This is a genomic window from Streptomyces sp. SID13726 (genome assembly GCF_010548375.1).
Taxonomy (GTDB): Bacteria; Actinomycetota; Actinomycetes; order Streptomycetales; family Streptomycetaceae; genus Streptomyces.
Genome location: NZ_JAAGLY010000016.1, coordinates 164990 through 214684, shown reverse-complemented (window position 1 = coordinate 214684; position 49695 = coordinate 164990). Strand labels below are relative to the sequence as shown.

At 70.6% G+C, this 49695-nt stretch carries 46 protein-coding genes and 1 rRNA gene (1 of these 47 running past the window's edge); 20 read left to right on the top strand and 27 right to left on the bottom strand.

Annotated features, from left to right (window positions below):
* Positions 1-8 precede the first annotated feature (8 nt).
* Together rrf and G3I78_RS33645 are read left to right on the top strand one after the other, a co-directional pair.
* Positions 9-125: ribosomal RNA gene (gene rrf / locus G3I78_RS33650) — 5S ribosomal RNA — on the top strand.
* Between the two features lie 62 nt (positions 126-187).
* Positions 188-745 (top strand): GNAT family N-acetyltransferase, encoded by a 558-nt coding sequence (locus tag G3I78_RS33645; protein ID WP_164431650.1) that lies wholly within the window; start codon positions 188-190, stop codon positions 743-745.
* Between the two features lie 20 nt (positions 746-765).
* On the opposite strand, the gene G3I78_RS33640 is transcribed toward G3I78_RS33645, so the two are convergent.
* The 9 genes from G3I78_RS33640 to G3I78_RS33600 all read right to left on the bottom strand — a co-directional run bounded on the left by G3I78_RS33640 (position 766) and on the right by G3I78_RS33600 (position 12079).
* Positions 766-2256: a type IV secretory system conjugative DNA transfer family protein gene (locus tag G3I78_RS33640; protein WP_164431648.1), complete on the bottom strand. Its 1491-nt coding sequence runs from the start codon at positions 2254-2256 to the stop codon at positions 766-768.
* A gap of 11 nt (positions 2257-2267) precedes the next feature.
* Positions 2268-3683 (bottom strand): ATP-binding protein, encoded by a 1416-nt coding sequence (locus G3I78_RS33635; protein WP_164431646.1) that lies wholly within the window; start codon positions 3681-3683, stop codon positions 2268-2270.
* A gap of 11 nt (positions 3684-3694) precedes the next feature.
* Complete coding sequence (locus G3I78_RS33630; protein WP_164431644.1) at positions 3695-5254, bottom strand: SCO6880 family protein; 1560 nt, start codon at positions 5252-5254, stop codon at positions 3695-3697.
* The gene (locus G3I78_RS33625) at positions 5251-6576 is read right to left on the bottom strand and encodes a hypothetical protein (protein WP_164431641.1); all 1326 of its coding nucleotides are present in this window, start codon (positions 6574-6576) and stop codon (positions 5251-5253) included. Before G3I78_RS33625 ends, G3I78_RS33630 begins: the two co-directional genes overlap by 4 nt.
* A complete protein-coding gene (locus G3I78_RS33620) occupies positions 6566-7396 on the bottom strand; it encodes a hypothetical protein (RefSeq protein ID WP_164431639.1) in 831 nt (276 codons plus the stop codon). The genes G3I78_RS33625 and G3I78_RS33620 overlap by 11 nt, the downstream gene beginning before the upstream one ends.
* 165 nt (positions 7397-7561) lie before the next feature.
* A complete protein-coding gene (locus G3I78_RS33615) occupies positions 7562-7870 on the bottom strand; it encodes a hypothetical protein (protein ID WP_007383036.1) in 309 nt (102 codons plus the stop codon).
* Between the two features lie 336 nt (positions 7871-8206).
* Positions 8207-9502, bottom strand: a complete 1296-nt coding sequence (locus G3I78_RS33610) for a S53 family peptidase (RefSeq protein WP_164431637.1) — start codon at positions 9500-9502, stop codon at positions 8207-8209.
* A gap of 349 nt (positions 9503-9851) precedes the next feature.
* Entirely contained in the window at positions 9852-11201 is a 1350-nt protein-coding gene (locus G3I78_RS33605) for a S53 family peptidase (RefSeq protein WP_164431635.1), read from the bottom strand.
* A 275-nt stretch (positions 11202-11476) separates the two neighbouring features.
* Positions 11477-12079, bottom strand: a complete 603-nt coding sequence (locus G3I78_RS33600; protein WP_164431633.1) for a TetR/AcrR family transcriptional regulator — start codon at positions 12077-12079, stop codon at positions 11477-11479.
* 72 nt (positions 12080-12151) lie between these two features.
* On the opposite strand from G3I78_RS33600, the gene G3I78_RS33595 reads away from it, so the two are divergent.
* The 4 genes from G3I78_RS33595 (at position 12152) to G3I78_RS33580 (ending at position 15820) form a co-directional block, all read left to right on the top strand.
* The gene (locus G3I78_RS33595) at positions 12152-13066 is read left to right on the top strand and encodes an oxidoreductase (RefSeq protein ID WP_164431631.1); all 915 of its coding nucleotides are present in this window, start codon (positions 12152-12154) and stop codon (positions 13064-13066) included.
* 79 nt (positions 13067-13145) lie between these two features.
* Complete coding sequence (locus tag G3I78_RS33590) at positions 13146-13856, top strand: trypsin-like peptidase domain-containing protein (protein ID WP_164431629.1); 711 nt, start codon at positions 13146-13148, stop codon at positions 13854-13856.
* An 88-nt stretch (positions 13857-13944) separates the two neighbouring features.
* Positions 13945-14952 carry a bifunctional lytic transglycosylase/C40 family peptidase gene (locus tag G3I78_RS33585; RefSeq protein ID WP_203615852.1) on the top strand — a complete coding sequence of 336 codons (1008 nt, stop codon included), beginning with the start codon at positions 13945-13947 and terminating at the stop codon, positions 14950-14952.
* A 169-nt stretch (positions 14953-15121) separates the two neighbouring features.
* Positions 15122-15820 (top strand): phosphatase PAP2 family protein, encoded by a 699-nt coding sequence (locus tag G3I78_RS33580; RefSeq protein ID WP_164431618.1) that lies wholly within the window; start codon positions 15122-15124, stop codon positions 15818-15820.
* Between the two features lie 86 nt (positions 15821-15906).
* Here the strand turns inward: G3I78_RS33580 and G3I78_RS33575 are convergent, their stop codons facing one another.
* Positions 15907-17448: an FAD-dependent oxidoreductase gene (locus tag G3I78_RS33575; protein WP_164431616.1), complete on the bottom strand. Its 1542-nt coding sequence runs from the start codon at positions 17446-17448 to the stop codon at positions 15907-15909.
* Between the two features lie 296 nt (positions 17449-17744).
* On the opposite strand from G3I78_RS33575, the gene pstS reads away from it, so the two are divergent.
* The 4 genes from pstS (at position 17745) to pstB (ending at position 21867) form a co-directional block, all read left to right on the top strand.
* Entirely contained in the window at positions 17745-18869 is a 1125-nt protein-coding gene (pstS, locus tag G3I78_RS33570) for a phosphate ABC transporter substrate-binding protein PstS (protein ID WP_164431614.1), read from the top strand.
* A gap of 119 nt (positions 18870-18988) precedes the next feature.
* On the top strand, positions 18989-19993 hold the full coding sequence (gene pstC, locus G3I78_RS33565; protein WP_164431612.1) for a phosphate ABC transporter permease subunit PstC: 1005 nt from the start codon (positions 18989-18991) through the stop codon (positions 19991-19993).
* On the top strand, positions 19990-21045 hold the full coding sequence (pstA, locus tag G3I78_RS33560) for a phosphate ABC transporter permease PstA (RefSeq protein WP_164431610.1): 1056 nt from the start codon (positions 19990-19992) through the stop codon (positions 21043-21045). Before pstC ends, pstA begins: the two co-directional genes overlap by 4 nt.
* A gap of 45 nt (positions 21046-21090) precedes the next feature.
* The gene (pstB, locus tag G3I78_RS33555; RefSeq protein WP_164431609.1) at positions 21091-21867 is read left to right on the top strand and encodes a phosphate ABC transporter ATP-binding protein PstB; all 777 of its coding nucleotides are present in this window, start codon (positions 21091-21093) and stop codon (positions 21865-21867) included.
* 110 nt (positions 21868-21977) lie between these two features.
* On the opposite strand, the gene G3I78_RS33550 is transcribed toward pstB, so the two are convergent.
* Complete coding sequence (locus tag G3I78_RS33550) at positions 21978-22976, bottom strand: inorganic phosphate transporter (RefSeq protein ID WP_164431606.1); 999 nt, start codon at positions 22974-22976, stop codon at positions 21978-21980.
* A gap of 8 nt (positions 22977-22984) precedes the next feature.
* Positions 22985-23605 carry a DUF47 family protein gene (locus G3I78_RS33545; RefSeq protein ID WP_015659485.1) on the bottom strand — a complete coding sequence of 207 codons (621 nt, stop codon included), beginning with the start codon at positions 23603-23605 and terminating at the stop codon, positions 22985-22987.
* Between the two features lie 163 nt (positions 23606-23768).
* Between G3I78_RS33545 and G3I78_RS33540 the strand changes: the two genes are divergently transcribed.
* Positions 23769-24107, top strand: a complete 339-nt coding sequence (locus tag G3I78_RS33540; RefSeq protein WP_164431604.1) for a metal-sensitive transcriptional regulator — start codon at positions 23769-23771, stop codon at positions 24105-24107.
* Here the strand turns inward: G3I78_RS33540 and G3I78_RS33535 are convergent.
* The gene (locus G3I78_RS33535; protein ID WP_164431602.1) at positions 24093-24281 is read right to left on the bottom strand and encodes a hypothetical protein; all 189 of its coding nucleotides are present in this window, start codon (positions 24279-24281) and stop codon (positions 24093-24095) included. The genes G3I78_RS33540 and G3I78_RS33535 overlap by 15 nt on opposite strands.
* A 98-nt stretch (positions 24282-24379) precedes the next feature.
* Positions 24380-25207 (bottom strand): hypothetical protein, encoded by an 828-nt coding sequence (locus G3I78_RS33530; RefSeq protein WP_164431600.1) that lies wholly within the window; start codon positions 25205-25207, stop codon positions 24380-24382.
* 114 nt (positions 25208-25321) lie between these two features.
* Between G3I78_RS33530 and G3I78_RS51310 the strand changes: the two genes are divergently transcribed.
* Positions 25322-25495: a hypothetical protein gene (locus G3I78_RS51310; protein ID WP_203615876.1), complete on the top strand. Its 174-nt coding sequence runs from the start codon at positions 25322-25324 to the stop codon at positions 25493-25495.
* Positions 25496-25522: 27 nt separating this feature from the next.
* Here the strand turns inward: G3I78_RS51310 and G3I78_RS33525 are convergent, their stop codons facing one another.
* From G3I78_RS33525 to G3I78_RS33495, 7 genes are all read right to left on the bottom strand, one after another.
* Positions 25523-25948 carry an NUDIX hydrolase gene (locus G3I78_RS33525; protein WP_164431598.1) on the bottom strand — a complete coding sequence of 142 codons (426 nt, stop codon included), beginning with the start codon at positions 25946-25948 and terminating at the stop codon, positions 25523-25525.
* Positions 25949-25976: 28 nt separating this feature from the next.
* The gene (locus tag G3I78_RS33520; RefSeq protein WP_164431596.1) at positions 25977-27038 is read right to left on the bottom strand and encodes a CHAD domain-containing protein; all 1062 of its coding nucleotides are present in this window, start codon (positions 27036-27038) and stop codon (positions 25977-25979) included.
* Positions 27019-29253: an RNA degradosome polyphosphate kinase gene (locus tag G3I78_RS33515; protein ID WP_164431679.1), complete on the bottom strand. Its 2235-nt coding sequence runs from the start codon at positions 29251-29253 to the stop codon at positions 27019-27021. Before G3I78_RS33515 ends, G3I78_RS33520 begins: the two co-directional genes overlap by 20 nt.
* Positions 29254-29906: 653 nt before the next feature.
* The gene (locus G3I78_RS33510) at positions 29907-30674 is read right to left on the bottom strand and encodes a hypothetical protein (protein WP_164431594.1); all 768 of its coding nucleotides are present in this window, start codon (positions 30672-30674) and stop codon (positions 29907-29909) included.
* A complete protein-coding gene (locus G3I78_RS33505) occupies positions 30671-31633 on the bottom strand; it encodes a hypothetical protein (protein WP_164431593.1) in 963 nt (320 codons plus the stop codon). Before G3I78_RS33505 ends, G3I78_RS33510 begins: the two co-directional genes overlap by 4 nt.
* Positions 31630-32547 (bottom strand): ABC transporter ATP-binding protein, encoded by a 918-nt coding sequence (locus tag G3I78_RS33500; protein WP_164431591.1) that lies wholly within the window; start codon positions 32545-32547, stop codon positions 31630-31632. The genes G3I78_RS33505 and G3I78_RS33500 overlap by 4 nt, the downstream gene beginning before the upstream one ends.
* Entirely contained in the window at positions 32544-32936 is a 393-nt protein-coding gene (locus G3I78_RS33495) for a GntR family transcriptional regulator (RefSeq protein WP_164431589.1), read from the bottom strand. Before G3I78_RS33495 ends, G3I78_RS33500 begins: the two co-directional genes overlap by 4 nt.
* 121 nt (positions 32937-33057) lie before the next feature.
* Here G3I78_RS33495 and G3I78_RS33490 point away from each other — a divergent pair, with 121 nt between their 5' ends.
* The 5 genes from G3I78_RS33490 (at position 33058) to G3I78_RS33470 (ending at position 37653) form a co-directional block, all read left to right on the top strand.
* Positions 33058-33600, top strand: coding sequence for an RNA polymerase sigma factor (locus G3I78_RS33490; RefSeq protein WP_164431588.1), 543 nt, complete (start codon positions 33058-33060; stop codon positions 33598-33600).
* Positions 33597-34427 carry a zf-HC2 domain-containing protein gene (locus tag G3I78_RS33485; protein WP_164431587.1) on the top strand — a complete coding sequence of 277 codons (831 nt, stop codon included), beginning with the start codon at positions 33597-33599 and terminating at the stop codon, positions 34425-34427. Before G3I78_RS33490 ends, G3I78_RS33485 begins: the two co-directional genes overlap by 4 nt.
* Positions 34428-34548: 121 nt before the next feature.
* Positions 34549-35412, top strand: coding sequence for an ABC transporter ATP-binding protein (locus G3I78_RS33480; RefSeq protein ID WP_164431586.1), 864 nt, complete (start codon positions 34549-34551; stop codon positions 35410-35412).
* Positions 35409-36953, top strand: coding sequence for an ABC transporter permease (locus tag G3I78_RS33475; RefSeq protein WP_164431585.1), 1545 nt, complete (start codon positions 35409-35411; stop codon positions 36951-36953). Before G3I78_RS33480 ends, G3I78_RS33475 begins: the two co-directional genes overlap by 4 nt.
* 31 nt (positions 36954-36984) lie before the next feature.
* Positions 36985-37653: an ABC transporter gene (locus tag G3I78_RS33470; RefSeq protein WP_343243918.1), complete on the top strand. Its 669-nt coding sequence runs from the start codon at positions 36985-36987 to the stop codon at positions 37651-37653.
* 27 nt (positions 37654-37680) lie between these two features.
* Here the strand turns inward: G3I78_RS33470 and mshD are convergent, their stop codons facing one another.
* On the bottom strand, positions 37681-38607 hold the full coding sequence (mshD, locus tag G3I78_RS33465; RefSeq protein ID WP_164431584.1) for a mycothiol synthase: 927 nt from the start codon (positions 38605-38607) through the stop codon (positions 37681-37683).
* 154 nt (positions 38608-38761) lie between these two features.
* Between mshD and G3I78_RS33460 the strand changes: the two genes are divergently transcribed.
* The 3 genes from G3I78_RS33460 to G3I78_RS33450 all read left to right on the top strand — a co-directional run bounded on the left by G3I78_RS33460 (position 38762) and on the right by G3I78_RS33450 (position 44329).
* Complete coding sequence (locus G3I78_RS33460) at positions 38762-40594, top strand: bifunctional metallophosphatase/5'-nucleotidase (protein WP_164431583.1); 1833 nt, start codon at positions 38762-38764, stop codon at positions 40592-40594.
* Positions 40595-40698: 104 nt separating this feature from the next.
* Complete coding sequence (locus G3I78_RS33455; RefSeq protein ID WP_164431581.1) at positions 40699-41805, top strand: DUF2993 domain-containing protein; 1107 nt, start codon at positions 40699-40701, stop codon at positions 41803-41805.
* Between the two features lie 766 nt (positions 41806-42571).
* Positions 42572-44329, top strand: coding sequence for an ABC transporter ATP-binding protein (locus G3I78_RS33450; protein ID WP_164431579.1), 1758 nt, complete (start codon positions 42572-42574; stop codon positions 44327-44329).
* Here the strand turns inward: G3I78_RS33450 and G3I78_RS33445 are convergent.
* The 5 genes from G3I78_RS33445 to G3I78_RS33425 all read right to left on the bottom strand — a co-directional run.
* Positions 44272-45000, bottom strand: coding sequence for a response regulator transcription factor (locus G3I78_RS33445; RefSeq protein WP_164431577.1), 729 nt, complete (start codon positions 44998-45000; stop codon positions 44272-44274). The genes G3I78_RS33450 and G3I78_RS33445 overlap by 58 nt on opposite strands.
* A 192-nt stretch (positions 45001-45192) precedes the next feature.
* Entirely contained in the window at positions 45193-47244 is a 2052-nt protein-coding gene (locus tag G3I78_RS33440; RefSeq protein WP_164431575.1) for a pectinesterase family protein, read from the bottom strand.
* A 73-nt stretch (positions 47245-47317) separates the two neighbouring features.
* Complete coding sequence (locus G3I78_RS33435; RefSeq protein WP_164431573.1) at positions 47318-48757, bottom strand: HAMP domain-containing sensor histidine kinase; 1440 nt, start codon at positions 48755-48757, stop codon at positions 47318-47320.
* Positions 48754-49491 carry a response regulator transcription factor gene (locus G3I78_RS33430; RefSeq protein WP_164431571.1) on the bottom strand — a complete coding sequence of 246 codons (738 nt, stop codon included), beginning with the start codon at positions 49489-49491 and terminating at the stop codon, positions 48754-48756. Before G3I78_RS33430 ends, G3I78_RS33435 begins: the two co-directional genes overlap by 4 nt.
* A 107-nt stretch (positions 49492-49598) precedes the next feature.
* Positions 49599-49695: the 3' portion of a hypothetical protein gene (locus G3I78_RS33425; protein ID WP_164431569.1), read on the bottom strand. 83 nt of this gene lie beyond the right edge of the window; the window shows 97 of its 180 coding nt (coding positions 84-180); the start codon falls outside the window, past its right edge — the gene reads right to left on this strand; it ends in the stop codon at positions 49599-49601.

Below are 49695 nucleotides of genomic sequence, written 5' to 3'. Positions count from 1 at the left end.
CATAGTGTTTCGGTGGTCATAGCGTGAGGGAAACGCCCGGTTACATTCCGAACCCGGAAGCTAAGCCTTACAGCGCCGATGGTACTGCAGGGGGGACCCTGTGGGAGAGTAGGACACCGCCGAACAAATTGTGAGAAAACCCCCGTGCCATTCGGCGCGGGGGTTTTCTGCGTTTAGGCTGAATCTTATGAGCTATGTGATCCGGTCCGTCCGTGCTGATGAATGGCCTGCCGCGAAGGCCTTGCGGCTTGTCGCGCTTCAGGATCCGGTCGCGCCTCTCGCTTTTCTGGAGACCTACGAGGACGCCGTCGCCCGGCCCGACTCCTTCTGGCAGGAGCGCACGGCCTCCGGTGCCGAGGGGGCGGACCAGGCGCAGACGGTCATCGCCGAGGCGCCGGACGGGCAGTGGGTCGGGACGGTGACCGTACTGCTGGAAGAACCCGGGACCACGGACTGGGCCGGCTTCCTGGTGGAGCGGAAGCAGGGGCATGTCGTCGGGGTGTTCGTGCGGCCCGAGGAGCGTGGCAGCGGGCTGACCGAGGTGCTGTTCGACGCGGCCCTGGAGTGGGCGTGGGCGCACGGCGCGGGGCGGGTGCGGCTGATCGTGCACGAGGACAACGGGCGGGCCCAGCGCTTCTATCGCAGGGTCGGCTTCGAGCCCAGCGGTGTGGTGGTGCCGCTGGTGACCGGCTCGGCGGGGTCCGAGGCGGAGTCCGAGCTGGAGTTCGTGCTGGAACGCCCCTGACCTGAGCGGCCTAGCGCGGCCTATACGGGCAGTTCGGCGTCCGGCCAGCGGGTGCGGGCCTGTTCGCGGGACCGGAGCAGGGCCAGGGTCGGCAGGCCCCGGTCCGCTCCGGTGGCCAATAGCTCCGGGAGCTGGGGAAGCGGAGCCACGGCTGCGACGTCGTCCAGGACGAGCGTCAGTGGTGGGTCGAGGCGACCGGAGGATGACCGTTCGGCCATGCGCCGGCCACGCTCGACCACGCTTGAGGTGAGGGCGGTCAGCAGCGGCATCGCGCCCGGGTTGGTGCGGGGATCCTCGATCGATTCACCCACCACATAAAGCGTGCCCCCTTCGTCCACGAAGGAATCCAAGGCGAGGGCATCACTTCGGTTGGGAGTGCAGGCCTCGCGGACGTTGACGGTGAAGAGGGCCGAGAGGGCCCGGCTGGTCAACTCCTGGGCGATGTCCCGGCGTTCGGGATGGGCCGTGAGGGCGGCCTCCAGCTCGCCCGCGGAGCCGGGGGCGGCCTTGGGGTGGGTGCGGAGGGTTCTTACGGCGTCCTGGATCTGGGTGCCCTGGCACCAGCGGTGGACGTGGCGGACGGTGCGGTTCTCCAGGGCGGCGGCGTGGAGATAGCTGCGGAGGAGGGTCTCGGCCACGTCCGCCACGGTCTGGTCGATCTTGGCTGTGGGGCGGATGGGGGCGAGCAGGGCCTGGGCTCTGGCCTTCGCCGTGTCCTTGTCCTCGCAGGCGGCGGTGGGGGACCAGTGGAGGCGGGCCGGGGTGTCGCAGAGGTGGGTGGGGTCGTAGACGTGTACCGGGCCCAGTTTGGCTCTGGCGTCCTTGGTGTCCTGCCAGACGGCGGGGTTCGAGGTGACTACGAGGGTGGGGCCTTCGGCGTCTCTGATGGTCTGGGTCGCCGTGGCGTGGCGGGCTTCCCTGGGGGCGTAGTGGACCGCGCCTTTGGTGCGGTGTGCTTCCCACCCGCCCACCAGTCCGGGCGGGGTGCTCTCCACCTGCGGCTGCGGCTGCGGGTCGTTCGGGAGAGGCTCCGGGGCCTGTCTCGGCGCCGGTACCTCGTGTGCCGGTTCGGGTACGGGCTCAGGTGCGGGTGCGGGCGTGTGTGCCGGTGCCGGTCGGCTTGTTCTCGCCGCCAGTCTGTCCGCCTTCGCTCTCGCCCGTACGCCCCGCCAGCGCGCCAGTGTGCCCAGGACGAAGACCGTCAGGACCACCAGGATCATCAGCTGGCCGATGAACAGGCCCCAGACCAGGCCGTAGCCGGAGAGCTGGTCGGCGGGGGTGTCGGGCCAGGCGCCGGGGAGGTCGCGGGGGTGGCCGATGAGGTGGCGCATGGCGAGCGGGGTGCGGGTGAAGGTGACCGCGCGGGGCCAGGCGCCGTGGCTGAACAGCCCTGCGAGTCCGGTCGCCGACCAGACCAGCAGGGTCATGCCGACGAGGAAGGCGAGTATGCCGACCAGCAGCCCGTCGGGGATGCCTCCCTGGCCCTCCTGTCGGCGGTCGTCCGGTCTCACCACTGCGCCTCCTACGCCACCGTCGACTCGGAGTCGCCCATGTGCTGTTCCACGAAGGCCGCCGCCCGCTCCTCGGCCTCCAGCTCGGCGGCGCGCAGGGCGTCGTCCGTGAGGTCGCGGTCGGCGGAGGACTCCGTCATCGCGCGGTCGGTGAAGACCAGGGGCCGTTCGGTCTCGGTGACCAGGTGTTTGACCACCTGGACGTTGCCGTTGACGTCCCAGACGGCGATGCCGGGGGTGAGGGTGGGGATGATCTCCACCGCCCAGCGCGGCAGGCCCAGGACGCGGCCGGTCGCTCGGGCCTCGTCGGCCTTCTGGGCGTAGATCGTCCTCGTCGAGGCCATCTTCAGGATCGCGGCTGCCTCCTTCGCCGCCGCTCCGTCCACCACGTCGGACAGGTGGTGGACGACGGCCACGAAGGACAGGCCGAGCCGGCGGCCGAACTTCAGCAGGCGCTGGAAGAGTTGGGCCACGAAGGGGCTGTTGATGATGTGCCAGGCCTCCTCGACCAGGAAGATGCGCTTCTTCCGGTCGGGGCGGATCCAGGTGTGTTCCAGCCAAACACCGACGATCGCCATGAGGATGGGCATGGCGATGGAGTTGCGGTCGATGTGGGACAAATCGAAGACGATCAGCGGCGCGTCGAGATCGATGCCGACCGTGGTCGGGCCGTCGAACATGCCCCGCAGGTCACCGTCGACCAGGCGGTCCAGGACCAGGGCGACGTCCAGGCCCCATGCGCGGACGTCCTCTATGTCGACGTTCATCGCCTCGGCCGACTCGGGCTCGGGGTGCCGTAGTTGCTCCACGATGTCGGTGAGGATCGGCTGGCGTTCGACGATCGTCTCGTTGACGTAGGCGTGCGCGACCTTGAGGGCGAAGCCGGAGCGTTCGTCCAGGCCGTGGCCCATCGCGACCTCGATGATGGTGCGCAGCAGGGCGAGCTGGCCGGTCGTGGTGATCGCCGGGTCCAGGGGGTTGAGGCGGATGCCCTGGTCGAGGGCGGCCATCGGGTCGAGCCGGATGGGGGTTATCCCCAACTCCTGCGCGATGAGGTTCCATTCACCGGCGCCGTCCTCGCCCTGGGCGTCCAGTACGACGACTTGGCGGTCTCGGAAGCGCAACTGCCGTAGGACATAGGTCTTCTCGAGCGCCGACTTGCCGTTGCCGGACTCGCCGAGGACGAGCCAGTGCGGGGCCGGGAGTTGCTGGCCGTAGAGCTGGAAGGGGTCGTAGATGTAGCCCTTGCCGGAGTAGACCTCGCGACCGATGATCACGCCGGAGTCGCCCAACCCGGGGGCGGCCGTGGGCAGATAGACCGCCTGGGCCTGGCCGGTGGAGGTGCGTACCGGCAGGCGGGTCGTCTCGACCTTTCCGAAGAGGAAGGACGTGAAGGCGTCGGTGAGGACGGACAGCGGATCCCGCATGAGCTCAGTCCCTACCTTCGGATGCCGGTGGCGAACGGGAGGGTGTTCACGAACGCGCGGTGGTGCTCGCGGTCGCACCACTCCAGCTTCAGGTACGACTTTCCGGCCGAGGCCCGGATGGTCCGCTTGTCGCGGGCCAGGGCTTCGGGGGAGCGGGAGGAGACGGTGATGTAGCCGACGAGGTTGACGCCCGCCGCGCCGCTCGCCAGGTCCTCGCCGCGCTGGTCGAGTCGGCTGTGGGCGGCGATGTCGCGGGGGTCCACGGTGCGGTTCATCTTGGCGGCGCGGGAGGCCTCGGCCTCGTCGTTGGTCTTCTCCGTGAGCATGCGCTCGATGGCGATCTCGGTGGGTTCGAGGTCCATCGTGACGGCGACCGTGCGGATGACGTCCGGGGTGTGGACGAGCAGCGGCGCGAGGAAGTTGACGCCGACCGGGGTCATCGGCCACTCCTTGACCCAGGCGGTGGCGTGGCACCAGGGGGCGCGGGTGGAGGACTCGCGGGTCTTCGCCTGGAGGAACGTCGGTTCCATGGCGTCGAGTTCGGCCGGCCAGGCGTTGCGCTTGGTCATCGCCTGGATGTGGTCGATGGGGTGGTCGGGGTCGTACATGGAGTGGATCAGCGATGCCAACCGGCCCTGGCCGAGGGGCTGTCGGACCCGGATGTCGGCTTCCTGGAGGCGCGAGCAGATGTCGGTCAGCTCGCGGGCCATGACGACCGCGAGACCGGCGTCCTTGTCCAGCTTGCGGCCGGACTGGGGGCGGGCGGCACGCGCCATCGCGTGGGCCTCCGCGGCCAGTTCACGGGTGTAGTGCATACAGGCGACGAGGTAGGCGCGGTGCTGCTCGCTGCTGGTCGACACCATCGACTGGAGTTGGTCGTACGACGTCTGCAGCCAGGGCAGCGCCTTCACGTCCCCGCGCATCGCGACGTCCTTGGCGTGGGCGTCGGGGTCGGCGGGGAGGGTGCGGGCGAGCATTTGGATGCGGGTGACGAAGCCGTCGCCGTTGGCCACGTGCTTGAGGAGGGTGCCGAAGCGGTCGACGAGGGCTTCTTGGTCCTCGGAGTCGCGCAGGCCGACGCCGGGGCCCTCGATCTCGATGGCGGCGGTGACGGTTCGGCGGTCCGCGTGCAGGAGTACGGCGATCTCGTCGGGCCCGAACGGGGCGGCGAGCCAGTTGATCCGGCCGATGCCGGGCGGCGGGCCGACCTCGATCTCACGGCCGTCGGTGCGGGTGCCGGCCTCCATCACGGAGGAGCGGTACGTGGTGCCCTGGCGCAGGCTGCGCTTGTAACTGCGGTTGATCTCGAACCACTTGTAGAAGGTGCGGCGCTTGTAGGGGACGTAGACCGCGGCCAGTGCGAGCAGCGGGAAGCCCATCAGCAGGACGATGCGCAGGGAGAGCACCGGGACGAGGAGCCCGCACATCATGCCGAGGAACGCGCCCGCGATGATCAGTGTGATCTCGCCGGACTCGCGGTTGCGGCCGACGATCGCGTTGGGCCGGGCGCGGCCGATCAGATATGTACGGCGGGGCGTGACCGTATGCGACACGTGGGACTCGGTCGTCAACGCCCGTCACCTCCTGTGCTCTTGCTACTGCCGTTGCGGTTGTTGCTGGCGTGCGGGGTGTTGGCCGGGTTGCTCGAGCGGGGGGCGGGAGCGGCGGAGGGGACAGATCCGCCGCCTCCGTTCGGGTTGCGCGAGCTGTGGGCGGCGACGCCGCCGGACGCCGGGTTGCTGGGGCGGGAGGCCTGGGCTCCGCCGCCGTTGTTGTCGGCCCTGCTGCTGTGGGTCTTGATGCCCTGGGCGACGAGGGTGGCCGGGGAGCTGATGACCGCGGCGGCCTTGCCCTCGGCGTTCTGCATGATGCGGTTGTTGCGGGAGCCGGCGATCTCGTCGCCGAAGCCGGGGACGAAGCGGTAGATCATCGCGCTGGCGAAGATGGCGAGCAGGATGATGGCGAGGCCGGAGACGACGGCGGAGAAGGAGTCGGGGCCGTCGTCGGAGGAGAGTGCGCCGGCGAGGCCGAGGACGATGACGATCACCGGTTTGACCAGGATGACCGCGATCATGATGCCGGCCCAGCGGCGGACGTGGCCCCAGAGGTTCTTGTCGACGAGGCCGGCGTAGACGACGGTGCCGAGGAGGGCGCCGACGTAGAGGAGGGCGGCGCGGATGACGAGCTCCAGCCACAGGACGCCGGCGGCGAGGATGCTGACCAGGGAGACGACGATCAGCATGATGGGGCCGCCGCCGATGTCGTTGCCCTTTTCCAGGGCGCCGGAGAAGGTGCCGAAGAACGTGTCGGTCTGGTCGCCGGTGGTCTTCGCGAGGACCTGGGAGACGCCGTCGGTGGCGGAGACGACGGTGTAGAGGATGAGGGGGGTGAAGGCGGAGGCGAGGACGGTCAGCCAGAGGAAGCCGATCGCTTCGCTGATGGCGGTGGTGAGGGGGACGCCTCGTACCGCGCGCTTGGCTACCGCGAGCAGCCACAGGAGGAGGGTGAGGATGGTCGATGCCGCGAACACGACGGCGTACTGCTGGAGGAACTTCTGGTTGGTGAAGTCCACGTTGGCCGTGTCCTTCACCGCCTCGCTGAGCTTGTCGATGGTCCAGGCGGCGGCTTTGGCGCAGCCTTGGGCGAGGGAGGAGAGGGGGTCGAGGGTGGAGGTGGGATCGTCGTTGATCGACCCGCCGTTCTGCTTGCTGCTGCGGTCGCTCTCGCACAGTTGCCGGGCGGTGCCGGTGATCAGGCTGCAGGCGTTGTCACTCGGGGTGGGGGTCGGGGTGGGCGTCGGGGCCGCGTAGGCGCGAGCCGACAGGAGCACGGCCGCGGTCTGTACGGCTGTGACCGCCGCGGCGGCCTTGAGCACGTAGCGACTACCGGGCATAGGTGAACCCTCCGTACTCGTCAACGGCCTTCGCCATCTCGTCGGCGCTGGAGGCCGTGTCGTCGCCTGGGACGGGCGCCGGGCCTTCCTTCTGGGACTGCCCGACGACCTTCCAGTCGCCGGCGGTCCACTGGAGCTGCATGGTGCTGGTGAACCAGCTGTTGGTGACCGGGTTCGTGGAGTTCTGGCCCGCCATGCCGAGGAGGCCGCTGCACCAGACCTCGACGGTCGCGGTGTTCTGGGCGGACTCGGTGACCTTGGTGCCGATGGGACTCGTACGGGACACGAAGGTGTAGCCGGCGGGTGTGGAGCCGTCCTCGTTGAGCCCGACATTCTTGTTGAAGGCCGGTGTGTAGGCGCGGTCCAGAGCCGACTGGAACGTGTTCAGGCGGGCCGGGGCGATGATGGTTCTCAGCGTCGCGTCGCGTTTGGCCTTGTCGAACATGTCGGCCGCGCCCAGTGCCACCGTGTAGTTCGCCGCCGCGCTCTGGGCGCCCTGTACGTCATGCGCGTAGCCCGTGGGGATCGCGCCCGGCGTGGACTGCACGGGCTTGGTCCCGCTGGCCGCCGTGGAAGAAGACTTCGGCTGCCCCCCGGCCCCGGCCCCCTCCCCCGAAGAAGACGCCCCATCCCCCCCGCGGTTCGCGAAGGCGATGGCTGCGATCAGGAGGACGATGACGCCGACCACGGTGACGAGGCTGCGGGAGGAGGAGCGGGTGGGGCGGCGGGCGCCGCCGTAGACGTCGGGGTCGCGGTCGGGGAGGCGGGTGCGGGTCTGCCCCGTGCCGCCGTAGCCGTCCTGGTCGTCTCCGAGAGTCATGCCGCCCACGTCCCCTCGACGTCGTACGAACACACGTAGGAGTACGACGGTAGCCGCGCTGGTTCCCGCGCGGGTGCGGTGTGGTGACTCGACATCAGGGAACGCAACCTCAGCCGGTGGGCACTGCGGACGGGTGGGGTGGAGGGGGTGCGGCGGAGGCCGTGGCTAGACGGCCATGCCGTACACGATGGTGAAGAGCGTGCCCAGGGAGCCGATGATGAAGACTCCCGTCAGGCCCGCGATGATGAGGCCCTTGCCCTGTTCCGCGCTGAAGGTGTCCCGCAGGGCGGTGGCGCCGATGCGCTGTTTCGCCGCGCCCCAGATGGCGATGCCGAGGCAGAGCAGGATGGCGACCGCCATGACGACCTGGATCATCGTCTTCGCCTCGGTCCCCAGTGCCCCGAAGGGGCCCCAGTCCGGAGCGATCCCGCCGATGATGGTGTTGATGTCTCCCTTGTCGGCCGCAAAGAGCATGTAAGTCACCGCCCCTGGTGGGTAGTTCCGTTTCCCCTGCGGTGCGCAGAGGTCAGGCCTCATTGTCGCCGACAATTCCGCCGTCGCATGTCGACTTGGCGTCATTGGTTGGCGGGTTTCGTACGAATGACTGTCTGGTCACTCTGTGTATCACGGCAGGTCACGCCGGGCAATGAGGCCTGAGCGGAACCTGTCGTGTGGTTCCGTCGTTGACCCCTGTTACGACCTGCGGCGCTTCTGGCACCGATGTTCTGCGGGTGAAGGCTATCCCGGAGCGGACCGGGCATGACGAACGGGCCGCGGCAGGGGAACCGCGGCCCGTTCGTTGACGGAGAGTCAGCCGGTGAAGGCGTCCACTCCCTCCGGGGTGCCCCAGCCGGTCGGGCCGTCGTATCCCGACCTGGCGGTGCAGAAGTAGCTCGTGGAGCAGGAGCCGTTGTTGCCCGAGGTGACGTCGTTGAGGGCCGAGGTGCCGGCCGCCGCGTAGGGGTACTGGGCCGGGTAGTCGCTGCTCCCGGGGGTGCCGGCCAGTGCGTAGACGCCCGCGATGATCGGGGCCGAGGCGCTGGTGCCGCCGAAGGTGTACCAGCCGGCGGTGACGCCGTAGGAGTCGTAGACGGAGACGCCCGTGGCGGGGTCGGCGACCGCGGAGACGTCGGCGATCATGCGCTTGGTGCAGCCGGTGTCCGTCTGCCAGGAGGGCTTGGCGTCATAGGAGGAGCAGCCCGAACCCGTGCCCTCGGTGGAACTGGTCTTCCAGACCGACTCGGTCCAGCCGCGACTGGTGGAGGAGGACGAGGTCAGGGCCGTACCGCCCACCGACGTCACGTACTTGGAGGCGGCCGGGTACTCGGCGCCGTAGCCCTCGTCGCCGGCGGAGACGGTGATGGCGACGCCCGGGTGGTTGAAGTAGGAGGAGTCGTAGGAGGTGTCCGACGACGACTCGGAGCCGCCGTAGGAGTTGGAGACGAACTTCGCGCCCAGGGTGACCGCTTCGTTCACGGCCTTGCCGAGGTTGGCCATGGTGGCCGAAGTGGCCTCGACCAGCAGGATCTTGGCGTTCGGGGCGATGGCGGAGACCATGTCGAGGTCGAGGGAGATCTCCTCGGACCAGCCCGAGTCGCTGGAGGGCAGCGAGGTCGTGGAGCCGGTCTGGCTGACCTTCTTGAAGCAGCCGTTGGCGGTGGTGCAGGCCGGGAGGCCGTAGTACGAGCGGTACTTGGCGAGGTCGGCCTCGGCGTTGGGGTCGTTGTAGGCGTCGACGATGGCGACGGTCTCGCCGGAGCCGTTGGAGGCGGAGGCGTCGGTGAGGCCGTAGGCGTCCTGGAGGTCGCTGGGGCCGTAGCCGGAGGGGGTGGCGGCGTCGGCGGCCCTCGGGGTGACGCCCCGGGCCCGCTGGGCCTTCTGGAAGGCGGTGGTGCCGCCGGTCACGCGCAGCGAGTTGCAGGCGAGTTCGCCGGCCTTCTTGGGGGTCGCGCAGGGGGTCGCGGCCCAGGTGACCTTCGAGGAACTCACGGCCGCGTCGGCGTGGACCGCGGTGCCGAGGCCCGCCAGGACGAGGGCGGCGGTGGCGACCGTGGCCGAGCCGATACGGCGCCATCTCAGCTGTCTGTGGGGGAAGTTGGTACGCAAGGTGCAGCCTCCTGATGGTGAGGGACAGGGGCGGTGCGGGTGCGTGCCGTCGGTGAGGGGTCCCCGGCGGCGGGCGGCGGCCTGCGACGACGGTCCTCTTGTTGAGTACGCGACAACAAGGGACCCGGTGGATTCCTGACTTCCGCCTTACGAACCGGGCGTCGGCGTTACCTGGCGATGGAAGGCCGTTGGACTGCGGGCGGCGCTCGCTTGACCCGATTCACAGGTGTACGGCGAACGGGCCGCGACCGGATGTCGCGACCCGTTTCCGTTGTGCCGCCGAGGGGACCCCACGTCCCCCTCTCAAGGGCGGCGCCCCGTGACCCGACGGGGACATTCGTGAGCGGACTCAGCCGGTGAAGGCGCCCAGTCCGGCCGGCGTACCCAGGCCGGTCGGGCCGTCGTAGCCCGACTTGGCGGTGCAGAAGTAGCTCGTGGAGCAGGAGCCGTTGTTGCCCGAGGTGACGTCGTTGAGGGCGGAGGTGTCCTCGTAGGGGTACTGCGCCGGGTAGTCGCTGCTGCCCGGGGTGCCCGCGAGGGCGTACACCGACGCGATGATCGGGGCGGAGGCGCTGGTGCCGCCGTAGGTGTTCCAGCCCGTGCCGTCGTCGCCGTAGGAGTCGTAGACGGAGACGCCCGTGGCGGGGTCGGCGACCGCGGAGACGTCGGCGATCATGCGCTTGGTGCAGCCGGTGTCGGTCTGCCAGGACGGCTTGGCGTCGTAGGCGGAGCAGCCGGAGCCGGTGCCCTCGGTGGAGCTGGTCTTCCAGACGCTCTCGGTCCAGCCGCGGGAGTTGGACGAGGTGGACAGCTTGGTGCCGCCGACCGCGGTGACGTACTTGGAGGCGGCCGGGTACTCGGCGCCGTAGCCCTCGTCGCCCGCGCTCGCGGTGATGGCGACGCCCGGGTGGTTGTAGTACGAGGAGTCGTACGAGGTGTCGCTCGACGACTCGGAGCCGCCGTAGCTGTTGGAGACGAACTTCGCGCCCAGCTTGACGGCCTCGTTGACGGCGGTGCCCAGGTTGGCGTCGCTGGCCGACTTCGCCTCGACCAGCAGGATGTCGGCGTTCGGCGCGATGGCCGAGACCATGTCGAGGTCGAGGGAGATCTCACCGGCCCAGCCGCTGTCGGCGCTGGGGAGGGAGGTCGTGGAGCCGGTCTGGCTGACCTTCTTGAAGCAGCCGTTGGCCGTGGTGCAGGCGGGCAGGCCGTAGTACGAGCGGTAAGTGGCCAGGTCCGCGGCGGCGTTGGGGTCGTCGTAGGCGTCGACGATGGCGATGGTCTCGCCGGAGCCGTTCGAGGCGGACGCGTCGGTCAGGCCGTAGGCGTCCTGGAGGTCGCTCGGGCCGTAGCCGGTCGGGCTCGCGGAGGAGGCCTTCGGGGAGACGGTCGCGGGCTTGACGCCCTTCCTCGCGGCCTGCGCCTCCTGGAAGGCGGTGGTGCCGCCCGTGACGCGCAGGGCGTGGCAGGACGCGTAGCCCTTCTTCGGGGTGGCGTCACACGCGTTCGTGTACTGCACGTGCGCCTTGGCGACGGCGGTCGCGATGGCCTGGGGGCTCACCTTGTGGGAGGTGGCCGCGTCGGCCTGGGCGGCGGTGCCGAGGCCGGCGATCAGGAGTGCGCCGGTGGCCACGGCAGCGGAGCCGATCCGACGCCATCTGCCGGATATGTGGGGGGTGTTGGGGGTGGACGTACGCAACGTACAGCCTCCTGGAAGTGGTGGACAGAGGCCTGCGGAGGGGGGACCACCGGTGGGTTCCCGGTGGGGGCGGCGACCCGCGTAGACCATCCCCTTGTTGAGTACGTGACAACAAGACAGGCGGTGGAATCCTGACTTCCGCCTTACTGAAGGGCGTTGTCGGCTTACTGATCAATGGCGGCCCGATGGGCGGTGAATGGTCTCGGCTTGACCATCTACACGCGTCGCACACAACTCCCGTGGCGGACGGACAGCTTGACGACAGGGGAGTGTGCTCAGCGCGGCCGGAGTCCGTGGAGCAGGTGATGGATCACTTCCGGTACGGCGTCCATGGCGCCGTCGGGCCGGGTGAACCCGTTGGCCGCGAAGGTGGCGAGGCCGTGCAGGGTGGTGCCCACGACGAGGGTGAGGTGCTCGGCGTCGCCCTCGACGATCTCGCCGCGCCGCTGGGCGGCGGCGACGATCTGGGCCAGGCGGCCGACCGTGTGGTCGATCGCGGCGGCCATCTCCTCCTCGGCGCCGGGCTCGTGCTTGCGGGCGTACATCAGCTCCAGCAGCTCGGCGTTGTCGACGGCGAAGCCGAGGTAGGCCCGGGCGAGGGCGGTCAGTCGGGGCTGGAGCGGGAGTTCCGGGTCGTCGGCGGCCTCCATGCTCCTGGCCATGCGGTCGTAGCCGGCCAGCGCGAGGGCGTTGAGCAGGGCCTGCTTGTCCTTGAAGTGCCGGCCGGGGGCGGCGTGGCTGACCCCGGTGTCCCGGGCCAGCTCCCGCAGCGACAGGGCGCCGGCCCCCTTCTCCCTGAGGGTGCGCTCGGCGCTCGCGAGGAGGGCGGAGCGCAGGTCTCCGTGGTGGTAGGGGCGGTTCTCGGGCATGCGGGCCATCGTATCCCGATGTTGGCGCCGCCAGCATTGTTGTCATTGACAGCATTGTTGGCGTCGTCTACATTCCGGAGCATGGCTGACAAGAGCACGGAGAAATGGAACGCGACCCGCCTCCCCGACCTCGGCGGCCGGACCGCGGTCGTCACGGGCGCCAACAGCGGCATCGGCTTCACCGCCGCGGACGCGCTGGCCCGGGCGGGAGCGCATGTGGTGTTCGCCGTACGGGACCCGGAGCGGGGCTCCGCCGCCGCGGCGCGGGTGAACGGCAGCACCGAGGTGCGCCGGCTCGACCTCGCGGACCTGGCGTCGGTCCGGGAGTTCGCGGCGGCCTGGGACCGCCCGCTGGACCTGCTGGTCAACAACGCGGGTGTGATGATGATCCCGGCGCAGCGGACGCGGGACGGGTTCGAGACGCAGTTCGGCACCAACCACCTCGGCCACTTCGCGCTGACGAACCTGCTGCTGCCGTACCTCACCGACCGGGTCGTGACCGTGTCCTCAGGCGCGCACCGCTGGGGCGACCAGCGGATCCACTTCGAGGACCTGGACATGACGTCCGACTACGACCCGCGGGGCGCCTACGGCCAGTCGAAGCTGGCCAACCTGCTCTTCGTCCTCGAACTCCAGCGCCGCCTCACGGAGTCGGGCTCGGGCGTCCGCGCCCTGGCCGCCCACCCCGGCTACGCGGCCACCAACCTCCAGAGCCACGCGTCCAGTTCGGCGGCCCGGGTGTTCATGAGGTTCGGCAACAGGTTCTTCGCCCAGGACGACCGGGCGGGCGCGCTGCCCACGCTGTACGCGGCGACCCAGGACCTGCCCGGGGCGAGCTACGTGGGCCCGGACGGTCTCGGTGAGATGCGGGGGGCGCCGACCCTGGTGGGCCGGAGCCGGGCCGCGAGCGACCCCGCGGTCGCGCGGCGGCTGTGGACGGTCTCCGAGGAGCTGACGGGGGTGCGGTTTCCCCAGGGTGCGGGGGCGAAGGGCTGAGCCCGCGGGGGCGTGCGGGCCCGGCTTTCCCGGAACGGGTTGATGTTTTTCTCACCTTCGTGCGGAATGCTGACGTCCGATGAAGCGCATGCCACGTATCGCTCTCTACGCCGTCGTCGTCATGCTCGCCGTCGTCTCGGCCTCCGAGGCGATAGCGGACGACGGCACGGGTCCCTTCGGGGTGACCGAGGTCGCCCCGGCGACCCCGGGGAACGCCCGGGTGGGGGCCCTGTTCGACGGCGCCCGGCACATGTGCACCGCCTCCGTCGTCCGCAGCCCCGGCCGGGATCTCGTCGTCACGGCGGCGCACTGCCTCGGCGGTGACGACGACCTCGTGTTCGTGCCCGGCTACCGGGACGGCAAGGCGCCGTACGGGAAGTGGAAGGTAGGGAAGCGGTACTTGCCCGAGGGGTGGTCCAAAGGGCAGGACGAGGACAGTGACGTGGCCTTCGCGGCCGTCGAGGGGAAGGTCCAGGACGTCGTCGGCGGGAACCGCTTCGTGACCGGTACCGCCACCGGGGCCACCGCCGTCACCGTCACCGGGTACCCGAACTCCCGTGACGTGCCGATCAGCTGCACCAACAAGCCGACCGCGCACAGCCGTACCCAGCAGCGCATCGAGTGCCCCCAGTTCACGCCGGGCACCAGCGGCAGCCCCTGGGTGAACGGGAACGGGCAGGTCGTGGGGGTGCTGGGCGGGCACCAGCAGGGCGGGGACACCGCCGACGTGTCCTACAGCGTGGTCCTCGGGGCGGAGGCGGCCGCGCTCTACCGGGACGTGGTCTGCTGATCTTCACGCCGACCCGCCCGAGTACCCCGGTTTCCTCCGGGGAAGCTCCTAAACTGACGCGGGCGTACTCCCATCGGGCGAGGGGCGGTTGACGGTGCGTAAGGCGTGGATCGTGGCGGGCGCCGCTCTCGGGGCGGGGCTCGCCTTGGTGATGCTGCTCGTCGTGGGCGTCTACCTCGTCGCCGGGAACCTCGCGGGCGGTGTGGGCGGAGCCACCAGGTCGCTGGCCAAGGGGGCCGTGCCCGCCGCCTACCGGAACCTCGTGCAGAAGTGGGGCAACCTCTGCCCCGCCATCAATCCGGCCCTGCTCGCCGCCCAGCTCTACCAGGAGAGCGGATTCAACCCGAAGGCCCAGAGCGCCGCGGCCGCGCAGGGAATAGCGCAGTTCATTCCGGGGACCTGGGCCACGCACGGGGTCGACGGGGACGGGGACGGCGACAAGGACGTATGGGACCCGAACGACGCCATTCCGTCGGCGGCCTCGTACGACTGCTCGCTCGCGTCCTATGTGAAGGACGTTCCCGGGAACATCACCGAGAACATGCTCGCCTCGTACAACGCGGGCGCCTACGCGGTCATCAAGTACGGGGGCGTGCCGCCGTACAAGGAAACCCAGAACTACGTGAAGACCATCACGACTCTGGAGGAGAGCTTCGCCGCGCCGACCACCCGTGTCGATCCCTCCAAGCAGGCCGCGGGGGCCATCTACTACGCGCAGAAGAAACTCGGCACGCCTTATCTGTGGGGCGGAACCGGTACCGCGGCGCAGGACGGGCGGTTCGACTGCTCCGGGCTGACCCAGGCCTCGTACGAGAGCGTCGGGATCACCCTTCCGCGGGTTGCGAACGATCAGTACAACGCCGGCCCGCATCCGGCCAGAAGTGAACTGCTGCCGGGGGATCTGGTGTTCTTTTCCAAGGACCCGACAAACTCGCGCGCCATCCACCATGTAGGGATTTATGTGGGCGGCGGGTACATGATCGACGCACCGAGAACAGGTGCTGTGATCCGGTTCGACCCGATCGACACTTCTGAGTACTTCGGCGCCACCCGGGTCACCGAAGATGGCGCGAAAGCATTGCCCACCACGGTGTGACCGACGGTGACACCTACCCCCTGAGCTGCGGCGATGTGTCTCTCTTCGATAACGTCTGCGTGATCATTCAGTGGAGTGTGGAACGTATTAACAGGAGCCGTGCGTTCCTGGGGGCGTAGCCGAGCGGACATGGGTACGCCGGGAAAGACGACGAAAGGGCCGCTGCACGATGGCTGTTCTCGCCGAATCCGGGTCGAATCCCGACGTCGATCTGCTCTACGACATCAATGGCCTGGCCAAGGACGCCCCGCAGTGGTTCGACCGGGTCATGGAGTACGTCGGGGAGTACGGAATCCTGCTCGGGATGGTGCTGCTCGTCCTGTGGTGCTGGTGGACGGGGCGGCGCCGGGGCGGCGAGGACGCGGCGGCCTCCGTGGCCGCGCTGGTGTGGGCGCCGCTCGCCGCCGCGATCGCGGTGCTCGTGAACGTGCCGATAAGGGGCTTCGTCGAGCGGCCCCGGCCCTTCCGTACCCATGAGGGGCTCAAGGTCCTGGTCTCCGGGAAGACCGACTACTCCTTCGTGAGCGACCACGCGACCATCACCATGGCGCTGGCGGTCGCCCTGTTCGTGGCCCATCGCAGGTTCGGGCTCGTCGGGATCGGCCTCGCGCTGCTGGAGGGGTTCTGCCGGGTGTACATGGGGGTGCACTACCCGACGGACGTCATCGGCGGGTTCGCGCTCGGTACGGCCGTGGCGCTGCTGCTCTCGCCGCTCGCGATGGCCCTTCTGACGCCGGTGATGAAGGCGGTCGAGGGGTCCTCGAAAGGGGCGTGGATCGTCCGCGCGCGAGGAGCGGAGCGAGAGGCCCCGGTGATTCCCGGGGCCCGGCAGGAGACCGCGGCTTCGGAGAGGGACCTCGCCGCCTAGGAGACGGCCCGGGCCTTCGGGGACCGCGGGTGCTGGTCCTACGGCGACTGCGGCGGCTGGTCCTACAGCGACCGCGGGTGCTGGTCCTACAGCGACTGCGGGTAGCTGAAGAACCCCTGCGGGTCGTACTGCTTCTTCACCTTGGCCAGCTTCGCCGCCGCGTCGCCGTAGTACGCCTTGCGCCAGTCCTTCAGCGTCGGGTCCGTGTAGTTCTGGTAGGCCGCTCCCGAGGCGTACGGCTTCATCGCGTTGTGGGCCCCGGTCAGCCAGGACTGGGCCGTCGTGCCCGTCGTGCCGGCCTTCCAGGACGCCAGGTACTGGGCCAGCATGCGGGAGCGGCGGTGGACGAAGGCCGTGGCCGTGGGGGAGACGCGGTTGACCGCGCCGCCCAGGGCCGTGAGGGCGATGCTTCCGGAGCCGCCCCGGACCGAGGAGATCTGCCTCAGCAGGGTCTGGATGCCGGCCGCGGGGATCGAGCGGTCGAAGAAGTCCGAGTGGGCCGTGTAGGTCTCGCGGCCGAGGGCCCCCTGGCGCGAGCGGCCGGGGGTGGAGCCGGGCAGATGGCACTGGGCGTCCGTGGCGAAGGACGAGCAGCCCGCGTACGCCTCCATCGCGCTCTCGTAGGAGTGCCGCTGGAGCGTCACATGGCGGGCCGGTGAGCCGACCTTGTCGGCCAGGCGGTCGAGGGCGTTCTGGAGCTCGCCGTAGGTGCCCATCGAGAACGCCGCGACCGCCACGGTGGGCGAGCCGCCGTTCTCCAGATGGCAGGAGGACCAGATCTCGTCGGGCTGGGTCGGGCCCCACTCCTGCCACGCCTTCACCACGGCGGCCGCCTTGGACCAGGGCCAGGTGACGTACGCGGTGACGCCCTGCGGGGCCGGGTGGGTCTTGAACCGGAGTTCCGTGACGACGCCGAAGTTGCCGTTGCCCGCGCCGCGCAGGGCCCAGAACAGGTCCTTGTTGGTCGTCGCGTCCGCGGTGAGGGTCTTGCCGTCGGCGGTGACGAGGGTGGCCTGGGTGAGGCTGTCGCAGGTGAGGCCGTAGGCCCGGGAGGCCACGCCGTGACCGCCGCCCAGCACCAGCCCGGAGACGCCGACGGTCGGGCAGGAGCCGGCCGGGATCGTCACGCCCTTGGCGGTCAGGGCCCGGTAGACGTCGATCAGCTTGGACCCGGCGCCCACCACGGCGGTGCCGCCGCCGGTGCGGACGCGGTTCAGTTCGGAGACATCGACGATCAGCCGGTTGTTTCCCGAGGACCAGCCGGCGTAGGAGTGGCCGCCGTTGCGGATGGCGACCTTGACGCCGTGGGCGCGGGCGTAGGCGAGGGTGGTGCGGATGTCGTCCGGGTGGGCCACGTACGCGACCGCCGCGGGCTTCAGCGAGTCGAAGCGGGTGTTGTAGAGGCGGCGGGCCGTCGTCCAGTCGGCGTCGCCGGGGCGGATCAGCCGGCCGTCCAGGTCGCGGGCGAGGGCGGCCCAGTTCGCTGGGGCCGCGGCGGGCGTACGGGAGGTGAGCGAGGTGCTGACCGTGCTCCGGGTGGCGTCGGCGCTGCCGCCGCCGTCACAGGCGGCCGTGGCCACCGCCGCGATCGCGGCCGCGCCGCCCCCGATGAACGTACGCCGTTCCATGTCTCCGTGCCTTTCGTCGGCCGCGTAGGCTTCCGTGGAACGAGACGGCACCAACGGTGCGCGGGTTCCCTTGAGGGTTCCGGAATCGCACTGTGCCCTCGACGTAAGCGTTCCGTGACCTCACCGCACCTTTCGCAGGGGTTCACCCGCCGTTCACTTCCGGCCATCAACGCCTTCACCTGATCTGCCTAATTTCGGCCTTACACGATGCGTGGTGCGTTCGAATGCACGTCCGTATCACCCAGACTTCGCGCACGCCGCCGGATTCAGGACGGCGGCTCCCGGAAGGAACTCAAGTGAAGCTTCAGCGCAAGAACCGGCGGGCCCTCGCCTTCGGTGCTCTCGCCGTCTCCGGCGCCCTGGCCCTCACGGCGTGCGGCTCCGACGACACCAGCAGCGGCAGCGACGCCAGCGGCTCGTCGACCGCCAACGCCAGCAGCATCAAGTGTGACGACGCCAAGGGCCAGCTGCTCGCCGACGGCTCCTCCGCGCAGAAGAACGCGATCGACGCCTGGGTCAAGCAGTTCACCGCCGCCTGTGGCGTGCAGATCAACTACAAGGGCGGCGGCTCCGGCGCCGGTGTCACGGCCTTCAACAACGGCCAGGTCGCCTTCGCCGGTTCCGACTCCGCGCTGAAGCCGGAAGAGGTCACCGCCTCCAAGAAGGTCTGCTCCGGCGGCCAGGGCATCGACCTCCCGATGGTCGGCGGCCCGATCGCCCTCGGCATCAACGTCTCCGGTGTCGACAAGCTCACGCTGGACGCGCCGACGATCGCCAAGATCTTCGACGCCAAGATCTCCAAGTGGAACGACCCGGCGATCGCCAAGCTGAACCCGGGCGTGAAGCTCCCGGACCTGAAGATCCAGGCGTTCCACCGCTCGGACGACTCCGGTACGACGGACAACTTCACCAAGTACCTGATCGCCACCGCCAAGTCCGACTGGCCCTACGACGGCGGCAAGACCTGGCAGGCCAAGGGCGGCCAGTCCGCCGCGCAGTCCTCCGGTGTCGCCCAGCAGGTCAAGCAGACCAACGGCGCCATCGGCTACTTCGAGCTCTCCTACGCCAAGGACGGCATCACGCCGGTCAGCATCGACACCGGCGCCTCCGCCGCGGTCGAGCCCACCGTCGAGAACGCCACCAAGGCCATCGCTGACGCCCAGGTCGTCGGCACCGGCTCCGACCTGGCGCTGAAGCTCAACTACGCCACCAAGGCCGACGGCGCCTACCCGATGGTCCTCGTCACGTACGAGATCGTCTGCGACAAGGGCAACAAGGCCGACACGCTGGCCGCCACCAAGGCGTTCCTGCGCTACACCGCCTCCGAGGACGGCCAGAAGGTCCTCGCCGAGAACGACTACGCGCCGATCCCCGAGGACATCATCGCCAAGGTCCGCACCACCATCGAGGGCCTGAGCTGATCTGAGGTGCGGTCCGGCCCGGGCCCCCGCTTCCGAGCGCCCCGGGCCGGACCGCACCGTCCGGTGCACCGCCGCCAGGAGCCGTACGACATGTGCGGCTCAGCAGACCGGAGAACCTGATGGACACGACACAGATAACAGACGCACCTCCCCCCGCCCCCCAGCCCACCGAGGCCGAGCAGAAGCGCGCGGCCCGCGGCGCCACCCGGCCCGGAGACCGGATCTTCCTCGGTCTCTCCCGCGGCTCGGGCATCCTGCTGCTGGTGATCATGGCCGCCATCGCGGCCTTCCTCACCTGGCGCGCCTCGATCGCGATCAGCAAGGACGACGCGAACTTCTTCACCGCGTTCGAGTGGAACACCCAGCTGATCCCGCCGAAGTTCGGCATCGCCGTCCTCGTCTTCGGCACGATCGTCTCGTCGATCATCGCCATGGTCATCGCGGTCCCGATCGCCGTCGCCATCGCGCTGTTCCTCACGCACTACGCCCCCCGCCGGCTGAGCGGCCCGATCGCCTACGTGATCGACCTGCTCGCCGCCGTGCCGTCCATCGTGTACGGCCTCTGGGGCGCCCTGATCCTCGTACCGCACATGAACGGCCTGTACGGCTGGCTGAACGACTACCTCGGCTGGACCGGCATCTTCTCCTGGCAGCAGGGCGCACCGCGCTCGATGCTGACCGTCGGCATCCTGCTCGCGATCATGATCCTGCCGATCATCACCAACGTGAGCCGCGAGGTCTTCCGCCAGGTCCCGCAGATGCACGAGGAGGCGGCCCTGGCGCTCGGCGCCACCCGCTGGGAGGTGATCCGCATGGCGGTGATCCCCTTCGGCCGGTCCGGCGTGATCTCCGCCTCGATGCTCGGCCTCGGCCGCGCGCTCGGCGAGACGATGGCCGTGGCCACCGTGCTCTCGCCGTCCTTCGACATCCAGGCCAGCCTGCTCGACCCGGGCGGCGGCACCTTCGCCCAGAACATCGCCAGCAAGTTCGGTGAGGCCAGCGAGCTGGGCCGGGACGCGCTGATCGCCTCCGGTCTGGTCCTGTTCGTCATCACCCTGCTGGTCAACGGCGCGGCCCGCATGATCATCGCCCGCCGCAAGGAGTACTCGGGGGCCAACGCATGAGCACCGCAGCCGTCACCAGCAAGCGCAGCCTCCAGGGCGCGCGCCTGCCCAAGTGGGCGCCGTTCGCGATCGCCGCGGGCTCCGTCGCCCTGGGCGTGGTCATCACCTTCGCCGCGAGCCTGGACAGCAGCATCCAGTGGGCGCTGATGGGCGCGATCTTCTACGTCGTGGGCACCTACGCGATCGCAGCCCGGGTCGAGGGACGCCGTCAGGCCAAGGACCGGGTCGCGACCTCGCTGGTCTGGGTCGCCTTCCTGCTCGCCCTCATCCCGCTTGTCTCCCTGATCTGGTCGACCGTCTCGCGCGGTGTGAAGGTCCTCGACTTCTACTTCCTGTCCCACTCGATGGGCCTGGTCGCCGACGACGAGCCGGGCGGCGGCATCTACCACGCCATCCTCGGCAGCCTGGAGCAGGTCGGCCTCGCCACCGTGATCGCGGCGCCGATCGGTGTGCTCACCGCCGTCTACCTGGTGGAGTACGGGCGCGGCAAGCTCGCCAAGGCCGTCACCTTCTTCGTCGACGTCATGACGGGCATCCCGTCGATCGTCGCGGGCCTGTTCATCCTGTCGATCATGCTGGCCTTCGACATGCAGCCCTTCGGCTTCGCCGGCTCGCTGGCCCTGGCCATCCTGATGATGCCGGTGGTCGTGCGCTCCACGGAGGAGATGCTCAAGCTCGTCCCGAACGAGCTGCGCGAGGCGTCCCTGGCGCTCGGCATCCCGAAGTGGCGCACCATCCTGAAGGTGGTCATCCCGACCTCCATCGGCGGCATCACCACCGGCATCATGCTGGCGGTCGCCCGTATCGCGGGTGAGACGGCGCCGGTGCTGCTGCTGGTCTGGGGCAACTCGCTCATCAACGCGAACCCCTTCGAAGGTGCGCAGCAGTCGCTTCCGCTGTACATCTATCAGCAGTACGCGAACAGCGGGGGCGCCGGAGCGGCGTACGACCGTGCGTGGGCGGCGTCGCTGACGCTGATCGCCTTCGTGATGATCCTGAACGCAGCGGCCCGCGGCATCGCCCGCTGGAAGGCCCCGAAGACAGGTCGCTGACGCGGCCACACAGCGACCGACCTTTCGAAAGAAGCAGTGATACCCATGGCCAAGCGAATCGATGTCAGCGGCCTCCACGCCTATTACGGCTCGTTCCGGGCCATCGAGGACATCTCGATGACCGTTGAGCCCCGCTCCGTCACGGCCTTCATCGGCCCCTCGGGCTGTGGCAAGTCCACGTTCCTGCGCACGCTCAACCGCATGCACGAGGTCACGTCGGGCGGCCGGGTCGAGGGCAAGGTCATGCTCGACGACGAGAACCTGTACGGCGCCGGGGTCGACCCGGTGGCCGTGCGGCGCGAGATCGGCATGGTCTTCCAGCGCCCGAACCCGTTCCCGACGATGTCGGTCTACGACAACGTCGTGGCCGGTCTCAAGCTCAACGGCTCCTTCAAGAAGTCCGAGCTCGACGACGTCGTGGAGAAGTCCCTCAAGGGCGCGAACCTCTGGAACGAGGTCAAGGACCGCCTGAACAAGCCGGGTTCCGGTCTCTCCGGCGGTCAGCAGCAGCGTCTGTGCATCGCCCGCGCCATCGCGGTCGAGCCGAAGGTCCTGCTCATGGACGAGCCCTGCTCGGCCCTGGACCCGATCTCCACCCTCGCCATCGAGGACCTGATCGGCGAGCTGAAGGAGCGCTTCACGATCGTCATCGTGACGCACAACATGCAGCAGGCGGCGCGGGTCTCCGACCGCACGGCCTTCTTCAACCTCTCCGCCGTCGGCCAGCCCGGCAAGCTCATCGAGATAGACGAGACGGAGCGCATCTTCTCCAACCCGTCCGTCCAGGCCACCGAGGACTACATCTCGGGCCGCTTCGGCTGAGCCGCCCCAAGACCCCTCGCGGTGCTGCATGGCGGTGCCACCGCGAGGTCAACAAGGGCCCGCCCCCGGAATCCGGGGGCGGGCCCGTTGTCGTACATCCGAAGCGGCTTCTACAGGAACGCCAGGTACACGATTCCGTAGGAGCCGGCCGCGACGAGCGCTGCCGCCGGCATGGTGATGAACCAGCCGAGGATGATGTTCTTGGCGACGCCCCAGCGGACCGCGTTCACGCGCTTGGTGGCGCCGACGCCCATGATCGCCGAGGTGATGACGTGGGTCGTGGAGACCGGGGCCTTGAAGAGGTACGCGGTGGTGAACATGATCGCGGCGCCGGTGGTCTCGGCGGCGAAGCCCTGCGGGGGGTCCAGTTCGATGATCTTGCGGCCCAGGGTGCGCATGATGCGCCAGCCGCCCGCGTAGGTGCCCAGCGACAGCATCACCGCGCAGACGATCTTCACCCAGACCGGGATCGGATCGCCGTAGGTCTCGTGCCCGGAGATCACCAGGGCCATCACCACGACACCCATGGTCTTCTGGGCGTCCTGGAGACCGTGGCCGAGGGCCATGCCGGCGGCGGACACGGTCTGCGCGATCCGGAAGCCGCGCTTGGCCTTGTGCGGGTTGGAGCGCCGGAAGATCCACATGATCGCCGTCATCACCAGGTAGCCGGCGATCAGGCCGACGACCGGGGACAGGAACATCGGGATCACGATCTTGTCGATCACGCCGTGCCAGATCACGTCGGTGCCGCCCGCGAGCGCGGCTCCCACCATGCCGCCGAACAGCGCGTGCGAGGACGAGGAGGGCAGGCCGAAGTACCAGGTGACGAGGTTCCAGGTGATCGCGCCGACCAGTGCGGCGAAGAGGATGCCCATCCCCTTCGAGCCCTCCGGCGTCTCGATCAGGCCCTCACTGACCGTCTTCGCGACCCCGGACCCGAGGAAGGCGCCCGCGAGGTTCATCACCGCGGCCATGGCCAGCGCGGCGCGCGGGGTGAGCGCCCGGGTGGAGACGGAGGTGGCGATGGCGTTCGCCGAGTCGTGGAAGCCGTTCGTGTACGTGAAGAAGAGCGCGACCAGGATGGTCACGATCAGCGCGAAGGTGTCCATGGAGGGGCTCAGGACTCCTTGACGGCGATGGTCTCCACCGTGTTCGCCACGTGCTCGAAAGCGTCGGCGGCCTCTTCGAGGACGTCGACGATCTGCTTGAGCTTGAGGACCTCGATGGCGTCGTACTTGCCGTTGAAGAGGTGGGCGAGCAGCTTGCGGTGGATCTGGTCCGCCTGGTTCTCCAGCCGGTTGACCTCGATCCAGTACTCGGTGAGGTTGTCCATGGTGCGCAGGTTCGGCATCGCCTCGGCCGTGAGCTCGGCCGCCCTCGCCAGCACCTCGATCTGCTGCTCGACGCCCTTGGGCAGCTCCTCCACGTTGTAGAGGACGACCAGGTCGACGGCTTCCTCCATGAAGTCCATGATGTCGTCGAGGGAGGACGCCAGGGAGTAGATGTCCTCACGGTCGAACGGCGTGATGAACGAGGAGTTCAGCTGGTGGAAGATCGCGTGCGTGGCATCGTCACCGGCGTGTTCAGCGGCCCGCATACGCTCTGCGATCTCGGCCCGGCCGGCGGTGTCCGCCCCGAGCAGTTCCATCAGGAGCTTCGAGCCCGTGACGATGTTGTCCGCGGAGGCGGCGAACATGTCGTAGAAGCTCGTCTCCCTGGGGGTCAGACGAAAGCGCACAAGGGGTCCTCAGGATGCATCGGTTTCGGTCAGGCTGATGCTAAGTGCATCATCCGGCCACGGCTAATCCGCTCGCAGGCCCTATACCCGGGAAACTTCGGTACCATATACCCAGTAGGGGTATATGAATCCCTCTGGGCACGCCCCTGATACGGAGGACGCGATGACGACGACCGAGGCCGGCTCCACCGCTCCCTCCCAGCCGGTGGCCGAAAACACAACCCACGGCTACCACAAGCAGAAGGACGAACACCTCAAGCGCCTGCGCCGGATCGAGGGCCAGATCCGCGGCCTCCAGCGGATGGTCGACGAGGACGTCTACTGCATCGACATACTCACGCAGGTCTCGGCCTCCACCAAGGCCCTCCAGTCCTTCGCCCTCCAGCTCCTGGAGGAGCACCTGCGGCACTGCGTCGCCGACGCGGCCCTCAAGGGCGGCACCGAGATCGACGCCAAGGTGGAAGAGGCGACCAAGGCGATCGGCCGGCTACTGCGCACCTGAGGCGGCCCCGCCCTGGTCCCGCTCCTCCGCCACCCGCAGCACCTCGTCGATGCTCTCCAGGCTGAGCCGGTCGTCCGCCGCCGAGGCCGCGATGATCAGCTCCCCGCACAGTTCGATCTCGGCGAGGGCCACGTGGTCCTGCACCGCCGTACCGCCGACCGGAGCCACGCGCATCACCTCTTCTCTGCCGTTACCGACTTCCTAGAGTAGGGAGCGGCCTACACACCGCGCATGGCACGGACGGGCTAGTTCTTGACGCCCGTCACGACTGCTCACCCCTCGGCGATCTTGCCGGCGTAGATGTCCCGGGCGGCCGGCAGCCGTACGTCGGCGGCGGCCCCGAAGTCGTACAGCAGCGTCGTCGAGGCGACCGCCACGATGCCGTGCCGCTGTCCGTTGACGAAGCTGAAGCGGTGCCGGATCTTACGGACCCGGCCCCGGTCGTCGAGGTAGACGTCGAAGGGCACCCGGGCCGTGGCGAACCCTTTCGCCGCCGCGGCCAGGGCGTTCCGGCCGGCCGCGGAGGCGTTGCGGGCCGCGACCGCGAGGTCCGCCGTGCCCCGGTAGTGCCGCACCTCGGTCCCGGCGAGCTCGGAGGTGCCGACGTACGTCGCCGTCCGCGTCCCGCGCAGCACCTCGGCCGCGGCGAGCGGATCGGTGGCCCCGCCGGTGACGAGGTTGCCGTCGGACAGGGTCGCGGTGTCGACCCGCACCCACTTGTCGGCGGGCACGCCCGCGCCCCGGTTCTTCATGAACAGGGCACCCGGCGCGAGGAGTTCGGTGATGGGCCGGTGCTCGCTGGTGCCGGCCGGGTCCTGCGGGAGCATCACCTTCAGCCGGCCGAGCCGGCCGCGGTAGTCGTAGACGCCCTCGCCGCGGATGGTGACCCGGGTGCCGCCGGTGGCCATCTCCATCGAGGTCCGGGCCTTCGAACTGCCCGCGTCCACCAGGGTGTCGGCGACCCGGTGCAGGGTCTCGACCGGATCGGCCGCGCGGGCGTCGGCGGCCCCGCTGCCGGAGCATCCCGCGGTGCCCGCGCAGACCGCGAGCACCGCCGCGACGACCGCCCCGCCGGCCTGCCTGTGCTGCCGCTCCGCCATCGCCGCCTACCCCCAGCCGATACGTCCGTCAAGGACGGCCCTGTCGTTGCGGATAACGACGGCTGGGTAGGGCCGTCACGCGATGCCTTCACCTGAGCTGGGTAACGTTGTCGTGTGGCGCAGCAGGACAGGATTCCCCCACCACCGTCCGAACCCCCGGCCCACCTGACGCAGACGGTCGAGCAGGGCCGTTTCTGTCTGGCCAGGTGCAGCTGCGGCTGGCGCGGCCCGGCCCGCAGAGCCCGCAGCCAGGCGCGGGCGGACGCGGAGGGGCACACCCGGGGCTGAGGGCTCGACCGGGCCCCGGTCGAGAACCTATGTGTGTTCGAGTACCCGGACCAGGAGTTCGTCGACCAGGGTGCGGTCGCGGGGCTGGGTCAGTCGGTTCCTGGCGGCGGTCGGGGGGAGCCAGAGGATGCGGTCGACCTCGTCGTTCGGGGTGAAGGTGCCGGTGGATGCCTCGGCCGCCCAGTAACGGACCTCCTTGGGGCGGCCGTTCGCGTAGTACTTCGCGGTGGACAGCGGGGCGCCGGGCAGGGCTCGGTACCCCGTCTCCTCCTCGACCTCGCGCAGCGCGCCGGTGAGATGGTCCTCGCCGCGCTTCAGCTTGCCCTTCGGGTGCGACCAGTCGTCGTACTTCGGACGGTGGACGAGGCAGATCTCCAGTTCGCCGTCGATGGGGGAGCGGCGCCACAGGACGCAGCCGGCTGCCTGGACGGGGGTTTCGTTGGCGTGCGTCACGTGGTTGTTCGCCTCCTGGACGGGTGCGTCAGGGCGTGCCGACCGTCTGTTTCTGCCAGGACCGCTGGAACGCGAAGCGGGCCGCCTCCACCTCGTGGCGCTGGTCGGCGTGGAGCACGCCGAGGGCGTAGGCGGTCGCCGGGGCGATACGGGGGGTGCGGGCGGCCGACGCCGCCGCGGCCGCCGCCTCCGAGGCGTCCCGGTGGCGGTCCAGGGCCTGACCCGCCGTCAGGAGCCGTACGTCCACCGGGGGGTGGGCGCCGCACAGCACCTCGCACGCGTAGCGGTGCAGCCGCAGCAGGAGGCGGACCTGGTGCCAGGGGGCGTCCTGCGGATGCGGCGAGGGGTCGGGGGACAGGCCGTGGATGAGGGCCTCGGCGTTGTAGGGATGGCCCGCGGTGACCAGGGGCAGCGCGGTCACCGCGTCCTCCAGTCGCTCCTGGGCCGCGGCGGCGTGCGGGCGCAGGTCGGTCGTCGCGGCCTTCGGCGTGAGCGGGACCTCGCTGGCGAGTACGGCGATGCTGTCGGCGACCGCGTGGAAGCGGCTGGAGCCCAGGGCCTGGAGCGCGGTCGAGTGGGCCCGGGTGCGGGCCAGGGTGAGCTGGCGGTCGAGGAGCGCGCCCGCCTTGGCCGCGCCCACGGTGAGGTTGCCGCGGTCCGGGGCGGGTGCCGCTCCCGCCGTACGGCCGGCCGCCACGGCCTCCACGTCGTTGACCGACTGGGACGGGAACACCGCGCCCGACAGCCGGTGCAGCGCGAGCAACAGCCGTTCCAGGCGCGACTCGTAGGCGTGCTCCATGCCCAACGTGCCGGAGAGCCAGGCCAGTTCGGGGCGCAGCGACTCCGACCAGTCGGCGTCCAGGAGGGGCCGGAAGGTGTGCAGGCTGGCGCTGACGCGGCGGACCGAGCGGCGCAGGGCCCGGGCCGCGTCGACGGGTTCCTCCGTGCCCGCCGCCGCACCGCCGGACTCGCGGTGCTGACGGAGAGCGCGAAGGAACTCCGTGGCCTGGGCCCTCAGGTAGCCCGCGAGGGCGTCCCCGGTCGCGGCCCCGGCCAGGGGTTCCGTCGGTTCAAGGTGTTGCTGTGCCACGCCGGCGCCTCCGGGCGTCTATGAGCATCTCCTGGACATTGCGCAGGGGCCCGCCGTCCGCGTCGGTGGCATGCCGGGTCCACTCGCCGTCCGGGCCGAGGTGCCAGGACGCGGTGGTGTCGGACATACCGGTCTCCAACAGCCGGTTCAGGGCTGCCCGGTGGGCCGGGTCCGTCACCCGCACCAGCGCCTCGATACGACGGTCGAGGTTGCGGTGCATCATGTCGGCGCTGCCGATCCACACCTCGGGCTCGCCGCCGTTGCCGAAGGCGAAGACCCGGGAGTGTTCGAGGAACCGGCCGAGTATCGAGCGGACCCGGATGTTTTCGGACATGCCCGTGACGCCGGGGCGGATCGCGCAGATGCCGCGCACCCAGACGTCGACGGGTACGCCGGCCTGGGACGCGCGGTAGAGCGAGTCGATGAGCGCCTCGTCCACCATCGAGTTGACCTTGATGCGGATGAAGGCGGGACGTCCTGCGCGGTGGTGCTGGACTTCCTTGTTCACACGGGAAATGAGGCCGTCGCGAAGGGACTTGGGCGCCACCAGGAGGCGGCGGTAGGTCTCGCGGCGGGAGTACCCGGAGAGGCGGTTGAAGAGGTCGGACAGGTCCGCGCCGACCTGCTGGTCGGCGGTGAGCAGGCCGAGGTCCTCGTAGAGCCGGGCCGTCTTCGGGTGGTAGTTCCCGGTGCCGACATGGCTGTACCGCCGTAGCGTGTCGCCTTCCTGACGGACCACCAGGGACAGCTTGCAGTGGGTCTTCAGGCCGACCAGGCCGTAGACGACATGGCAGCCCGCCTCCTCCAGCTTGCGCGCCCACTTGATGTTGGCGTGCTCGTCGAAGCGGGCCTTGATCTCGACCAGGACGAGGACCTGCTTGCCGGCCTCGGCGGCGTCGATGAGCGCGTCGACGATCGGGGAGTCGCCCGAAGTCCGGTACAGGGTCTGCTTGATGGCGAGGACGTCCGGGTCGTCGGCCGCCTGCTGGAGGAACGCCTGCACCGAGGTGGAGAACGAGTCGTACGGGTGGTGCAGCAGGACGTCCCGGGCGCGCAGGGAGGCGAAGATGTCGGGCGCGGACGCCGACTCGACCTCGGCCAGGTCGCGGTGGACGCCGGCGACGAACTTGCGGTACTTCAGCTCGGGGCGGTCCAGGCCCGCGATCCGGAAGAGGCCGGTGAGGTCCAGGGGGCCGGGCAGCGGGTAGACCTCCGCCTCGGAGATCTTCAGCTCGCGCACGAGGAGGTCCAGCACCTCGCGGTCGATGGACTCCTCGACCTCCAGGCGGACCGGCGGGCCGAAGCGGCGCCGCATGAGCTCCTTCTCCAGGGCCTGGAGGAGGTTCTCGGCGTCGTCCTCCTCGACCTCCAGGTCCTCGTTGCGGGTGACCCGGAAGGTGTGGTGCTCCAGCACCTCCATGCCGGGGAACAGCTCCTCCAGGTGGGCGCCGATGACGTCCTCGATGGGGACGTAGCGGCCGGGGGAGGACTCCAGGAAGCGGGACAGCAGCGGGGGGACCTTGACCCGGGCGAAGTGGCTCTTGCCGTTGACCGGGTTGCGCACGATCACGGCCAGGTTCAGGGAGAGGCCGGAGATGTACGGGAAGGGGTGGGCCGGGTCGACCGCGAGGGGGGTCAGGACCGGGAAGATCTGGTGCCGGAACAGGGTGAAGAGGCGGGCCTGCTCCTTCTCCGTCAGTTCGTTCCAGCGGACCAGGTGGATGCCCTCCTCCGCGAGTGCGGGGGCGACGTCCTCGTGGTAGCAGGCGGCGTGCCGGGCCATCAGCTCGCGGGAGCGGGCCCAGATCATCTCCAGCACCTCGCGGGGCTGGAGGCCGGAGGCGGAGCGGGTGGCGACGCCGGTGGCGATACGGCGCTTCAGTCCGGCCACCCGGACCATGAAGAACTCGTCCAGGTTGCTGGCGAAGATCGCGAGGAAGTTCGCGCGCTCCAGGAGGGGCGTGTTCGGGTCCTCGGCGAGTTCCAGGACGCGTTCGTTGAACGCGAGCCAGCTGCGCTCCCGGTCGAGGAAACGACCCTGCGGGAGCTGGGCGGCGCCGTCGACCGGGATCTCCTCGTACGCGTCGAGATCCGCGTCGAGGTCGGGTTCCAGGTCGGAAACGGTGGCCGACACGGTGTGCGGGCGGTGCGCGGCTATGGAGCCCACGGAGGGCTGCACGTGCTGGACCTCTGCCTGGGTGTTCGACTGGCTCATGGGCCCATTCTTCCGCGCCAGGAGCGAAACGGGCGCGTCGGACAGTGCGAGCGGGAGCGATGCGGTGGCGGCGGCGGCGGCGACGGCGGCGGTGGGGCGGGCGGGGGTGGGGCGGGTGGGGGTGTGGTCGGTCCCCGTCCGCTCACCGGCCGTGGGCAGCGGTGAAGGCTCTGGCTCGGCGGGCTTCATTCGCTGAGCGTCGCAAGTCCGTCTGAACCGGTGGTTACGGCGACATGGCGTGCGGGATATCGGGGGGCGGCTCGCGGGCGTCTACATGTGGGGGTGGTTGGCTGCGGGTTCGGTGGGGGCGGGCGTTTTGCGCAGTTCCCCGCGCCCCTGAGGCCTGCGGCGGCCTGCTCGGCTTCGGTGGGGCCTGCTGTAGCGCGTCCTCGTGGTGGTGGGGTCGGGGCCGGGGTGGGGGGTATCCGTCCTCGGTCCGGCGGCTCGGTCCGTGCCAGAAGGTCTCGGTAACGGACGCCGGCCGCTGCGGGCGGACACCCCCCACCCCGTCCCCTGCGCGCCGTACGCGGCCAACGGCCCGTCGTGGCGCACGTCAGGTGCAACTCCCTAGGGGCGCGGGGAACTGCGCGACCAGCCACGACGCACCCGCACCCGCCAGACAACCGAACCCGGCACCCCCATACGCGCCCGGTTCAAGCAGATCGGCGGCGGAGTTGCCAGAAGGCGGCCCCCGTGGCCAGGGCTGTGGCTGTCAGGAGCAGGGCTGTTTCGGTGAGGTGGGCCGGCCAGAAGGCGGAGGTGGAGGCGGAGCCGGAGGTGGGGCGGAGGGACTGGAGGTAGTGGTTGAGGAGGGTTGTGGCTGTGACCGCTATGGCTGCGGAGGGGAGGGGGCGGGCCAGCAAGAGGGCCGTGAGGGTGCCGATGGCGAGGGCGCAGAGGGGGTAGGCCACCACCAGAGGGCCGTGCGCGGCGAAGACGTCGTTGAAGTAGAGGTTGTCGCCCATGAGGTCGCGGTGGGAGGACCAGGCCCAGCGGTAGACGGGGACGAACAGGGCGCCGCCGAGGGTGAGGGCCAGGGCGGGGAGGGTGAGCTTGGTGGTGAGCCAGCGGGTCGGGGTGATGCCCTGGGACCAGGCCAGGCGGGCCGTGCCGCTCTCCAGTTCGCGGGCGATGAGCGCGCCGGCGGCCCAGGCGGCGACGGCCCAGTAGCTGTAGTACATGAAGGTGCTGACCCAGCCGATGGCCTCGCTGTAGCCGTGCCAGGCGCCGAGGCCGCACAGGGTGCCGTCCCTGGGGCACGTGGCCAGGCTCTCGCGGACGGAGCCGGCCGTGACCTCGGTGAGCCAGATCAGGTAGCCCACCGAAGCGAGGACGAAGACGCCCCACACGATCAGTGCCGCGCGGTGCAGCCGCAGCACGGTCCGGGTGAGCCCCAGCGTCGGGGCGGCCGGCGCGCTCATCCCGTCGCCACCCGCCTGCGCAGCACGGCGAACGCGAGGGCGACGACCACGGCGGTGAGGGCGAGCAGGGCGCCGGTCTCCAGGAGCTGGCGGGGCCAGTAGTCGGGGGACGGCAGGTACTCGCGGGTGAAGCGGACGATGTCGTGCTGGGCGAGGCAGGCCTTGCTCGTGTAGCACCCGGGGTCGGAGACCTCCGCGCCGGTGGAGGTGAACGCCGAGCTGCGGGAGTTCAGGTCCGGCGTCTGGTAGCGGCCCTGGAAGGGCCAGTGGTTGCCCCGGAAGGCGTACACCAGGAAGTACGCGAACCCGCTGAACGCCAGCGCGGGCAGGGTGCGGCGGACCGCGAGCCCGATCAGCGCGCCGAGGGCGAGTCCGAGCAGCGGGGCGGCGACGGTGGCCGGGCCGACGGAGAAGTAGAAGGAGCGGGGGCCGATGCCGGCGACGAGCAGATTGCCGTGGGCCGACCACAACTGCCGGTACAGCAGGGTGAGAAGGCTCATTCCTACGACGATGAAGGCGGCCGGCAGCGCCAGCTTCGCCGTGAGCCAGCGGGCCGGTGAGACCGACTGGGTCCAGGCGAGCCGCGCGGTCCCGCTCTCCAGCTCACGGGCGATCAGCGGACCCCCGGCGAACAGGGCGACGGCGAAGGACGCCAGGGTGAGCAGGGTGTCCGGGTCGTAGAAGAGGTCGTTGAACGCGCCCGAGGTGAAGTAGAGGAGCGTGTCCCCTGAGTAGGCGGCCTCCGTGACCCCGCCGCCGTAGCCGAACCGCTCCAGCTGTCGTGCGGTGTCGTGGGCGCCCGGGCCGGTCAGCCAGAGCAGGAAGCCGGCGGTGATCACCACGAAGGCGAGCCAGATCCACAGGGCGGTGCGGTGCAGCCGCAGGACCGTGCGGAGCAGGCCGCGCGGTGTCTGTCGTACGGCGGTCGCCGGGGTCTTCTCGAGGGTCGCGGTGCTCATGCGGTCACTGCCTCGGGGGTCGCGGTGGTGCCCGGGGTGAGCAGGGCGCGGGCGTCGGGGGCGCGGAGGTGGGCGAGCAGCAGTTCCTCCAGGGAGGGCTCCTCGGTGGCCCAGCCCTCGACGACCGGGCCGTCCCGGCGGATCAGGGCGGTGAGGCCGCGGCCCGCCGTACGGGACTCGATCACGGTGTGCGGGGCCAGGTCCGCGGGGGTGCCCCGGCCGGTGACCAGGGTGTGCGCGGCGAGCAGGTCGTCGATGCCGCCGCCGAGCCGGACCCGGCCGCCGCCCAGGAGCAGCAGGTGGTCGCAGGCGTCGGCCAGCTCGGCCACGATGTGCGAGGACATCAGCACGGTGGTGCCGTGCTCGGCGGCGTCCGCCATCAGGGTGCCCATCAGCTCGTGCCGGGCGAGCGGGTCGAGGTCGGCCATCGGCTCGTCGAGGAGCATCAGGCCGGGCCGCTTGCCGAGCGCGAGGGCGAGCGCGACCCGGGTGCGCTGGCCGCCGGAGAGCGCGCGGATCCGGGAGGCCGGGTTCAGGTCGCCCTGCTCGACGATCCGGGCGGCGCAGGCGGCGTCCCAGCGGGCCGGGTTGAGTTCGGCGCCCATGCGCAGGGTCTCGGCGATGGTCAGCTGGGGGTACAGCGGCTTGTTCTGGGCGAGGTAGGCGATCCGGTCGCGGGCCTCACCGGGCGCTCCGCCGAGGACGGTGAGCGTGCCCTCGGTGGGCCGCAGCAGTCCGGCGGCTATCGCGAGGAGGGTGGACTTCCCGGCGCCGTTGGGGCCGACCAGTGCGCTGATACGGCCCGTGGGGAGCCGGAAGGAGCAGCCGTCGAGGGCCGCTCCCCGCCTGCCGTACCGCTTGCCCAGGCCGGACGCCTCCAGGGCGACGGCCGGGGTGCTGCTGGTGGAACTCACTGGTCCCCCTTCGGGAAGTGCTCGTCGAGTACGGCGGTGAAGAACGCGTCGACGTCCTCGCGGCCCAGGCCCGCCGCCCGGGCGCGCTTGGCCCAGTCGTCGAGCCCGGCGCGCAGGGGCGTGTCGGCCGTGCGGTCGGCGGCGCCCAGCGTCCTGCGGACGAAGGTGCCGAGGCCGCGGCGGGCCTCTACCAGGCCCTCCCGTTCCAGTTCGCGGTACGCCTTGAGCACGGTGTTCGGGTTGATGGCGGTGGCCTCCACGACCTCTCGGGCCGTGGGGAGCCTGTCGCCGGGTTCGAGCAGGCCCAGCCGGAGGGCCTGCTTGGTCTGCTGCACGATCTGCACATAGGTGGCGACGCCGGAGCGCCGGTCGATGCGGTACTCGACCACGCGGACAACCACCCTTTCACTAATTGAGTAGTGAAAGGGTGGTGGAAGAGGGCCGCGAAAGTCAAGCGTGATTTCTTTGTCGCCGGTGAACCGGTCGGCGGGGGTCGTCCGATGAAGGGACGTGAGGGAAACGAGAAGCGACGGAGATCTGCTGCGGGCCATCGCCGCGGACGCGGACCGGCGCGCCTTCGAGGAGCTGTACCGGCGGTACGCGCCCTGGCTGCTGGCCAGGCTGCGCGGCCGGTGCGCCGATCCGGGCCTGGTCGACGACGTCGTACAGGAGACGTTCCTGGCGGTCTGGCGGGGCACCGCCAAATACCGCGAGGAGGGCGATGTGGCCGGGTGGCTGTGGCGGATCGGGTCGCGGCGGCTGATCGACGCACTGCGCGGCGACGGGGCGCGGGGGCGGCTCAGGCAGGCCCTGTCCCGGCTGCGCCACCGCGACGAGGTGTCCGCGGAGGAGCGCGTGCTCGCGGGGGTGGAGCACGGGGACCTCGCGGGCGCCCTCGTCCAGCTGTCACCGGAGCTCAGGGCGGTCCTCCAGGCCACGGTCATCGACGGCCTGACCACCCGCGAGGCCGCCGTCCTGCTCGGTATCCCGCCCGGCACGGTCAAGACCCGCGCGATGCGCGCCCGCAAGCAGCTGAGGGAGGCCCTCGCATGAGTACCTGGCATGTCGCCGAAGAAGACCTGCGGGCCTACGCCCAGGGCGAGTTGGCCGCCCCGCTGCTCTGGTCCGCCGACACCCACCTCGCCGCCTGCGCGCGGTGCCGGGGGGCGCTCGCCGATGTGAGCGACCCGGTCGCGCTGGACGCCGGGTGGGAGCGGCTGGACGCCGAGCTGGACGCGCCCCGGCCGGGGTGGTTCGAGTCGGTGCTGACGCGGGCCGGGATCGCCGACCACACCGCGCGGCTGCTAGCGGCCACGCCGGTGCTCAGGCGCTCCTGGCTCGCGGCCGTCCTGTTCCTGCTGGTGGCGACCGTGGGCGCGGTGCACACGGCCGCCTCGCCCACCCTGTTCCTCGCGCTCGCCCCGCTGCTGCCGCTCGCCGGCGTCGCGCTGTCCTACGGCCCCACGCTCGACCCGACCTACGAGATGGCCGTCGTCGCCCCCATGCACGGCTTCCGGCTGCTGATGATCCGCACGCTCGCCGTGCTGGTCACCGGCCTCGGACTGAACGGCCTCGCCACCCTCGCGCTGCCCGGCTACGGCCTGCGCGCCCTGGCCTGGCTGCTGCCCGCGCTCGCCCTCACCGCGACCGGCCTCGCGCTCACCCCCCGGCTCGGTCCGGTGATCGCGCCGTCCCTGGTCGGCGGCGCCTGGGTGGCCGTACTGCTGGCGGCGCAGTCCGCGCAGCACACCTCGGCCGATCCGCTCGCACCCTTCACCACGGCCGGGCAGAGCGTGTCCGCGGCGATCGCCGTGCTCGCCGCCGGACTGCTCTTCCTCCTCCGTGACCGCTTCGACTTCTTCAACGGGAGCGCCGGATGACCGCCGTTGTTCCCGCCGCCGGGCTCGGTCCGCGTGTGGGCGGGGCCTGTGCCGTGGAGGGTGCGGCCGGGCCGCTCTTCCTTCTCCGTGACCGCTTCGATCTCTTCAACGGGAGCGCCGAATGACCGCCACCGTCTCCGCCTCCGGGCTCAGCCTGCGCTACGGCGGCACCCGCGCCCTCGACGACGTGTCGCTGTCGCTGACGCCGGGGGTGACCGGGCTGCTCGGGCCCAACGGGGCCGGGAAGACCACCCTGTTGAGGGTGCTCGCCACCTCCGTGCCCGCCGACCGGGGCTCCTTCACCGTCCTCGGTGTCGACCCCGGCACCTCGCGCGGCCGGCAGTCGGTCCGGCGCTCGCTGGGCTATCTGCCGCAGACCCCGGGGCTCCACCCGGACTTCTCCGCCTTCGAGTTCGTCGACTACGTGGCGATCCTCAAGGAACTCGCCGACCGCACCGCCCGCCACCGCGAGGTGCGCCGGGTGCTCGACGAGGTCGACCTCGGGGACGTCCGGGGCCGCCGGATCAAGAGGCTGTCCGGCGGGATGCGGCAGCGGGTCGCGCTCGCCGCGGCCCTGGTCGGCGACCCCGGCTTCCTCGTCCTGGACGAGCCGACCGTCGGACTCGACCCCGAACAGCGCATGCGGTTCCGGGAGTTGATCGCTCAGGCCGGAGAGGGCCGGACGGTCCTGCTGTCCACCCACCAGACCGAGGACGTGGCGATGCTCTGCCACCGGGTCCTGGTCATGGCCCAGGGCCGCATCCTCTTCGAGGGCACCCCCGCCGAGCTGACCGCCCGGGCCGACGGCCGGGTCTGGAGCAGCACGGAACGCGCCCCCGGTGCCAAGGCCGGCTGGCGCACCGGCACCGGCTCCTTCCGCAACGTCGGCGACCCGCCCGCCGGTGCCGACCTCCTCGAACCCACCCTGGAGGACGGCTACTTGCTCACCCTCGACGACGCGGGCGCGGAGGTGACGGCCGCATGAGCCTCGCCATGGAGACGGCGGCCGAGTCCGCCGCCGCGCACGAGGACGCCCCGCGCCGCTCCTGGGCGGCCGTCCTCGCCCTCGCCCGCTTCGAGACGCGCGACCTGCTGCGGTACATCCCGGTGCTCGCGACCCTGCTGCTGTACGTCGGCTGGACCGCGTGGACGCTGTTCCACTCGAAGGACGGCATGGACGCGTTCCCGGCGCTCCAGAACGTCGACCGGGGCACCCAGAGCGGACCCCTGCTGCTGGGGATCGGCCTGTTCGTGTGCGTCAACCGGTGCACGCTGCGGTCCCGGCGCCGGGGCACCGACCGGCAGTTCGACGTACTGGCCATGGAGCGCTGGCGGCGTACGGTCGCGCACATCCTGTCCATCGTGCCGTTCGCGGTGTTCACCGCGCTGGTCGTGCTCGCGGAGTTCGCCCGGCAGGCCCTCAGGGCGGGCGCGGTGGGCCATGCCTCGCCCGCCGAACTGGCCGTCGGACCGCTGTACGTCCTGCTGTGCGGCGCGATCGGCGTGCTGCTGGCCCGGCTGATCCCGACCACCTTCGCGGCCCCGTTCGGGGTCATCGCGTTCGTCGTCCTCAGCTTGTTCGTCTCCGAGGCCACCAACGACGCGGCGTGGTCGCGCTGGCTGTCGCCGATCGTCAGCGAGAGCAGCGGCGACACCGTGCTCCCGTCGGACCTCGTCGGCCGCCCGGCCGCCTGGCACGCGCTGTATCTGACCGGTCTGTTCCTGCTGCTGGCGCTCGGCGCGGTGCTGGTGAGCGGCGGCCGGGAACTGTGGCTGAAGGCCGGTACGGCGGGCGCGCTCGCGCTGACGCTGGCCGGTGTGGTGGGCCAGTCCGGGGGCGTGTCACCGGAGTTGGCGGCCGCCCGGGCGCGGGCCACGGTCTCCCCGCAGAAGGAGCAGTCGTGCGTGACGCGCGGCGGCTCGACCTACTGCGCCTTCCCCGAGTGGACCGGGCACACGGGCACCTGGGCCGGGGTCGTGGACCGGGTCCAGTCGCTGGCCGGCGGTACGGCGGCCCGGCAGCCCCTTCTCGTACGGCAGCGGGTCGACGCCCGTTACGGGCTGAGCGGTGAGGGGGCGATCGAGCCGTTCACCGCGCCGGACCAGGTGACCGTGGGCACGCGGTGGGGCGGCAACCGGATCCCGGAGTTCGCGGTCGGCGTGGCCTCCGTGCTGGTCGCCGGGTCCGAGTCCAAGGGCAGCGACCTGTGCGACGGACGGGTGGTCACCACGATGTGGCTCGCCCTGGGCGGGGCCTCCCACCCCCTCGGTGAACTCAGGAACGTCCGCATCGACGACAGCGTCACCGGCTCGGCCTATGTCCTCGCCCCGACCAGCGGACTGTCCATGTCGGCCGAACAGACGGATGTCGTACGGGAGTTGCTGGGCCGGCCGCGCGGTGAGGTGACGGCTGCCGTGCAGCGGCACTGGGCCGAGCTGACGGCTTCGGGGGTCTCCACGACCCAGGTCGCGAAGGTGCTGGGCGCCGAGGTGCCGAAGGGGGCGAAGGACTGTGCGGAGGAGTGACGAAGGTGCCCGCCGGGCGCTGGTGGGGGCCGTGGCACGCACCCTGCCGTGGCGGGCGGTGGGCGCGGGGGCGGTCGTAGGACTGCTGGTCGTGGGGTTTCCGCGGCTGGTGTCGAGCCCGCCCGACGCGTGGCTCGGCCTCAACCTGCTCCGGGCCGCCGCGCTGGTCCTCGCGCTCGGGCTGGCGTTCCTCCTGGACGACCCGGCCCGGCAGCTCACCACCCCTGTCCCGACCCGGCGTTGGGTCCGGGCGGGGCTGCGGGTGGCGCTGGTGGCGCCGCTCGCCGCGGTGTGGTGGGCGGCTGTACTGGCCCTGGTCCCGGCGCCGTCCCGGCCACCGGTCGGCGCGATCACCCTGGAGGCCGTGACCACGGCGGCCCTCGCCCTCGCCCTCGCGTCCGTCGCCGTCCGCTTCACCGACGAACCCGAACCGGGCCCCTCGATCGCGGCGACCCTTCTCACCGTCGCCCTCCTGGCCGCCCTCCTCGTCCCGGCCCGCTGGGACCTGTTCGTCCCGGCGGGCGACCCCGACTGGCAGGCGGCACACGGTCGTTGGGCCGTGTTGTTGGCGGGCGCGGTCGTGGTGTGGGGGGTGTGTATGCCGGAGCCGTTGCGGCGGGGGCGAGGGAAGGGGAAGGCGGGGACGGGCCCCGGGACCGGGACGGGTACGGAGCGACGGTCCCGGCCGGCGCCGGCCTGAGCGGCCCCGCCCCCGCACACCCCGCCATCACGTCTCCGTGCGGTACATCAGATCCGTCTCGTACGTCGTGAAACCGAGTCGTTCGTACACCGACACCGCCGCCTTGTTGTCGGCGTCGACGTACAGCATCGCCGTCGGCAGGCCCTGTGCGGCGAGGTGGCGGAGCCCGATCGTGGTGAGGGCCTTGCCGAGGCCGCCGCCCTGGGTGCCGGGGCGGACGCCGAGGACGTAGACCTCGCCGAGCTGTTCGGCCGCGTGGACCTTGGTCCAGTGGAAGCCGATCGGCTCGCCGGAGCGGACGGCGAGGAAGAAGCCCGCCGGGTCGAACCAGGGCTCCGACTTGCGGTCGTCCAGGTCGCGCTGGGTCAGGGACCCCTGCTCGGGGTGGTGGGCGAAGGCAGCCGCGTTCAGCGCGAGCCAGGCCGTGTCGTCCTCGCCGGGGACGAACGCGCGGACCGTCACGTCGGCCGGGAGCACCGGGTCGGGCAGCTCCAGGCCGGTCAGCGGGCGCCGCATCTGCCGTAGCTCACGGAACAGGGTCAGGCCGAGGACCTGGGCGAGATGGCGGGCCGCGCTGTGGCCGCCGTGGGCCCACACCCGCAGCCGCTTGCCGGAGGCGGCGAGGAGCGCCGAGCCGAGGGCGCGGCCGTGGCCGCGGCCGCGGTGGGCCGGGTGGACGACCAGCTCCGCCGCCGGTGCCTCCACCGGGTCCGTGTCCTCCAGCTGCGCGTAGCCGATCAGTTCGTCGCCGAGGCTCAGCAGCAGATGGGACACGCCTTCGCGGGCACCGCCCCGCAGCTGCAACCGGCCCTGTTCGGACACCGCTTGCTGGCCGTCCGCCTGTGCGGCCTCGCCGAGGAGCCCGAGGACGGTCTCGGTCTGTTCCGGCGAGAGCGCCGAAAGGGTCTCGATGGAGCGGGAGATACCGGGGTGTGCGATGTCGTCGCTGGTCATGGCTACGAGGGTAAGGGGAGGTCCGGGCAAAGCGGCAGCAAAGAAGCAACCAGGATGTAACCATGAAACCTCTGTCGCGCTACGCGCGTTGACCCTAGGCTGCGCCGGGAACGGGGCCAACCTCACCAGAGTCAGCAGAAGCACAGGGGGGCTAATGCCAGCCACATCCCAGCCCGGCCGGCCGGCGCAGTCGGACCAGTCGGACGCCGGTCGCCGCAGACGTCGTACCTATCGACTGGTCGCCGCGACCGCCACGCTCGCCACCGTCGGCGCACCCGCCGCCGCCCTGCCCGCGGGCGCGCACGACAACAAGCACGGCAAGCCGCTGCCGAGCCGCTACCAGGACGTCCAGCTGCTGTCGTTCAACGACCTGCACGGCAACCTGGAGCCGCCGGCCGGTTCCTCGGGCCGGGTCACCGAGCTCCAGGCCGACGGGACGACGAAGACCATCGACGCGGGCGGTGTCGAGTACCTCGCCACCCACCTGCGCGAGGCGCGCAAGGGGAACGCGTACTCCGTCACCGCCGCCGGTGGTGACATGGTCGGCGCCTCGCCGCTGATCTCGGGCCTCTTCCACGACGAGCCCACCATCGAGGCGCTCAACAAGCTCGACCTGGACGTCACGTCCGTCGGCAACCACGAGTTCGACGAGGGTGCCAAGGAACTCGCCCGGCTCCAGAAGGGCGGCTGCCACCCCACCGCGGGCTGCTACACCGACAAGAAGTTCAAGGGCGCCGACTTCCCCTACCTCGCGGCGAACGTCCTCAGCGAGAAGACCGGCAAGCCGATCCTCGCGCCGTACTGGGTGTGGAAGAAGAAGGACGTCAAGGTCGGCTTCATCGGCGTCACCCTGGAGGACACCCCCGGGGTCGTCTCCGCCGAGGGCGTCAAGGGCCTGAAGTTCAAGGACGAGGTCGAGACGATCAACAAGTACGCCCGGGTGCTCCAGAAGCAGGGCGTGAAGTCGATCGTGGCCCTCATCCACGAGGGCGGGCAGCCCGCCTCGGGCTCGTACAACTACAACTGCGACTCCCCGGGCGCGGGCGACGGCATCTCCGGCCCGATCGTCGACATCGCGAAGAACATCTCGCCGTCCGTGGACGCCCTGGTCACCGGCCACACCCACGCCGCGTACGTCTGCACGATCCCCGACCCCGCGGGCAAGCCCCGCATGGTCACCTCGGCCGCCTCCTTCGGCCGGCTCTACACCGACACCACGCTGACGTACGACCGCTTCACCGGCGACATCGCCCGTACGGCCGTGAAGTCCGCGAACCACGTGGTCACCCGGACCGTCCCCAAGGCGCCGGACATGACCCAGCTGATCACCAAGTGGAACACCCTCGCGGCGCCCATCGGCAACCGCGCGGTCGGCTGGATCTCCGCCGACGTCCCGAGCACCGGCACCGAGTCGCCGATGGGCGACCTGATCGCCGACGCGCAGCTCGCGTACGGCAGGACGCTGGACCCGGACACCGATCTCGCGCTGATGAACCCGGGCGGGGTCCGCGCGGGCCTCACCTACGCGGCCAAGGGCACCGAGGGCGACGGCGTGGTGACCTACGCCGAGGGCTTCACCGTGCAGCCCTTCTCCAACACCGTGAACCTCCAGACCTTCACCGGCGCCCAGCTGGTCAAGGTGCTCCAGGAGCAGGTGAGCGGGTCGAACGCGGCCTCGCCGAAGATCCTGCTGCCGTCGGCCAACCTCACCTACACGCTGGACCTGACGAAGGCCGGCGCGGACCGGATCGTCGCCGACTCCGTGCGGCTCGACGGCACGGCCATCGACCCGGCGGCCACCTACCGCGTCGCGACCAACAGCTTCCTCGCGGGCGGCGGCGACGGCTTCACCACGCTGGGCCAGGGCACGAACGACCTGGTCGGCGGCGACGACCTCGCCGCGCTGGTGGACTACCTGACGGCCAACTCCTCGGCGGGCAGCCCGATCGCGCCGCCGGCGGCGAACCGGATCACGATCGTTCAGTAGATCGCTCGGAGACCGTTCAGTAGATCGCTCGGACACCGTGAGCTGAGTCGCAGAGTCCCTGGGCGGGTTGCGGGTGGGGGGTCCACGCATGATCGGATGGATCGATGCGTTCCCCCCACCACATACCCACGCATCCCCACCCATATGAAGCACCTCCGGCCCCGCCGACCCACCGCCGCACCAAGCGGAGGGGTCGACGGGGCCGCTTCGCGCTGAAGACGGCCGTCGCGCTGCTGACCCTCACCGCCTTCCTCACCCTCGCGGACCGCTGGGCCGTCCTCTACGCCGAGCACAAGGCCGCCGACACCCTCAAGCAGCGGCTACGGCTGTCCGCGGCACCCGAGGTCGAGATCGGCGGCTTCCCCTTCCTGTCCCAACTCGTGGGCCGGCGCCTGGAGTCGGTGAAGGTGACCGTCCCGGACGTGGCCGCCGACCGGGTCACGCTGGCCGCGGTGTCGGCGACGGCCCGTGACATCCGGCTCGACGGCGACGGCCCGACTTCCGTACGCGGGGCCCGTGTTCCGGAGCTGCGCGGGGACGCCCTGCTCTCCTTCGCCGACATGAACCGTGAACTCGGCGCGTCCCAGGTGACGTTCAGCGGTTCCGGCCGGGACCGGGTCGCCGTGCGCGGGACTCTCCCGGTCGCCGGGCACGAGCTGCGGCTGCGGGCCGATGTGCGGGTGGCGCGGGACGGGGAGCGGGGTGTCGCCACCCGGATCGGCGGGATGCGCCTGGACATCGGGGACCTGGCGACCTACCGGCCCGGCAGCCGCGCCTCGCAGGGCCTGCATCTGACCCGCGCGTCCGCCGACGCCCTGTCCCGCGAGACCCGCAAGGCCCGTGCCGTGCTGGCGGTGCCGTCCGTCGTGCGCGCGCTCGGTGTACCCGACGCCGATGTGCGCGAGGCCCAGCGGTCCGACACCGCGCTGGCCCGGCTGACCGGCCGCCCGGAGTTCGTACGGCAGGCCATGCGCCTCAACCTCCTCGACCTCGCCCTGGCCCACCCGGAGCTCCTGGACCGGCTGGGCCTGGACCCGGCACTCCTCGACGCCCTCTCCCGGCTGACCCGCCCGGTGCTGTCCGACCGGCTCTCGCTCGGCTTCCAGCTGCCCGAACCGCCGAGCGGGGACCTGCGGCTGCGGGACGTACGGGTGGAGCGGGACGGCATCCGGGTCCGGATCGCGGGCTCAGGACTGGCGGTCGGTCCGTAGAGGTCCGCAGATGTCCGTCCTTAAATTCTGTGTCAGCCATTCGATTCTCAGGCGACGCACATCCAGTCTTATTGAGGTCTAAGGCCAAAAGGCTTTTTCGGCGAGGGGAATGCCGTAATGTTTTCCATGTCGACAGCGAACGACACAAACGCAAAGGAGAGCATGATGAGCTTCCACAAGATCGCCCCGGTGAAGAAGACCCGCAAGCCCGCTCCGGCCCCCAAGAAGGCCCAGCCGAAGAAGCACACGCCGAAGCGCCGCCCGGTCGGCCAGAAGTAAGTCCCGGCTAAAACTCCCTGAAAACCTCGGAAAGAAGGACATGGTCATGAGCTTCCACAAGATCGCCCCCGTCAAGAAGGCCGCCAAGCCCGCCCCGGCGCCGAAGAAGAAGCCCGCGAAGAAGGCCGCGCCGAAGCGCCGCCCGGTCGCCCACAAGGGCTGACACAGAATTCACTGAAGTAAATCAAATTCATTCATAAGTAGTTGCAGCAGATCGGTAGAGGAACTGTTGCAGAACCAGGACAGTGAGGGATTCAGGCATGAGCTTCCACAAGATCGCCCCCGTCAAGAAGACCGCCAAGCCCGCCCCGGCGCCGAAGAAGAAGCCCGCGAAGAAGGCTGCCCCGAAGCGTCGCCCGATCGCTCACAAGGGCTGAGGCACAACGCCACGAGGCGGGGTCACCGGTTGGCGAGCGCGTCTCGCGCCGGGGGCCCCGCCTCGGCCGTCTCCCGTGCCGGGGACCGCCGTACCTGAAAGGGAGTCGTCATGAGGGAAGTCCGTGAGGCCTTCCGCCGTTTCTGGCCGCTGACCCGCGGCGACCGCAAGTGGCTCGCGGCGATCGTCGCGTGCGTGGTGGTGTCCGCGCTCGCCGAGACCGCCGCGATCCTGCTCTTCGCGGAGCTGACCGACACCGCGCTCAAGGCCGGCTCGCTCTCCGCGTTCTGGGGCCCGGCCGGCGCCTGGCTCGCCGTGGCCGCGCTCGGCGCGCTCGTCGGCTACTTCGGCAACTCCCTCGCGACCTGGACCGCCGAGAGATTCGTCCTCCGGCTGCGCGCGAAGGTCTTCCGGCACATCCAGGACCTGCCCCCGCACTTCTTCCAGAAGCACCGCCAGGGCGACCTGGTCGAACGCCTCACCGGTGACGTCGAGGCCATCGAGCAGATGGTCGTGTCCGGAGTCGTCGGCACGATCGCCGCCGCCTTCTCGGCCGTCTTCTACTCGGCCGCCGCCCTGTACCTGCGCTGGGACCTGGCCCTCGCCACCTTCGTCCTCGCGCCCCTGTTCCTGTTCGCCGCGCGCCGCTTCTCCGGCCGGATCAAGGAGGCCTCGCAGGACGAGCGGGTCGCGGACGGCGCGATCACCTCCGTGGTGGAGGAGTCGCTGGGCAACGTCGTGCTCACGCAGGCGTACAACCGCCGCCGCGACGAGGAGAAGCGCCTCGACCGCGAGGCCCGCGCCTGGATGAAGGCCAGCGTCCGGGGCGCCCGGCTCAGCGAGATGTACGAGCAGTTCGTCGAGGTCGTCGAGACGCTCTGCGTCCTGTCGGTCATCGGCCTGGGCGTCTGGGAGATCTCCGCCGACCGCATGACCCTCGGCCAGCTCCTCGCCTTCGCCGCCTTCATCGGCTACCTGTACCCGCCGGTCCGCAACCTCGGCCAGCTCGGTCTCACCCTCACCGCGGCCACCGCGGGCGCCCAGCGCCTGAACGAGATCCTGGACGCCAAGCCGTCGGTCGGCGACCCGGCCGAACCCGTCCCCGCCTGGCCGGTCCGCGGCTGGGTCGGCTTCCACGGCGTGGACTTCCGCTACCCGAACGCGCCCCGCGCCTCCCTCACCGACGTGTCCTTCACGGCCGCCCCCGGCGAGCTGGTGATCATCACGGGCCCGAGCGGCGCGGGCAAGTCCACCCTGTCCAAGCTCCTGACCCGCTTCTACGACCCCTCGGCGGGCGTGATCACCCTGGACGGCGTCCCGCTCACGCATCTGAACCTGGAGTTCCTGCGCGAGCAGATCGCCCTGCTCCCGCAGGAGACGCTGATCCTCAACGGCACGATCCGCGAGAACATCGAGACGGGCCGGCCGGGCGCGAGCGACGCGGAGATCGAGCGGGCGGCCCGCGCGGCCGTGGCCCACGACTTCATCGCGGCGCTCCCCGAGGGCTACGACACCGAGATCGCCCCGGGTACGGCGGCCCTCTCCGGCGGCCAGCTCAAGCGGATCACCATCGCCCGCGCGATGCTCCGGGCCGCGCCCGTCCTGGTCCTCGACGAACCCACCGCGGGCCTGGACTCGGTGGCCGCCCGCCAGGTGGTCCAGCCACTGCGCCGGCTGATGTCCGGCCGTACGACGATCATGATCACCCACGATCTGAGCCTGGCCCCGGACGCGGACCGCATCCTGGTCGTGGACGGCGGACGCCTGGTGGAGGCGGGCACCCACGCCGAACTGGTCGCCCGCCGAGGCTCCTACGCCCGTCTCCTCGGCCCGCTGCCGGAGGACACGATGGTGCTGCGCAGGCTGTAACCCGTCCCCCGCACGGTCTGGATGAGCCGCGGTCCGCCGTGGCTCTCCAGCTTTCTGCGCAGGTACATCACGTACACGTCGAGGGTGTTGGAGGCGGGCTCGAAGTCGAAGCCCCAGACCGCGTGGAGCAGATGGGCGCGGCTGAGCACGCGGCCCGGATGGCGCATCAGGTGGACGAGGAGTTCGTACTCGGTCCGGGTCAGCACCAGGTGCCGCCCGGCCCGGGTCACGACGCGGGTGCGGGTCTCGACGGCGAGGTCCTGGAAGACCAGCTGTGCCGGGGGCCGGACGGGCGGCGCGGGGGCGGACGCGGTGCGCCGCAGCAGGGCCCGGACCCGCGCGAGCAGCTCCTCCGGGGCGAACGGCTTCATCAGGTACCCGTCGGCCCCGTTGTCCAGCGCCACGATCCGGTCGCCGACCGCGTCCCGTCCGGTGATCATCAGAATCGGCACGGTGGACCCGGAGGCCCGGATCCGGCGCGTCGCCGCCAGCCCGTCGAGACCGGGCATGGAGACGTCCATCAACACGAGATCGGCCCCGGCCCCCACCAGATCGAGCGCCACCCGCCCGTCCTCGGCGAGCACCGTCTCGTACCCCTCGAACCTGAGCAGCCGGCCGATCCCCTCCCGCACGTCCACGTCGTCGTCGGCCAGCAGAATCTTCTCCGCCATCCGGCCAACCCTGGGGTGGAGGGCTGTGCTGGGGCTTGCAGGGGGATGTGGCTGAGCTGGGGACGGGCCCCGCCCGGGGGAGGACCAGGGCACCGGGACACCGGGTCCTCCGGTCCCACTACGTTCGAGCAGGGGCCTGAACGGCTTGCGGGGCGGCCCCGCTCGCTGACTCGTGCTCGGCTTCCGTTGATCTCAGGACGTGCTCGGGGTCCAGTCGCCCAGCCAGTCCGCGGTCTCCTGGGCGGAGGCCTGTGCGTCGGTCAGTTGGGGGCGGTCGGTGCTTGCGGGGCCCGCGCCCGTGCCGGTGTTCTTGTACTCGGCGAAGCGGTCGTCCTTCCAGGAGAAGCCGCTCATGTCGGTCCAGGGAGTGGACTTGACCGCGGCGCTCAGGGAGGTGTTGCGGACCGTGGTCTGGGGGTCCAGGGTCGCGTCGCCGCCGGCGTGCCAGGGGCGGCCCAGGTAGAAGCTCGCGGCGGAGACGTCACCGTTGACCGTCGAGCCCACGATGAGGAAGCCCTTGCGGTTCGCGGCCGTGCTGGGCGCGGTGACGTACCCGGCCGAGCTGCCGTCCCAGCGCTTCTTCAGCGTGATGACCGACCTGTCGATCACCGCGGTGGCCCGGCCGAAGACGAAGTCGACGTTGCCGACGACGTAGGAGTTCGCCATGTAGACCCGGCCCAGCTTCTCCTTGGCCGCGGTGTCCAGGAGCAGCGTGTCCTGGTCGCCGCTGACGATGACCCCGTCGAGGAAGACCTTGTCGGCGGCGGTGCGCAGCGCGACGGCCTGCTGGGCGATGTTCTGGTGCGCCTTCTCGTCGAAGTCGTTGGAGATCGTCAGGTTGCGGGCCTGGAAGTCGTCGGCCTCCACGGCGACGGTCGCGCTGCCGCCCGTGCCGTAGGTGCCCGAACCGTCGGGCTTCGGCGTGCCGGACGCGTTGTTGTAGACGATCACCGTGTCGTTGCGGCTGCCGCCCGACCCCTGGATCGTCACGTGCGGCTTGTTGGAGGGCACCTTGACGAGTTCGCGGTACGTCCCCGGCTTGACCGAGATGACCACCCGCGACGCGTTGCCCGCGGGTACGGCGTTCACAGCGGCCTGCACGGTCGAGTACTGCCCGCTGCCGTCCTTGGCGACGGTGAGCGTGGTGGCCGCCGCGGACTTGGTGACGGCGGCCGTCGTACCGATCGAACTCCGCGGCCCCGCACCGGACTTGAGCAGCGCCGGCACGTCGGCGGTCTTGTCCAGCGTGTACGGGTAGTACGTCCGGGGGTCGAAGGCGGTGCCGCCGCTCTCGTTCCTGCCGCTCGTCCCCACGAAGGTGTTGCCCTTCTGGACGACGCTCGCCGTACTGTCCCTGATCACGGGGTTGTCGATGCCCTGGAAGTAGGAGTTCTCCAGCACCATCTTCGTCGCGCCGCGCGAGTAGTTGCCGTACGAGGACTTGATGTCCGTCCCCGCCACGTCCTCCAGGTAGTTGTTGTAGAGGTGCGCGTGGGCGACGTTGTCCGTGGAGGGGTTGCGCTGCTCGGTCTCGCGGATCCAGTTGTGGTGGATCGTGATGTCCGCGGTGACGTTGTCGGTCCAGCCGATGCCGAACGCCTTGTTCTCCTGGCTGAGTCTGTTCCAGGAGACGGTCAGGTAGGTGGTGTCCTTGCGGCTGTCGATGAGCCCGTCGGCCATGTGGCGCAGGTCGTTGTGGTCGATCCACACATGGTGGGCGCCGTCCATCTGGATGGCGTCGAAGTCGTGCTCCTTGTCGTTCCAGACGCCCTGGTAGGCGTCCCGGATGGTGAGGTTGCGGATGATGACGTTGTGGACGCCCTGGCCGAGGAAGAAGCCGCCGCCGACGATGTGCCCGGACGTCCCGGACCCGACGATGGTCTTGTTCGACTGGACCTTGATCTCCTTGCCGACCGGGTCCATGGTGATGGCCGCGGCGACGACGATGACGTACGGCTCGCTCGCCGTCGCGTACTTCTCCAGATCGGCGAGCGTCCGCACGGTGACCGTCCGGCCGTCCCGGCCGCCGTAAGTCCCGTTCTGGCCGAGGGCGTTGACGGACGCGAACCCGTCCGCGACGTCCGTCGCCCAGGCCGGGGCGGCGGTCGCGGCGGACGCCGGGGACTGGGTGCCGGGGATCATGCCGTAGCCCATGACACCGGCGGCGCTCAGCGCGAGCGGGACACCGACCACGAGAGCCGTCTTCCTGCGGCGGTGGCGTGCCTTGCCACTGATCTCACTCATGCGCAATCCGTTCCGTGCGGGGGGTAGGGACCGCAGTGCAGTCGCCGCCCTCGCACGGAAGGTTGCCGCCTGTTCAGGCCGTGGGCGTCTCCGGCGGCGGCGTCGGCGCCCCCGGCAGCCGTACGGTCGCGATCGTGCCGCCGCCCTGGGCGTGGTCCAGGGTGACCTGGCCGCCGGCCTGTTCCACGGTGCGGGCGACGATGGAGAGGCCGAGGCCGGAGCCGGGGAGGGCACGGGCGCTCGGGGAGCGCCAGAACCGGTCGAAGACGTGGGGGAGTTCGTCGGCGGGGATACCGGGGCCGTGGTCGCGGACGGTCAGGATGCCGTCCGTCAGCCGGACGTCGATCGTGCCGCCCTCGGGGCTGAACTTCACGGCGTTGTCGAGGATGTTGACCACGGCGCGCTCCAGCGCGGCGGGCTCCGCGCGGGTGTACCAGGGCTCCAGCGACGCGTTGATCGTCAGCTCCGGGCCTCGCAGCCGCGCCCTGCGCAGAGCCGACTCCACGGTGTCCTCCAGCGACACCACCTGCACGCGTTCCCCGCGCTGCCCCTCCGACCTGGACAGCTCCTGCAAGTCGCCGATCAGCGAGGCCAGTTCGGTCATCTGCGCCTTCACGGAGGCCAGCAACGCCTTCCGGTCCGCCTCGGGGAGGGGCCGGCCGGTCTCCTCGCTGCGGGTGAGGAGTTCGATGTTGGTGCGCAGGGAGGTGAGGGGGGTCCGGAGCTCGTGCCCGGCGTCGGCGATCAACTGCTGCTGTAGCTCACGGGAGTTGGCGAGCGAGGAGGTCATCGAGTTGAAGGACCTGGAGAGGCGGGCGATCTCGTCCTCGGCCGCTTCCTCGACGGGGATACGGATGCTCAGGTCCTCGGTGCGGGCCACGTGCTCGACGGCCTCGGTGAGCTTGTCGACGGGCCGCAGTCCCGCCCGCGCGACGGCGAGCCCCGCGCCTTCGGCCCCGAGCACCCCGACACCGGAGACGAGCAGGAGGATCAGCGCGAGTTCGTTCAGCGTGGACTGGGTTCCCTTGAGCGGGGAGGCGAGGACCAGGGCGACTCCCCGGGAGTCGTTCTGGTCGACGCCCAGGTAACGGGTCAGCACCCGCACCGAGTTGCCGTCGGCGTCGGTGCCGTTGCGGAAGTAGAGGGTGTCGGCGTTCGCCTTCTCGATGACGTGCTTGTCGGCGCCGGTCACCTCGACCGTGCCCGGTGAGTTCGGGTCGACGCAGGGGTCGCCCTCCGCCTTGATCGCCTGGACGTAGTCGTTGCGACCGGGGAACACCTGGGTGTTCTTCTCCGGGGTCTGCGTGCACCTCTGGAGCAGCGACTGGACCGTGCCCGGTCTGCTCGCCATCTCCTTCAGGTCACCGTCGACCTGGTCGTACAGCTTCCCCTGCACGATGAACCAGCACGTCACCGAAACCGCCGCCACCGCGAACGCCACCGCCGCCGCGACCAGCATCGACAGCCGGGCGCGGATCGGGAGCGACCGGAAACGCCGTCCTACGCTCTTCACTCCGCCCCACCCTGCCGCAGTACATACCCCACACCCCGCACCGTGTGCACGAGCCGCGGCTCGCCCCCGGCCTCCGTCTTGCGGCGCAGGTACATCACGTACACGTCCAGGGAGTTCGACGACGGCTCGAAGTCGAAGCCCCAGACGGCCTTGAGGATCTGCTCGCGGGTCAGGACCTGGCGCGGGTGGGCCATGAACATCTCCAGGAGCGTGAACTCCGTGCGGGTCAGCTCCACCTGCCGTCCCGCGCGCGTGACCTCGCGTGTCGCGAGGTCCATCCGCAGGTCGGCGAAGGCGAGCGCCTCGTCCTCCTCCACCGCCCCCGCCCCGGCCGCCGCCGCGTAAGAGCTGCGCCGCAGCAGCGCCCGGACCCGGGCGAACAGCTCGTCCAGTTCGAACGGCTTGACCAGGTAGTCGTCGGCGCCCGCGTCGAGGCCGGTGACCCGGTCCCCGACCGTGTCGCGGGCCGTCAGCATCAGGATCGGCGTGGTGTCCCCGGCGCCCCGGATGCGGCGGGCCGCGGTCAGCCCGTCCATGCGGGGCATCTGGATGTCGAGGACGACGAGGTCGGGCCGGTACGCGGTGGCCTTGTCGAGCGCGTCCGCGCCGTCCACGGCGACCTCCGTGTCGTAGCCCTCGAAGGCGAGGCTGCGCTGGAGTGCTTCACGCACCGCCGGCTCGTCGTCGACGATCAGGATGCGCTGGGGGTCACGGTCGCCTTCGGCGGGGCTCATGGCTTCGGATTCCTCGGGTGCGGTGGGAAACGGCGGACTGAAGGTACTGAACGCTTTCAGCCTCGCACGGTTCCCCGCTGGCGCTGAAGGTCGAGCTGTCCCACGGGTCAGCCGCGTACGGTACGGCGGCGGGCGCGGGCGGCGGTGCCGCTCCGGCGGGCCGGCGCCGCGCCGGCCACCTCGGGTGCCCGCGGCTCGGGAGCG

Coding starts and splice junctions, on each gene's coding strand:
- G3I78_RS33645 (WP_164431650.1), top strand. CDS start 188: ATGAGCTATGTGATCCGGTCCGTCCGTGCTGATGAATGGCCTGCCGCG.
- G3I78_RS33635 (WP_164431646.1), bottom strand. CDS start 3,683: ATGCGGGATCCGCTGTCCGTCCTCACCGACGCCTTCACGTCCTTCCTC.
- G3I78_RS33625 (WP_164431641.1), bottom strand. CDS start 6,576: ATGCCCGGTAGTCGCTACGTGCTCAAGGCCGCCGCGGCGGTCACAGCC.
- G3I78_RS33620 (WP_164431639.1), bottom strand. CDS start 7,396: ATGACTCTCGGAGACGACCAGGACGGCTACGGCGGCACGGGGCAGACC.
- G3I78_RS33615 (WP_007383036.1), bottom strand. CDS start 7,870: ATGCTCTTTGCGGCCGACAAGGGAGACATCAACACCATCATCGGCGGG.
- G3I78_RS33600 (WP_164431633.1), bottom strand. CDS start 12,079: ATGGCCCGCATGCCCGAGAACCGCCCCTACCACCACGGAGACCTGCGC.
- G3I78_RS33595 (WP_164431631.1), top strand. CDS start 12,152: ATGGCTGACAAGAGCACGGAGAAATGGAACGCGACCCGCCTCCCCGAC.
- G3I78_RS33590 (WP_164431629.1), top strand. CDS start 13,146: ATGAAGCGCATGCCACGTATCGCTCTCTACGCCGTCGTCGTCATGCTC.
- G3I78_RS33580 (WP_164431618.1), top strand. CDS start 15,122: ATGGCTGTTCTCGCCGAATCCGGGTCGAATCCCGACGTCGATCTGCTC.
- G3I78_RS33575 (WP_164431616.1), bottom strand. CDS start 17,448: ATGGAACGGCGTACGTTCATCGGGGGCGGCGCGGCCGCGATCGCGGCG.
- pstC (WP_164431612.1), top strand. CDS start 18,989: ATGGACACGACACAGATAACAGACGCACCTCCCCCCGCCCCCCAGCCC.
- pstA (WP_164431610.1), top strand. CDS start 19,990: ATGAGCACCGCAGCCGTCACCAGCAAGCGCAGCCTCCAGGGCGCGCGC.
- pstB (WP_164431609.1), top strand. CDS start 21,091: ATGGCCAAGCGAATCGATGTCAGCGGCCTCCACGCCTATTACGGCTCG.
- G3I78_RS33550 (WP_164431606.1), bottom strand. CDS start 22,976: ATGGACACCTTCGCGCTGATCGTGACCATCCTGGTCGCGCTCTTCTTC.
- G3I78_RS33540 (WP_164431604.1), top strand. CDS start 23,769: ATGACGACGACCGAGGCCGGCTCCACCGCTCCCTCCCAGCCGGTGGCC.
- G3I78_RS33535 (WP_164431602.1), bottom strand. CDS start 24,281: ATGCGCGTGGCTCCGGTCGGCGGTACGGCGGTGCAGGACCACGTGGCC.
- G3I78_RS33530 (WP_164431600.1), bottom strand. CDS start 25,207: ATGGCGGAGCGGCAGCACAGGCAGGCCGGCGGGGCGGTCGTCGCGGCG.
- G3I78_RS33515 (WP_164431679.1), bottom strand. CDS start 29,253: ATGAGCCAGTCGAACACCCAGGCAGAGGTCCAGCACGTGCAGCCCTCC.
- G3I78_RS33510 (WP_164431594.1), bottom strand. CDS start 30,674: ATGAGCGCGCCGGCCGCCCCGACGCTGGGGCTCACCCGGACCGTGCTG.
- G3I78_RS33505 (WP_164431593.1), bottom strand. CDS start 31,633: ATGAGCACCGCGACCCTCGAGAAGACCCCGGCGACCGCCGTACGACAG.
- G3I78_RS33485 (WP_164431587.1), top strand. CDS start 33,597: ATGAGTACCTGGCATGTCGCCGAAGAAGACCTGCGGGCCTACGCCCAG.
- G3I78_RS33480 (WP_164431586.1), top strand. CDS start 34,549: ATGACCGCCACCGTCTCCGCCTCCGGGCTCAGCCTGCGCTACGGCGGC.
- G3I78_RS33475 (WP_164431585.1), top strand. CDS start 35,409: ATGAGCCTCGCCATGGAGACGGCGGCCGAGTCCGCCGCCGCGCACGAG.
- mshD (WP_164431584.1), bottom strand. CDS start 38,607: ATGACCAGCGACGACATCGCACACCCCGGTATCTCCCGCTCCATCGAG.
- G3I78_RS33460 (WP_164431583.1), top strand. CDS start 38,762: ATGCCAGCCACATCCCAGCCCGGCCGGCCGGCGCAGTCGGACCAGTCG.
- G3I78_RS33455 (WP_164431581.1), top strand. CDS start 40,699: ATGCGTTCCCCCCACCACATACCCACGCATCCCCACCCATATGAAGCA.
- G3I78_RS33450 (WP_164431579.1), top strand. CDS start 42,572: ATGAGGGAAGTCCGTGAGGCCTTCCGCCGTTTCTGGCCGCTGACCCGC.
- G3I78_RS33445 (WP_164431577.1), bottom strand. CDS start 45,000: ATGGCGGAGAAGATTCTGCTGGCCGACGACGACGTGGACGTGCGGGAG.
- G3I78_RS33440 (WP_164431575.1), bottom strand. CDS start 47,244: ATGAGTGAGATCAGTGGCAAGGCACGCCACCGCCGCAGGAAGACGGCT.
- G3I78_RS33430 (WP_164431571.1), bottom strand. CDS start 49,491: ATGAGCCCCGCCGAAGGCGACCGTGACCCCCAGCGCATCCTGATCGTC.